The following is a 57,671-nucleotide window of genomic DNA, read 5'->3' as shown; positions in this document are numbered from 1 at the left end:
TTTTTTTCAGATATAAAAAGAATTTTTTTCTTCATGTTCTTTTGATACTTTTTTCTTTTTTTATGATAAGTACAAACAATCTGTATGCTGTAATTCACAGTCCGCTTGTTGAACGAATTCCTATCGGTATTTTTGGTGCATTCCTTTCATTATTCTTTTCTTATGGCATTGTCAATTTTACATTTGATCTGATTCAGATAAGCAGTTCAGCCTCTATCCGAAAATTTGTTTTATCATATTCAATAATTGTTTTTGTATTTTCTATTATTCTGATTTTTTTGACTAACTTTTCAAAACCCGCTTTTATCTTAAACTTAATCGGATTATGGATACCAACAGGTTTTTCATTGGTCATCAGCATCAGCTTTTTTAAGCGAATTGATACTGGAGTTTTCAGAAAAGAAAAATGGATGATTCTTTTTCTTGCGATATTTAATCTAATTCTTTCTTTTGTGCTTCACAGTGCTCCGTTCATTTTTATAATTTCAATTTCTCTTTTAGTTTATCATGTTTTCTATCATTTCTATTTTTTGTCTCCAATTTCAAAAACAGAAAAAACTTTGAAAGAAGAATTCATAAAAGATTTTGGAATTACAAAAAGAGAGCAGGAAATCATTGTTGCCCTCTTACATGGTAAGTCAAACAAAGAACTTGCAGAAACACTTTTTGTCAGTGAAAAAACAATAGAAACTCACCTTGCAAATATTTACAGAAAAGTTGGAGTAAAAAACAGGCTGGAACTTTTCTCACGTCTTCAAAACGACTAAGGGTTTACCCTGAATTTCAAATTCCAATTAAAATCAGTACAGACCCTAATATCTTTCTTAACCTTCAGAGAGTAAAGTTACAGCGAAAACTTTTCTGGAGGTTGTACATGAAAATCAAAAAATTCTTATCTGTAATTATTGGGTTGTTTATATTGTCACTTTCAATTTTTGCAGAGGAAAAGAAAACTCAGGTAGAAATATCCTTATCGATAAACTGGACTTTCGGCTGCTATAAGGAAACAAGCTTTGCAAATATTTCCCAGAAAATTCTTGCTCCAAGGTTTCAGCTGGATTCAAAGATTTATTCTGGAAATATGCTTCATATAATCACAGCCGATTATTATTTTTGTCATCCGAAATCAGAAATGACAAATACGGCTGTAGTGTACAAGAATTATGATCCTGTTTCTGGCGAATCTTATTATGAGGCTTTTCAAAGTAATCTGGCATTTCATCGAATTAGACTGCAATATGATGCGGCTTACGATGTTTTAAAAAATGAGAAATATGTTTTATTTGTGGGCGGAAATTTTTCATGCAATGCTTATCTTCAATTTGAAAATTACCCGTCTATCACAGGAATAATTTCGATAGGTCCAACAACAGTTTTTAAATACAACATGGATGAAAGAAACTCTTTTATGGTAACAGGTTCTATGCCTTGGTTTGGCTATGGTGTAAGTCCGCCATATGCAGGATGCGATGCTCAGCTTATGAAATATGCGGAAGAAAATTTTATGAAAATTCTAACTCTTGGAAATTTCTTAAGTCTTCATAATTATCAGAGCATCAGTTTAGGATTTGATTACAAGTTCAAAGCTTCGAAACATTTTTCAACGGGACTTGGCTTCGGATTTGAATATTCGCGAATTGCTGTTCCAAAAGAACGGCCTTTATATTATCTGGATGGAAATTTCAGAACCATGGTATCAGTAAATTTTTAGGAGGATTAAAATGAGAAAAAATAATTTCATAAGTATTGTTGTGTTTTTACTTATCTCAATGATTTTGTTGCAGGGTTGTTCTTTCTTTTATGGAGAAACTCCTGATCTTACATACAACGAGATGTTTGATTCTTTGTGGAAAGATTACGATGAGACTTATGCTTTGTTCGAAGTGCGAGGTGTAGATTGGGATGAGCAATATAAAAAATGCAAGCCTTTGGTTTCTGATAATATGACTGACAAAGAATTTTTTGAAGTACTTAAAAAACTTCTGTATCCGTTGAAAGATTCTCATGTATATGTAAAAACTCCTTTTGGAAGTTTAAACTCTGGGGAAGACAATTCAACCATTGATAATTTTTCACTTACAGAAGTTTGCAATCAATATATTGAAAATCCAAAAAAATGCGGTAATAAGATTATTACTTATGGAACATTAAAAACTGATGATACGGTTGGGTATATTCATATTGCAGCTTTTTCGAGTGGACAGACTGGAATCAATCAGAAACAGGATTGGGCTGGTGAAATAGATACAGCATTGGAAGAATTAAAAAATACACGCTGTATGATTCTTGATGTTAGAGGCAATCGTGGTGGTTTAACAGGGAATGTAACCAGAATATCGGGACGCTTTTGTTCAGAAAATAAAGTATATGCAGTTTCGCGAACAAGAAATGGAACCGGTAAAAATGATTTTGGTCCTGGAGTAGAACTGGAAATCAAAAAGAATGGAAGCTGGCAATATACAAAGCCTGTAATACTTTTGACGAATGCTCAGACAATGAGTGCAGGTGAAGAGTTCTCTATGGCAATGACATCGCAGCCTCATGTTATTCAGGTTGGTAATCATACCTGTGGAGTTTTCTCACTTGCTCTGGAACGCTGTCTTGTAAACGGCTGGAAGTATGCTGTATCTGTTCAGAAAGTAACAGATCCGGATGGAAAAACACCGGAAGGAAAGGGTATAGTTCCGGCGCCAGAAAACCTGATATTAAATCTTTCTGCAGCTGAAGATTTGCAAATGCAAAAAGCTATCGAGTTATGTAATTAATAAGCACGTCATTGGCAAGTTTAATAATTCTTTCACGAACTGATTTTGGTGAAAGAATTTTGAGATCTGGCCCAAAGCCTAGAAGCAGATCCTGCAGCCAGTCTTCATCTGGAACAGTGAAGCTGGCTGTAATACTTCCGTCTTTGTTTGGTACTACTTCAGAACAAATAAAGGTATCAAGCAGATATGAGATTTTATTATTTGAAACCTTTGCTTTTATTGTAATCATTTTAGGCTTAGGTCTTTGATTTTCAGATTGTGAATTAACAACCGGAACAGAAAAGCGGGTTACTGTAGCAGTACGTCCAGTCATTGAAATATTTCTCATTCTGGAAAGTTTGAAAAATCTTTCGGCTTGTCGTGTCGTACACCAGCCCTGTAAATACCAAGCCTGACCTTTGTAAACCAGTTTCCAGGGATGAACAAGACGATGTTCAGTTTTTCCATCTCCACGAAAATATTCAAAGGAGACCTGACGTTTTTTAAGAATACATTCGCGAAGAGTTCCAAAGAGTTTTCGAACTTCGCTGCCTTCAGGACTCCAGGGAGAGAAATCAACTTCGAGCCAGTCAGTATCTGTGGTAACAAGACTTGAAATTTTTTCGGCTGCTTTTAAATTTGCATTAACTGCAGAAGACGGGTTTCCCGTCAGACTGTTAAAGGCTTTTACACTTGAAACAATAGCAAGACGTTCTTCTTCAGAAAGGATTCGTTTATCAAGAGCATATTTTTCTGAGATGGCAATTCCGCCGCCGCGGCCTTTAAGGGAATAAACAGGAACTCCGGAAACCGAAAGAGCGTCTATCCAGCGATAAATGGTTCGGGTAGAAACTCCAAATCGTTTAGCCATTTCACTGGCGGTGGACTGTTTTTTATCAATGAGGATATAAACAAATTCGAAAAGCTGATCTATCTGCATAAGGAAATTATACAGCTGAAAATATGACATCGCAATGTCATATTTAATACTACTCGACATCACACGATTTTATGTCTATCATGGGTTTATGAATATTACACTTCCACCAAATTATAATTCTCTTGCTGGGGCACTTGTTGCACTTTTTGGTAATTCAGTTGCTATTGCAGAAACAGACAGACTTTCCGGAGGCGACATAAATAAGGCCTATGGTCTTACTCTTACAAACGGAAAGCATATTTTTATGAAGGCAAACGCAAAACAGAATGCGCCCTTTTTTACAGCAGAGGCGGCAGGACTTACTGCAATCGAAAAAACTGGTGCAATTGGTACTCCAGAAATTTTATGTACAGGAACTGATGATGGTGAAGATGTAGGCTATAGTTTTCTTTTACTGAAGTATATAAAAAGCGGAAAGCAGCAGAAGAATTACTGGCAGGAGCTGGCACAGAATCTTGCGAAAATGCATAAAGCAGATACTTCCATTTATTTTGAGGGTAACGGTAAGTTCGGATTTTTCCAGGATAATTATATAGGTGCACGGCCACAGTGTAATACACCTTGTGACAGCTGGATTTCTTTCTTCCGTGATAACAGACTTGCTCCACAGTTTAAGGCAGCGGATTCTTATTTTGAGACTAACGACCGTAAGTTAGTTACTAAACTGTTGGATCATCTGGAGGAATTTTTAGTTGAACCAGAAAAGCCAAGTCTGCTTCATGGAGATCTCTGGAGTGGTAATGTAATGTGTGGTCCAGAGGGAAAAGCAATGCTGATTGACCCTGCCACTTACGTAGGACACGCGGAAGCAGATTTAGCAATGACAGAACTCTTTGGCGGTTTCCCACCGGAGTTCTACGAAGCATATCGTGAAGCAAATCCTCTGCAGCCAGGGTATGAAAACCGCCGTGACCTTTACAATCTCTATCAGCTTTTGAATCATCTGAATCTTTTTGGTCCGACTTATCTTGGACCTGTTTTGAGCATTGTTGCAGAATATGTCGGATAAAAAAGAAAACGTCAGAGAAACAATTTTGCATGAAATAGAACCGGTATGGAATGAAGAAAGCCGAGTTCTTATCCTTGGGACAATGCCGTCTCCTGCAAGCCGCAATGCCGGATTTTTCTACATGCATCCGCAGAACAGATTCTGGAAGGTGGTGCCAGAAATTTTTGACGAGGCACTGAAACTCCCGAATAATGCGCCCGACCGACTTGCGGCAATCGCAGAACGACGAGAGTTTTTACTTCGCCACAATCTTGCTCTTTGGGATGTGCTTGCTTCCTGTGATATTCAAGGCGCTGCAGATTCCAGCATAAAAAATGCAAAGCCAAATGATTTTACTGAATTATTTGAAAAATCAAAAATCCGCCATGTCTTTTGTACAGGAAAAACTTCTTTTAATTTGTGGAAAAAATTTTGCGCAGCACAATATGAAGAGCGCTTTGGTTTGACCTGCGAATGTCTTCCGAGTACAAGTCCTGCTAATGCCGCGTGGAGCATGGAAAGGCTTGTGGCGGAGTATAAGAAAATATGTTATCATTCCAGATATGATTCAGATATTCGGAACAAATAAATCTTTTGATACAAAGGCGGCTCAGCGATTTTTTAAGGAACGCCGCATCGACTTTCAGTTTGTAGATCTTAAAGAAAAGGAAATGTCTCCCGGTGAGTTCGACTCAGTAGTTTCTGCACTCGCAAGAGAAACGGGGTCACGAGCAGATGCAATTGATTTACTGATTGATAACAAGGCTAAAGATTACGCCAGTATTGCTTATCTGGACGACAGTGAGAAAGAATCAAAGTTGTTTGAAAATCAGGTAAAGTTGATGAAGCAGCCGGTTTGTCGTAATGGAAAAACTGCAGCCACTGTCGGTCTTCAGCAGAAGGTTTGGGAAAACTGGTAATCATAATTTATTAAAAAAGTCATGTCTGATTTGAAAGAAAAAATCTATGCAGCGGTTAGATTGATTCCACGCGGAAAAGTTGCATCCTATTCTCAGGTTGCAGCTCTTGCAGGAAACTGTAATCTTCGCCGCTATGTTGGAAACGCCCTTCACGAAAATCCAAGTAATCAGATAACTCCTTGTCATCGGGTGGTTAATGCAAAAGGTTTTTGTTCAGGCAGTTTTTCTTTTGGTGGGCCAGATGCTCAGCGGGAAAAACTCGAAGCCGAAGGCATTACCTTTGTAGATGGCCACGTCGATATGGAAAAACACAATATTACTGAAGAAGATTTTGAAGTAATAAAAGCTGAACTTGATAATAATTAAGGAAATGTTAGGTTTCTTTGCGGAAATTCCTAAGATATTTTGTAGACTGTAACTGAAGATGCGGATATTTTATAATCTGTGAGGTGAATTATGTTAGGTGCAAAAATTTATGAATGCCGTAAAAAAAATGGTATGTCACAGGAAATGCTCGCAGAAAAGCTGAATGTAGCACGTCAGACAGTTTCAAACTGGGAGACAGGAGAAACTTCGCCAAATCCTGAACAGCTGAAAATGCTTTCAAATATTTTCAATATCAGTGTGGATGAACTTCTTGATAACAAGTCTTTTGTGAATGTTTCCTCAAATAGCAGCAGAGCACGGGAAATCGGCTTTGAGTATAAAAGCAAACGGATGTTTAATGGCGTTCCAATGATTCATATAAATCTTGGAGGAATTGTTCCCCGAAGGGCCAAAGGAATTATTGCCATTGGTGATATTGCAGTTGGTGTGATTGCAATGGGCGGAATCAGTGCTGGTGTAGTTTCAGTTGGAGGAGTAAGTGCAGGCCTTGTCTCTCTTGGAGGACTTGCAGCAGGCTTGATTGTTGCCCTTGGCGGTGTTGCTGTAGCACCGATTGCTCTTGGTGGCCTCGCTATAGGAGTGATTGCCTGTGGCGGTGCAGCCTTAGGTTATATTACCAATTTAAAGTAATCACAGCCGCAACCTTTAACATCAACTTTGCAGGTAAATAAACAGCCGTCATGTTCACCTGTCTGTTCATTTCCTGAAGTAGTGATAAAGAGAGTATCGAGATTGTCGCCGATAAAACAGCAGGATGTAACGTTCTTTGCATCTACATTTATTACTGCTAAAAGAGAGCCGTCTTTTGTGCTGCGTTGTTCTATACGGCTGCCACCCCAGAAGGCTACCCAGAGATTGTCATCAGCATCGATACACATTCCATCTGTAAGACCTTTGTTTTCTTCTGGAGTAAACAATACTTTTCTATTTGAGATTTCTCCAGTTTCTAAATTGTAATCGTATGAAAAAACGGCATATTGCAGTGTATCGGAAAAATAAAATTTTTTTCGATCAGCACTCCAGGCCATTCCATTTGAGATTTTTGTATTTGGCTGGAGACAGGTGATTTCGTTGTCTTTTAGAGTATCAAGACAGAAAAGGTTTCCGCTTGCTTCGTGTATATTGTCATCTACAGATGAACCTAAAAAAAGTCGTCCGGCCGGATCTGCTTTGGCGTCATTGGAACGCTGGTATGATTCATAATAATCTTTCAGATTTTTGATAAGCTTTGGAGCTGGAGTTTCAGAGGCAGAATCATTTGATTTTGTTTCCTGAAGATAAAGACCGTCAGTTCCGGCAATAAGATAACAGCTTTCTTTGACAGTTGGAACGGCTGAACCAATTGCCTGATTAAAACAGAAGGTTTTACGAACTCCATCTGGTCCTAGAGTAAAAAACTTTTTGTCCATAATGTCGACCCAGGAAATTGTTTTTGTACGTGAATCGTAAAATGGGGATTCTCCGAGTTTATATTTTTCCTGAGAAAAAAACTGAGCAGTGTAAGTTTTCATATTACCTCCTGGTGGCCGTTGGCGGTCCTTTATTGTTCATGATATAATAAAACCGGGTTTGGAAAATGGGTGGAATAAGAAACAGCGGACATGCAGATTTACCTCTTCATACTGGAACAGTGCCGAGATGGCTTGCTGACCGTATGATGGTTTTAGGAACTCTTATAACAGAATCCCTTGTTGAAAACTTTGGTCCTGAAGAAGTTCTTGTTCGTCTAAGTGATCCATTATGGTTTCAGTCGTTTGGTGCTGTAATGGGAATGGACTGGCATAGTTCTGGAATTACAACAAGTGTAATGTATGCATTGAAGCGTGGACTTAATCCGAGAGCTAAAGAGCTTGGTATCTATGTTTGTGGTGGCCGTGGAAAATATTCTCGAATGACTCCTGATGAACTCTTAGGAATTGCAGATGCAGAAGGGCTTGATGGAGATGCGCTGATCCGCAACAGTAAACTTGTAGCTAAAGTGGACAATAATGCGGTGCAGGATGGATTTCAGCTTTATCAGCATAATTTTGTTTTAACTCGAAGTGGAAGCTGGGCTGTTGTTCAGCAGGGGATGAATACTGCAGAAAAAAAGGCTAGAAGATATCACTGGTGTTCAACTAACTTACGTTCGTTTGTTGAAGAACCGCATAGTGGAGTAGTTGGAGATAATAAAGGAAAAATCTTAAACCTTACAGATTCTCAGGCTGATAAAGCCCGCAGTTCTATTCTTGAGATGAGCCGTGAAGAGCCGGAGCGAATGATAAATGAAATTCTTCAGATAGAAAAACCGGCCAGTGAAATAATACTATTACAGGATGGGGGCGTTACGGGGGTGTCCCCCGTTAGAAGGGGTAGCACGCAACGAAGTGCGGGCGAGGGGGAGACTTCCCCCTTATCCATGCCAGAACAACTGGAGTTATTCCCGGAATTAGCTAACGAACGTTCGATAGTTATGCCTAATCACCATGAAGTCAGGAAACAGGATGTGGATCTTAAGAGATTGGGTGGAGTACTTGCTACGGCTTATAATTCTCAGCCAAAAGATTTTGAGGAACTGCTGCTGACGCCTGGACTTGGTCCGAGAACTCTGCAGTCTCTTGCGCTGGTGAGCGAAGTGATTTATGGAACTCCGAGCCGCTTTACAGATCCTGCTCGTTTTAGTTTTGCGCATGGCGGTAAGGATGGACATCCGTTCCCGGTACCGCTGAAGATTTATGATGAGTCAATTCGTATTCTGCGGGATAGCATAGAAAAATCGAAGCTGGGATATAAAGATAAATCTGATTGTATCCGTCGTCTTCATACGGTTGCTTTGAATGTCGAACAGAACTGTGCACCGGATGTTGATTTTGATGCTGCTATTCGATTCGAACGTGAACATTCAAAAGAGTGGGACGGTAGAACTGTTTAAAATATGGAAAATAAAATATTTTAAAAAATTTGAAAAACAATATATAATGATAAAATGGACTTTAAACAAAAACGGGGAAAAGGTTTGAATGGTCTCACATCCTCTTATCAGAGGGCGCGACTCGTTTCTATTTTTGTTTGCATATGTTCACTAGTATACCACTCGGCTATTTGTATTTTTTTCTATGCAATAGACTTAAAACCGATGTTCTATTACAACTTCGTCAGTATTACAATTTTCACCCTGATTTTAATTTTTGTTCCACGACTTAAGTCTTTTGTATTTGTTTATAATATTGGTTTGCTGGAAGTAATTGTACATCAGATTATGGCGGATTATTATCTTGGTTCATACAGCAGTTTCCATTCGTTTATTCTTCTGATGGGTCTTTTACCATTCCTTATTTTTGAGAATAAAAAAAGATATGCATTGCCGATTACTGCTTTAAGTTCGTTGCTTTATATTTATTTCTCATGTCGAAATATTGAGGCTCATGCGCAGGTAACGGCTGGAACTTTATTTGGCATCAGATGTATGAATATTACAATTACGGTTTTTATTATTCTTTTTGTAGTTTTAATTTATACCCGGGTTGTTTATAGAATTGAATATTATTTGAAAAATCACAGCGATTCTCTTGAAAATGAAATTAAGATGGCTGCGATAATTCAGCAGAATTTTTTCAGACAGGAAATTGAGAATATTAAAAAATATGAGGTAGGATATTTCAGCCGTCCGATGGTTGGAGTTTCTGGTGACCTTTACGATTTTTATAAGACTGGCGAGAAGCTTGATGGACTTGGAGTTTTTGATGTTTCAGGTCATGGTATTTCTTCTGGTCTTGTGACTATGCTTGTTAAAAATATTATCCATCAGGAATTTTACAATCAGCCGGATGTTGAACTCTGGGAAATTGTTAATAAAATAAATGACCGCGTTATAGAAGAAAAGGGCGAAATTCAAAATTATCTTACTGGTATTCTTGTTCGCCTTTATGAAAATAAATTTGAACTTGTTGATGCTGGACATCCGGCTCCAATTCTGTATAAAAAGAAAACTGGTGAGTGCAGCTTTGTTCAGCTGGGTGAAAAGGCTGTCGGTGTTATAGGTATTGCAGGTTTTCCAGTTTATTATGAATCGCTCTATTATGATTTTGAAGATGGTGATGAGTTGATTCTTTTTTCTGATGGTGTTATTGATATTAAAAATGAAAAAGATGAATACTTTGGTAAGGAACGTCTGCTGGAAGCTGCTAAACTAAATATCGAAAAATCTGCAGCTGAGCAGGTTAGCTTTATTGCTAACAGCATTTATTCATTCTGCGGAACTCGTGAGCAGAATGATGACCTTACTATCATTGTATTGAAAAAATAAAAAATGCCTGAAAATTTTAATTTATCTCAATTTCCTATCACTCCTTATCTCGAGCAGATTTGTAATGCATTGAAAGATTCTCCTTCGCGTTTTTTGATTTTAACTGCAGAAACGGCGGCTGGAAAATCCACTGTGCTTCCGCTTGCTTTGCTGGAACATTTTTCTGGAAAGATTTTGATGACGGAGCCTCGACGAATTGCGGTTTTGGGTGTGTCGAACAGACTTGGAGAACTGGCGGAATCGGGTTCTCTGGGGCAGACAGATTGTGGAAATCCGATTGGTTATAAAATTCATCTTGAAAGTAAGATTACCCGTGATACAAGGCTGGAGGTTGTGACTGAGGCTATTCTTGTCCGCCAGTTACAGAGCGATCCTGCTTTGGAAGATTACAATGTTGTTGTTTTGGATGAGTTTCACGAAAGATCGGTGAATACGGATCTTTCGCTTGCTTTTTTGAAAGAAGCGATGCAGCTGCGGGACGATCTTTTTGTTGTGATTATGTCGGCAACAATTGATACTAAGCGTTTACAGAATTATCTTGGGACGGTTGGTGAAGTTCCAGTCTTTTCTGTTCCTGGAAGACAGTTCCCGGTAAAGGTTTTGTATGAGCCGGAGAAGTCTGTGGTTGCGGCTGTGAAAGATGTGCTGAGATCTGACGTAATGGGTAATATTCTTGTTTTCCTGCCGGGAATTGCTGATATCCGTAAGGCACAGGAAGCACTTCTTGAAACTGGTGATTTTGATGCTGATAGCGATACAGAACTTTGTGTACTTCATTCGAGTGTTTCTCTTGAAGAGCAGAAGCGGGTTATAAAACCACCTTATGATGGTGAGGATGCAAAGCGACGTGTCATTTTGTCTTCTGCTATTGCGGAAACTTCGCTTACGGTTCCCGGCGTCACAACAGTTATTGATTCTGGGCTTGCCCGCATAAACCGCATGGATTTGAATACCGGTATGGAAAAGCTTTCTACAGAAGTTGAAAGTGAATTTTCAGCTGAGCAGCGGAAAGGTCGTGCCGGTCGTATTTGTGAAGGAACCTGTATCCGTCTTTGGGATGAGCATGACCCTCGTGTAAAAGAATTGGCTCCGGAAATCTTAAGGACAGATCTTGTTCCGGTTGTTCTTGAATGCAGCGAGCGTGGCGTTTACAGTGTTGAAGGAATTGACTGGCTGGACAGTCCTTCGAAAGCAGCGTGGAAAACAAGCAGTACTCTTTTACGGCAGCTTGGTTTGATTCGTGATGATGGTCACCTTACAGAAAAGGGAAGGACTGCGCTGACTCTTGGTGTGCATCCGCGGCTTGGCAGTATTGCGCTTGAGGCTTTTGATAATGGTACTGGCCGGTTGAGCGAAGAAGGACGAGAGCTTTTACTGAAGTTCAGTAATTATTCGGGCTCGTCTCGGGAATTGCAGAATCGGTTTATTGCTGACATGGAACGCCGTTTAAAGGCTTGTAATTACGTAGTTGAAGATAAATCTGATTTTTTGATTTTGAGCGGATATCCGGATCGTCTTGCAATGCGGACAAGTGCTCCTGGTGTTGAGCCTGCTGAATATAAGTTTGCGGGAGGACGTCAGGCAAGACTTTATAAGTCAAATGCTCCTGTGTGGCTTGTTGCGCCTGAGGTTATGGCTAAAAACGCTGATGCTGTAATTTTTGATTTTGCTGAATTGCCTGAGGCCAAAATCGGAGAGTTTCTTGAGAAAAACTGTGAAATTCGCGAAATCTGCTCATTTGCTCATGGAACTTTGCAGAAATTTGAACAGAAATGTTATGGGGAAATAGTGCTTTCTTCTAAGAAAGTGCCTACTCATCCCGAAGATTTTGCTGAAGCCTGGGTTACCGAAATTACAGAAAAAGGTTTTGATTCTGTACCAAAAGATGCGAGGGTTGAAAGCCTTTTGCTTCGTGCAGAGTTTATTGAGCAGCAGAAGGATGAGGGAATCGATAAGGAGGCATGCGGCCTGGAAAACTCGTTATACAGCCGTCTTTCTGAAAATGTCCGCGAATGGCTCATTCCATTTTTAAGCGGGTCTAATACACTTACTCCTCAAATTGTTTATGATGCCCTTTACTGGTATCTTAATGGTTCAGAAATTGATCGCGAGGCTCCAGAACAGCTTGTTCTTGAAAACGGGCGTCGTGTTAAAGTAAAATACGAAAAACAGGCAGAAATCCGTCCGATTATTGAAATCATAATCCAGCGAATTTTCGGCTGTTTTACAACACCACAAATCTGCGGGAAAAAAGTTCTGTTGCGTCTATTGTCGCCGGCCAGTCGTCCGCTTCAGGTTACTGAAGATCTTGAGCACTTCTGGACAGGAGCATGGGTTGAGATCTGTAAGGAAATGAAGGGCCGCTATCCGAAGCATAACTGGGATTTGCCTAAAATCGAAGAACCGTTAAAAAGCAAGCCGTAAGGGTTGCTTTAGGTTCATCGAAAGAACGGCACAGAGGCAAGCTATGCTTGCCGATATAAATCTGAAAAGGAATAAAAATGAACATTACACTCATCATTCTAGGGCTAATCAGCATATCTTATGATTTCATCATTACCTTTATGAATCCCGGCACTTTCTGGGATATCGTGGTTTCCTTCACTCACATCTGGACAGCCCTTGGTGCTTATCTGATTTTTCTTGGAATATACAGAATCAAAACCGGACACTCGTTCTGGAGTATCTGGAAGAAGTGGATTAAAATAACGTTCATCAGTCTGGCAGGAGTCGGTGGCATTATTGCAATCATCAATCTGATTTTCATTTTGAATCCGGCAATTGTTTCAGTAAATGAAACTGCAGAGAATGTGATTCTTCTAGGTGGGGGAATTGATAAGGACGGAAATCTGCCAAAGCCTGTTATGGATCGTGTGAAACTGGCGGCAGAGTATCTGAATCAGCATCCGGAAACTGTCTGTGTTGTTACCGGCGGAACCTTAAAATGGCTGCCGTATGCTGAGGCTCCGGAGCTTAAAAATCAGCTTGTAAATAAAGGTGTTGCGCCTGAGCGGATTTTAGTTGAAGATCAGGCTAAAGATACAATTCAGAATTTTCAGTTTAGTTGTAAAATGCTTTCAGAATATAGAGGTGTAAGTATTCAGGAAATTCTGGATATGCCGACTGCGGTTGTAACAAGCAGCTATCATTTGCGTCGCAGCGAACGCCTTGCCCGAAGAATGGGCTTTAGTAATATTAAAGGGATTGGTTCTGCCTGCCCGGTAATTTACGTTCCTCACAGCTACGTACGCGAAATTTGTGCGTACGTAAAACTGAATCTTCGTATTCTGCTGACAGGCGAGCCGAAAAGATTGTCGGGTCAAACCCGACAATGAAATTTATTTGCCGAGGGCAATTGAACGATTGCATGCAGCAGTAACTGCTTCAATTACTGCATTGCGGAAGTTATTTTTTTCGAGGGCTGCAACACCTTCGATTGTAGTTCCGGCAGGTGAACAAACCATGTCTTTAAGAACTGCAGGATGCTTTCCGCTTTCCAGAACCATTCCAGCTGAACCGTAAACAGTCTGTGCAGCGTAAGTATAAGCCTGAGCACGTGGCATTCCACAGCGAACAGCAGCATCAGCCAGAGCTTCAATAAACATAAATACAAAAGCCGGACCAGAACCGCTAACAGCAGTTACACAGTCCATCAGTTTTTCAGGAACAACTTCTACTTTTCCAGCTGAGCTCAAAATCTCAATGGCAGTTTTTGCCTCAACATCAGAAATATTATCTTTATAAGTAACGGCGGTCATTGCTTCGCCAATCTGTGCACAAACATTCGGCATCATGCGGATAAAGCGAGCCTTAGGTGCCCAGTTCTCGAGCTTTTCGATTTTCACACCGGCAGCCATAGAAATCACAACAGTCTTGTTAGAAATTTTTCCGGCAATCTCAGCAAAAACATCGCCAAGGAACTGCGGCTTCACAGCAAGAAAAACATAATCGCAGTCGAGCACATCAGTGTTATTCTCAACAAAAACAGCCCCAGTCTCAGCCGCAAAAGCCTTGCCCATCTCAACATTTTTATCAGTAACCTTAATCTGGCTCACATCATATTTTTTGCAGACAGCGCGCATAATCGCTCCGCCCATCGCACCAGTTCCAATACATCCGATTTTCATTTTTTCCTCCTGAGTAAGGCCGCCTGGGCGGCCTTTGATAGATTGAAAAGCGTTAAAAAAATTGCGAAAGCAATTTTTAGCTTATCCTCTTATAATTCTGTTTTGAATACTGTTCCTTTAGCGTTTTCTTCTAAAAGTCCGGTGAGAGCCTTTTCCTTTCCGCCATTAGCCAGCAGCATCTCAATTCCATACTCAGTAACCTTCTCTGCAGCCTGAATCTTTGTTTCCATGCCGCCGGTTCCGAAAGCGTTTGTATCACCAATTTTGATTGATTTACGAAGCTCTGGAATGTTATCAACACTCTCGATGAGCTTTGCATCTGGGTTTGTCTTTGGATTATCCGAATAAACACCATCGATGTCGCTGAACAAAATCAAAAGGTCGGCAGACCACAGAATTGCTGTGAGAGCACTCAGGTTATCGTTATCGCCGATCTTAATTTCATCAAAACTTACGCTGTCGTTTTCGTTGATGATGGGTACAACACCTTCGTCTACAAGTGTGAAAAGTGTGTTGCGGATATTGAGACTGCGGTGCTCGTTTTTAAAATCATCTTTTGTGAGAAGGAGCTGGCCTATGTGAAGGTCTTGCTTCTGGAAGGCTTTGCGCCACTGGTGCATAAGCTCTACCTGACCAATTGCACAGAGGGCCTGGCGGTAGTGAACATCCTTTTTGCGGGCCCATTCCTTTGTTGTGGAAACGCCGGCAACCTGAGCTCCCGACGAAACCAGAATAATCTGTTTTCCCTGTTTGATAAGTTCAGCACACTGCTCGGCAAACTCTGCCATGAACTCAGTGTTCTGAGTTCCGTCGGCTTTTGCCAGGGTGTTGCTGCCGATTTTTATAACTATTTTGCGTGCCTTTTTGAGGCTTTCATTTATTTTTCCCATGTAACTTACTCCTTATTAAAGGTTATAGGTATTAGGTTTTAGGTTGGCGAGCAACGAAGTGCGAGACAGGGGAAGGCTTTCCCCTCCTGACACCTAAAACCTATAACCTGGCACCTACCTTATCTGTCCTTCACCATCTATAAGATACTTGGTGGTTGTTAATACTTTAATTCCCATTGGGCCGCGGGCGTGCAGCTTCTGGGTGCTGATTCCGAGTTCTGCGCCAAAACCGAACTCACCGCCGTCTGTAAAGCGTGTACTTGCATTTACATAAACACAGCTTGCGTCAATCATTGCCTGGAAGAGTCTTGTATTTGCACGGCTCTCGGAAATAATGCTTTCACTGTGCTTTGTGTTGTGTGAATTGATGTAGCTGATGGCTTCTTCAATTGAATCTACAACCTTTACACAGCATTCATAATCGAGATATTCGTTGCCGAAATCAGCATCTGTTGCTGGAACAGCATTTTTCAGGTGCTGGATAGCTCTTTCGTCTGCATGCATTTTTACGCGGCCTGCGAAAATAGCCTCGAGTTTTGGTAAGAACTCAGCTGCAACCTTGTTGTGTACGACAACGCACTCAATTGCATTGCAAACGCTTGGACGCTGAATTTTAGCGTTCTCAGCGATTTTTGCAGCCATATCTAAATCAGCATATTCATCAACATAAAGATGACAAACGCCGCTTCCAGTTTCAATAACCGGAACTTTGGCATTACGAACAACGTTTTCTATCAGTTTTTTACCGCCGCGTGGCAGACATACATCAATCATACCAACAGCGTTCAAAATTTCATCAACATCACTATGGTCGTGCTCGCGAACTTCAACCAGTTCAATTGCTTCTGGAACGCCACCAGCCACTCCGGCCAGCGCTTCACGAATCACTCTTACAATCTCTTTATTTGAATTATAAGCAGAAGATGAACCGCGAAGCAGAATAGCGTTTCCGCTCTTATAAGCAAGACTGAAGGCGTCTACAGTAACGTTCGGACGGCTTTCGTAAATAATTGCCACAACTCCGAGCGGTACACGAACCTGACGGATAGACATTCCATTGGGAGTTTTCCAACCTGCAACTTCTTCGCCAACGGGGTCTGTCTGACTAATTACAATGCGAAGACTGTCAATTATGCCGTCTATTCTCTTGTCGTTGAGCATAAGACGGTCAATGATTGACTCAGAAATACCGGCATTACGTGCATTTTTTACATCTTCATCGTTTGCAGCAATGATAGATGCACGATTTTTGTCCAGACCTTCAGCAACAGCAGCCAGTGCAGCATTTTTCTCGCTGGCATTCTGAAGGGCAAGTTTCTGGCTTGCAGCACGCAAAGAATCAGTTGTGGTTTTCAGGTTCATATGGACTCCTTAAAAAAAAAGACCGGAACTCACTCAAGCTCCGGTCTGCTAAAATCTAAAAACTAGTAATTTGCAAGGAAATACATTCCGAGCAGCATAGCTAACCGGCATTTTTCTTCTGACCATTCAGTTTTGGGAGGAAGGTTTGAAATGTACCACCAGAAAATTCCGAATTCAGGATCAATGCGGAGAGTATATTCTGCAAAATCAGGAGTATCCGGTTTCTGTCCGAACATCAGGAAAACTGCCTGATTTATCAGCTGCAAAAAGAGAACGTAATTGTCTTTCCATGAATTATTGCTCATAAAAACATCAAGCTGGTAGAGCAGCTGATCCTTTAAAGCAATATCCGATTTTTCAACCCAGGTTTTCTGTACAAGAAGGGTTAAATTGTTTTTGAAACTCGATACTAACTTTTCAGCAGCATCCTCTTTCATTTTTGAAAAACCCTTTCCTGAACCAAACGCTACGGCAATAGTATCGGCAGACGATTCGTATCCTTTTTCCTTGTTCAGGAAGTGAGAAAGCGAATCAATAGTTTTTGAGTCTAAAAATTCTGTAAGTATGTCGGCCTGTTTAGTCATACTGTAGATATTAAAGATTTATTCAGAGTTGGTCAAGGAAAAGGAAGCCTGGGACTGATGTTGTAATTATTTTTTTGATTCGTTATATTTACCGCAACTACATCGACTTTCGTTGAAAGCGGTGATAGCGTTTTGACATTACAAAAAACTTTGGACTTGACCAAAAAGGCAGGTACTGAATGAAACTCTCACCCGCAGACTTTCCAAAACGGAAAGCCGAGCATTCAATTATTTCTATGGTGACATGCTATGACTACACAATGGCATGTCTGGTAAATCAAACAAATATCGACTGTGTTCTCGTTGGCGACAGCCTTGCAAATGTAATGCACGGCGAAGAGAATACGATTCCCGCCACGGTGGATCTTATGGCTTTGCATACTCGTGCGGTGCATAGAGGGCTCCAGGACAAGTTTCTGGTGGCTGATATGCCGTTTCTGAGCACCAGGCTCGGTCTATATCGCGGAACAAAAGCGGCCGGGAAACTCATCGCGGCCGGGGCCGATTCGGTGAAAATCGAAGGGGCGGACGGAAATCTTGAGCTTATCTCTCATCTTGTAGAATCTGGAATTCCTGTAATGGGCCATTTAGGGCTAACTCCGCAGTTTTTCCATGCGATGGGCGGCTATAAGGTACAGGGACGCACGGAGGAAGCAAAATCCAAACTCATTAAAGATGCAGTTGCCATGGAGAAGGCGGGCTGTTTTGCGATTGTCGCTGAATGTGTGCCTTCGGACGTTGCAACTGCTATGAGCCGGGCTGTGTCGGTGCCGGTTATCGGGATTGGCGGCGGGTCTGCAGTGGACGGGCAGGTGCTCGTGCTTCACGACCTTCTGGGCTTATCATCTTTCAAACCAAAATTTGTACGTCATTTTATGAATGGAGCTGATTTAGTAAAAAATGCTCTGAACGAATATGACGAGTGCTGCAAAAATCACACATTCCCAGCTGCCGAGGAGACTTTTACAAAATGAAAATCATAAATACACCAGCCGAATGGCTCGAAATAGAAAAATCAATTAACCGAAAAGAAAAACATCAGAGTATTGGACTTGTTCCGACAATGGGCGCCCTTCACAAAGGTCATCTTTCCCTTGTTGAACGAGCAATTAAAGAAAATGATATCAGCGTTGTAAGCATTTTTCTGAATCCTGTTCAGTTTAATAATCAAAATGATTTGAAAACTTATCCGAAAACCTGGGAAGAGGACTGTGCACTTTTGGAAAAGACCGGAGTCGATTATCTTTTTGCTCCGACTTACGACATTATGTACCCGGATGATTACCACTATAAGCTTTCTGAAGATTCTTTCAGCAAAACTTTGTGTGGTGCAAGCCGCCCGGGCCATTTTGATGGAGTTCTCACAGTTGTTATGAAGCTTTTCCAGATTTTCCTTCCGGAAAAGGCTTATTTTGGTGAAAAAGATTTCCAGCAGTACAAGCTTTTGGATGGAATGGCAAAGGCTTTTTTCCTTCGTACAGAAGTTATTCCATGTCCTATTGTCCGCGAAGAAAACGGGCTTGCTTTCAGTTCAAGAAACAAGCGTCTTTCACCGGCTGGGCTCGCAAAGGCACCGTGCCTTCATAAGGCTCTTGCAAGTGGAAAAAGTGTTGATGAGATTAAGGCCCAGCTGGAAGCAGATGGCTTTATGATTGATTATGTAACGGAAGTTGGAAACCGCCTTTACGCTGCCGCATCCATTGAAGATGTAAGACTTATAGACAATGTTGAAAGATAAAAAGATTTTGCTTCACGTTACCGGCTCAATTGCCTGCTATAAGGCCTGCGAGCTTGCAAATCTTCTTGTAAAGGAAGGGGCAGAAGTTCAGATTTCGCTTTCGGATGGAGCTCTGAAATTTCTTCAGCCGGCAGTTTTTGAAGGCCTTACTCATAAAAAAGCTTTGACTCAGAATATGTTTGCCTGTGAGCCGGATTGTATTCCTCATATTACGCTCGCTCAGAAATGGGCGGATCTGATTATGATTTATCCGGCAAGTGCAAACTGTATTTCGCGGCTTGCCTGTGGTTTAAGTGATGATTTGTTTGGCGCAGTATTTTTAGCAAATAATTTTGATAAGCCTGTTTTACTTGCTCCTGCAATGAATTCTAATATGTTTGCGCATCCAGCAGTTCAGGAAAATCTGAAAAAACTTGAAAGCTGGGGCACAAAGATTCTTCCGACGGATGAAGGCCGGTTAGCCTGCGGCAGTGTAGGAAAGGGAAAATTGATTTCCCCAGAAACTGCTGTAGAATTTATAAAGGAATCGGTATGAGAGTTTTGATTACAGGCGGGGGCTGCAGGGAATATATCGATAGTGTAAGGGTTGTTACCAATTCTTCTTCAGGTAAAACCTCTGCGGAACTTGCCGGCTTTTTTGCTCAAAATGGCAATGAAGTTACGCTGATTACCGCAGAAAATGCAATAAAACCTGCAGATTCTGCGGTAAAATGCGTTTTTTTTACGACAGGACAGGAACTTTCTCAGGCTATTCAGAGTGAGCTTTGTACACGTTCTTATGATGCTGTAATTCATGCAGCGGCTGTAAGTGACTATATTCCGTCTGAAATTATTACAGGTGGAAAAACAATCAAAGCTGGAAAACAGGTTTCAAAGCTTCAGTCTGATGAAGAGCTCACGGTTATTTTCCGAAAGGCTCCAAAACTAGCAGATTCGCTTCGTTACTGGGCGGCAGAAGGTGGAAATCCCAACGCTAAAATCGTGTGCTTCAAACTTACCAGCGGGGCCGCCCCCTCAGATCGTGCCCGCGCAGCCGCAAAACTTTTTGCGCACAGCAATGCAGACTTTATCGTGGCGAACGACCTCTCGGAAATCACCAGCGACCTCCATCCATTTAATATCCTCACTTCAGACGGCAAAATCCACGCAGCGGGCACCACAAACCTTCAGATGGCCCAGGAACTCCTGTCGCTCCTAAAAACCGCCGAGCCGGAGGAGGCCGAAAAATGACACTTACTCTGGATGCTGGAAACACAAGACTATCGTGCGGACTCTTTAATGAAGATAAGCTTGTTCATACTTTCTGTCGTGAAAACGGTGGCGGATGTACGGAAGAGGCTCTTGCAGATTTCTTTCTTTCAGAAATAAAGCGAGCAGGCCTCGCACTAACTGAGATCTCAGAAATCTCCGTCTGTTCCGTAGTTCCATCCATGAACTCAACAATTATAAATGCCTGTAAAAAAGCCTTTGAAAAAGAAGTCCTGTTCCTGCAGTCAAACTGTAAAACCGGTCTAAAGATTTCTTACAAAAATCCGGAAAAACTAGGAACAGACCGCATAGCCGCTGGCATCGGAGCAACAGCACTGGAGCCAGACAAAAATCTTATTGTCGTAGATATGGGAACTGCTACAACAGTAGATGTTATCACAAAAGAAAAAGAGTTTTGCGGAGGTGCAATTCTTCCAGGTATGAATCTGATTGTAAAATCACTCGTTTCTGGAACAGCACAGTTACCGGAAGTACAAATTACTCAGCCGGAAAAACTTCCCGGAACTTCGACAACACAATGCATTCAGGCCGGAGTTTACTACGGAGCTCTCGGTGGTATAAAAGAACTGATTCAGCAATTTACCAGAGAAATCTTTAATGGCCAGAAGCCTTTTGTAATTGCCACAGGTGGACTTTCATATCTTTTTGAAAACGAAGGTCTTTTTGACAGGATTGAAAAAAATCTTGTTCTTGAAGGGCTGAATCAGATAATCAAAAATAAATAGGAGATAAATATGAATATAGAAGTATTAAAATCAAAATTACACAGAGCAACAGTAACTCAGACAATCCTTGATTATGAAGGTTCAATTTCTATAGATACCGAACTTGTAAAAGCAGCAGGAATGCATATCTGGGAAAAGGTTGAAATCTTTAATATCAATAATGGAGCAAGACTTTCTACCTATATTATTCCGGGGAAAAAAGGCGAGTTCTGTCTTAATGGAGCTGCAGCCCGCCTTGCGCAACCGGGAGACAAAATTATTGTGGTGACTTATACATCAATAGATGAAAAAGATGCAGACTCCTGGAAACCTGAAATCGTTTTATTAAATGAAGATAATACAATTAAAGAGAAAAGATGAAAAATTCAAAATTTATTCTGGGAATAAAAAATTCGTAAAAATGCATAAATGGATGTAAAATATTATAATATGGTGAAGAGAAGAATTTTATTAACTATTTATGCATTATTTATAAGCAGTTATATTTTTTCCCAACCTCAAAACAATAATACAGATGATTCATTCTTTAAAGAATTTGTAAGTCGTAACTGGAATGCCGAATCTGGACTTACAGGAAATACAATTACTGACATCATGCAGGACGACGATGGTTACATGTATTTTGGAACCTATAGTGGATTGATGCGTTTTGATGGTGTTGATTTTATTTCTTTGAACCGCCTTTATGACGAGCGCTATGATTTCTTAAGTGCACGAACAGTATTTCAGGATTCAAGAAATCATCTTTGGGTTGGTTCAAATGATGAAGGCGTAACCTGTATAAAGCATACCGGCGAAATCCTGAAATATACAGCAAAAGACGGGCTTCCAAATAATTCCATTCGTGCAATTTGCGAAGATAAGAATAATTTTATGTGGATTGGAACTGCATCTGGAATTATCTGCGTAAACAGACAGTATATTCTTGAGAAACTTGTCGGTTTTGATAAATTACCTAATGGAAATCATTTCACTGTAAATCAATTATATTGTGATACTGCCGGACGAATGTGGATTATTACCAGAACAGAAGAACTCTATTGTTATACAGGCGGTAAAATTCAAGAAATCCATATGATTAAATCTATAGAAAATCCTGTTGTAACAACTGTAGCGCAGGACTCTACCGGGGCGTTCTGGTTTGGAGTAGCTCCTCATTATGTTGTAAAAGTAGTTGATGGTAAAGAAACTGTTTATGATGTTGGATACGGAAAACAAAGAGGAACTGCTGTTACAAGAATCTTTCAGGATTCTGATAAAAACATGTGGTTTGCGCTCGACAACGGAATTACAGTCTTGCATGATGGAGTTTTTTCTTATGCAGATACGAGTAATTTCCTTGTAGATGATAATATAAATCAAATTATGGAAGACCACGAAAAAAATATCTGGCTTGCACTGGATCGTGGTGGAATTCAAAAACTTAGCAGGGGAAAATTTCAGACAACAAATATTTCCTCTACAGTAAATGCTATTGCACAGGATTCTTTCCGTAATGTAATCTGGATGGCCTGCGATAATGGTTTGTATTGTTATAAAAATAATAAGTTTATAGAAAATGATCTTACCAGGTTATTTATGAATATAAGGATCCGTCATGTTGGAGTTACAAGTGACGGATCAATTCTTTTAAACTGTTATGAAAAATATAATCAGATAAAAATACATCTTGATGGAACAATTGAATACTGGAATAAAGACGATGGACTTGCTGGCAATAAATCAAGAGTTTCAATTCAAACGAAAAACGGTGACATTTATACAGGAACAATAACAGGTCTTTCAATTATAGATCATAAAACTGGAGAAATAAAAAACATATATAAAGATAATTTTCTGTACAACGATTTTATTATGTGTCTTTACGAAGACGATGAGGGTATGGTTTGGTTTGGTACAGATGGTGGTGGTGTTTATATAATTAATCCTCAGACAAAGGAGATTACAAAAAGACTTACAAAGGATGATGGTCTTGTAGGAAATATTGTTTTCAAAATTTCTTCTGTGCGTGAAGATGAAATCTGGATTTGTACCGGTTCTGGTTTAAGCATAATTTCTAAAACAACAGGAAAGATTACAAACTTTGACCTTTCAAATGGATTTGGATCAGACGGAGTTTTTCAGGTTCTTTTAGATTATACACATAGAGTCTGGGGTACAAGTAATCAGGGTATTTTTAATGTAAAACTTTCCGATCTTGATGAAGTAATTCATGGAGAACGCAAAACAGTTCATCTGACATTCTTCAGTAAACTTGATGGAATTCATTCTGGAGGAGTAACTTCAACTTCTGTTTCCATGCAGGATGATAAGGGACGACTCTGGTTTACCTTGATAGATGGATTTACAATGCTGGATCCTTTACGAAATGCTTCAAATAATTATGCACCGACAGTAAAAATTCAGAGTGTAACAGCAGATAACGAAAAACTTGAAATTACTTCGGATTTGCGACGAAGCAGGTTTACGGTTAATGTTGCACCAAAAATAAAACGTCTGAATATTAAATATACTGGAATAAGTTTTGTTTCATCTGAGCATGTTCAATTTAAGACTAAACTCGAAGGTTTTGAAAAAGATTATTCAGAATGGACGAAAGAAAGAACAGCGTCGTTCACTAACCTTAAACCAGGAAATTATATCTTCCATGTAATTGCAAAAAATCCAGATGGAATCCAAAGCACAAACGAAGCTACTTTATATATAATAAGAAAAGCTCATTTGTGGCAGCAAACCTGGTTTAAAATAGTAATGTCAATTCTGATTGTTGGAATTACTTTCCTTGTTGTTGTTTTGCGCTTTAGAGCTTACAGTAAACGCCAGGAAGAAATTGAAAAGTTGTCTATTGAAGTTACCAGTGCACTTGCACAGACAATAGATGCTAAGGATAAATACACAAAAGGTCATTCAAATCGAGTTGCAAAATATTCACGGATGCTGGCTGCTGCTCTTGGAGAAAAAGAAAAAACTCAGGAGAGAATTTATTATGCAGCCCTGTTGCATGATATCGGTAAGATTGGTATACCAAATGCTATAATCAATAAGCCTGGTAAACTTACAGACGAGGAATATGAAATCATAAAAACACATCCTGTAATTGGAAGTGATATTTTGAAGTCTATTTCTTCTATGCCTGAAATCTCAATTGGAGCCAGAAGTCATCATGAACGTTTTGATGGAAAGGGTTATCCTGATGGGCTGGCAGGAGAAGAAATTCCTTGGATTGCGCGAATTATAGGGGTAGCAGATGCTTACGATGCTATGACTTCAAACCGAAGTTACCGTGATTATCTGCCACAGCAGCGTGTAAAAGAAGAAATCTTAAAATATCGTGGTATTCAGTTTGATCCAAAGGTTGCTGATGCGATGATAAAGATTATGCAGGCGGATATTGATTATGTAATGCATGAATAGGAGTACTTTTTGAAACCACAGAATCTTACAGCAGAAGAACAGTACAACAAGATGGTTAATACGCCGGTGTCGCGGTTAATTACAAGTCTTGCAGTGCCAACGGTAATTTCAATGCTGGTAACGGCCATTTACAATATGGCAGACACTTTTTTTGTGTCACATATAAATACCCAGGCGAGTGCAGCAGTTGGAATTGTTTTTCCAATTATGTCGATTATTCAGGCAGTAGGATTCACACTTGGTATGGGTTCGGGAAGTCTTGTTTCTATCAGACTGGGTCAGAAGCGGAATGAAGAAGCAAGCATAATTGCATCTACGGCATTGTTCACAGCCCTTGGAGTTGGTGCTCTTATTACAATATTCGGAAATCTTTTTGCGCCGCAGGTTTTAAGTCTTGTTGGTGCATCTGAATCTGTTTTACCTTATGCTCAGCAGTATGGCCGCTTTATTTTCTGGGGTGCACCTCTTATGTGTGCCTCATTTGTCCTGAATAATGTTCTGCGTTCTGAGGGCAAGGCTTTCTTTTCTATGATTGCTTTGACCAGCGGTGGATTGATAAATATTGCCTTGGATCCGCTTTTTATTTACGGCTTTGGAATGGGAATAAGCGGTGCGGCAGTTGCAACAATCGTTAGTCAGACAATTTCATTTGTGATACTTTTGAGCTGGTTCTTGCGTGGAAAAGCTGTATGCCATATGAGTATTAAGCTTTTCAGGGGTACTGTGGATGTGCTCGGAAAAACTGTTGCTACGGGTGTTCCATCTCTTGCACGTCAGGGACTTGCGAGTGTTGCGACAATTTTACTGAATACTACAGCCGGCGCTTACGGCGATTCTGCAGTAGCGGCTATGTCCATTACTACAAAAATCGTGATGTTTGTTGCCGCAATTATGATTGGAATTGGTCAGGGCTTTAGTCCGGTAAGTGGTTACAATTATGGAGCCAAACGTTATGACCGTGTAAAAAAAGCTTATAGATTCCTTGTTGGAAGCGGCTTTGCAATTATGGCCTGCTTTGCTATTGTGATTTTCATTTTTGCAAATCAGATTATGCACGGCTTTATTAAGGATGAAGCAGCAGTTGCGGTTGGTGTTGTTGCACTTAGATGGCAGATTGCGTTCATCCCATTTCATCCACTGATTGTAGGAACCAACATGTTGATGCAGTCTACAAGACATATAAAGGCAGCAACATTCCTTTCTATGAACCGCCAGGGAGTATACTTTATTCCAGCTATTTTGATTTTACCTCGGCTGTTCGGTTTACGTGGTGTAGAAACCAGTCAGGCTGCTGCAGATATTTTGAGCGCGTTTACTGCAATTCCATATCTGATTCATATGTTCAGAAAACTGGATAGACTGGCTAAAGAGAACGAAGTGGCGCGCAGTTAAAGACCTGCTGCTTTTATAATTCTATCGGCAAAGGCGTCGGCATCGTATGTGGTGCCGGCGGTAATTTCCAGATTCGGGATATCGTATTTTTCGCAGTCGGCTTTAAATTCCTTGCTGCACATAATAAGCCGTTCGAGATCCGGGTCGTCACAAAGACGTTTTTCTATAACACTTGCCTTTCCAACCACTTTATCAAAATTAGCGCGCAGATATTCTTCGTCCATTGTAATAAAAGTACAGTAGATTTTCGAAAGATATTCAGGTGAAAAAGCCAGTTTCCATTCACCGGGAATATAACAGCCTTCAACAATCATATTCTGATCATTTTCAATTGCGGTCTTAATCATCTCAGCCACAAACGGCCATAAAAAATATCGCATCTTGTAATCGTCTTCAACAGTGAGGTTTGTGCGTCCGCTGCGAATATAGCCCATCTTCAGATGGTCCAGACTAATATAAGGGAAGTGCGTTCGTTCCAAAAGCTTCTGCGCAATCAGAGTTTTGCCAACATGACTTGAGCCGCCAATCAGAATAATCATTTTGTCACCTCGAATAGAGTTTAACATAAATGCAAAAGACAGTCTTCAAATTTATCTATAAAAGAAGCACCCAAAAACAAGGAAGACAGCGGTTTGATAACTAGACTTATTCAATAGCCAGTATTATATTAAATTTATAGTCAAAACAGGAAAGATTTCCAGGTTTTGCAATATTTAAAAAAAGGAGACTTTATGTTTCATTTAGTGGGAAAGTGGAGTATTACACCTAAAGATGGGGTTGCCGAAAAATTTGATGTAAACCATAACAAAAAGTGGAATATCTTTTTTGGTATTCTTGAGTTCAGCAATGCGTATATGCTGATTAAAATGATTATAAATCTCTTTAAGAGTTTTTCTAAAGGTGCTGAAACAAATCCAAATATACCTCTTTTATTCAAGGTATTGCCATATTTAGAGTTGATTCTTATTATCAGTATTTTTGTTACCGGCATTCTTTATTTTTGTAATAAATTGATTGCTTATAAGATTTACTTTGTACAATTCTTTTTCCGTTTGTTATTTTTTATTCCATCATTCGGACTTCTTTTGAAGCTCAGAGTTTTTATTTCAAATTCTGTATTTATAAATGTCATGAACGTAGTTTGTGTAATTTTAGAAGTCTGCAGATTCGTAGTAACGATTTTTATTGTTCATGAAAGCCGCCGGTATGTATGATTTTGTGGGAGATGTATCAAATATTTAAAAAGCAACCGGTTGCCGTAGAAAGAGTGGAATGTTATTGTTATAATAAACTATAGGTTAAGCTATGTAGCTGCGCCAAAAGGAGTATTTTTAATATGAAAACTGTTGCAGGAATTGACCTTGGTACACAGAGTATGAAGGTTGTAATTTACGACTACGAGAAAAAAGAGATTATTGAAAAGGCTAGCTGTCCAATGGATTTGATTTCGGAGGCAGACGGAACACGTGAGCAGAAGGCTGAATGGTTCGACAAAGGACTTGAGGTTTGTTTTGGAAAGCTTTCTGCTGAAAACAAGAAGACTATCGAAGCTATTGGTGTTTCTGGTCAGCAGCATGGTTTTGTTCCGCTCGATAAGGACGGAAAGGCTTTGTATAACATTAAGCTCTGGTGCGATACTGCAACTACTGAACAGTGTGCTTACATCACTAAGAAAGCAGGCGGCGACAAAAAGGTTGTAAAACTTCTTGGTAACCTGATGTTGCCTGGTTTTACTGCTCCAAAGATTCTCTGGCTCAAGAACAACAAGCCAGAGGCTTTTGCTGCTCTTAAATATATTATGCTTCCACACGACTATTTGAACTGGAAGCTCACAGGCGAGTACGTTATGGAGTACGGCGATGCTTCTGGTACTGCTTTGTTTGATTCTGCAAACCGCTGCTGGTCAAAAAAGATTTGTGACATTATCGATCCAAAACTTCTCGGCCTTCTTCCAAAGCTGATTGAGCCTAGTAGCCCAGCTGGAAAGGTTAGCGCTGAAGCAGCTGCCGCTTATGGTATTCCTGAAGGAATCCCAGTTTCTGCCGGTGGTGGAGACAACATGATGGGTGCTGTTGGAACTGGTACTGTAGCTGACGGATTCCTTACAATGTCTATGGGTACTTCTGGTACACTTTACGGATATTCTGATAAGCCAATCAATGACCCTGCAAATGGTCTTTCGGGCTTCTGTTCATCTACTGGTGGATGGCTCCCACTTCTTTGTACAATGAACTGTACTGTTGCAACTGAGTTTGTTCGTGGTCTTTTCCAGCTTGATGTTAAGGATCTTGATGCTGAAGCTGCTAAGGCTCCTTGTGGATCTGAGGGTGTTCTTGTAATGCCATTCTTCAATGGAGAAAGAACTCCTAACTTGCCAAATGGACGTGCAAGCATTACAGGTCTTACTTCTGCTAATACTAACCGTGCAAATATTGCACGTGCTTCTCTTGAATCTGCTGTATTTGCTATGCGCGGTGGTCTTGATGCATTCCGCAAGCTTGGTTTCCAGCCTAAGGAAATCCGCCTGATTGGTGGTGGTTCTAAATCTCCACTCTGGCGCCAGATTGCTGCAGATATTATGAATCTTCCAATCCGCGTTCCAGCATTGGATGAAGCAGCTGCTCTTGGTGGTGCTGTTCAGGCTCTCTGGTGTCTTAAGAACCAGAATGGTAAGTGCGACATCGCAGAGCTTTGTGCTGAGCACATCACACTCGATACTTCAAAGAGTGCAGATCCTATTCCTGAGAACGTTGCAGCTTACGACAAGGCATACGCTGAGTACAACAAGGTTCTCGACCAGGTTGCTCCACTTTACGTGTAAATAAACAAATAATCTGATAAATTATAACCGTCAGTTCTGTAAATTTTAGAGCTGACGGTTTTTTATTTGCTCAAATATCTGAAATAAAGTAGACTGACTATATGTTATTTTTTAGCATTGCTGCATACACAGCGTTTGGAATTTTTTGTATTTATTGTATTGTCTCAGGTATAAAAAAGCTGAATGAAAAAAAGGCAGAGCAGGAATCACCGGATTATTATGTTGATGAAAAAGAGCATGATGAGGCTATGAAGGCTGCTGAAGCTTTTGAAAAAGGCTACTTTGAACGTATCAGAAACGGAGAACAGTCACAGCAGTTTTTATCTGTTGGTAGTATGATGATTTGTTCACTTTTAAGAAGCCTGCTTGCAGCAGAAGGAATTCCTACTTATATTCAAAACGAGCATGTTAATAGCATGTATTCCCTGAATTCACTTTCAGGAAATTCAGCTTTTTCTATAAAGGTTTTTATTCTTATTGCAGATTACGATCGTGCTTATGAAATCATTTCTGATTATATTTCAGCACACGAAAAGGTTGATGAAGAAAAGACTTCAATAAAATCACCTAAAACAGTTGCCAAAGCAGTTCTTTCTGGAATGTTCTTTGTAAATCTACCTGAGGGGGCAGAAGAAAAAGTACATGGCATAATGATTTTACCAAAAATAAACTGATTATTTAAAAAAATTATACTGAATCAATTCAGGGTGGTATTCAAAATGCATGTTATCGTAGATAACCCATTTACCACCCCAGATAAAACCTTCTTCTTCAAAAGCTTGGATTACAGATTCTGGAGGCATCCAGCGGTTTTTTAGAGGAATCAGCATCCAGGTATTCGGATATTTACTTTTTGCCCAGCTCCAGAAAATCTGTTTTCCTTCCTGGCTTTTTGGAAGAATATCCATAGCAATTCCAAGACTATGAAAAGATTTTCTGTTTGTTCCTTCGATGATTCGCCAATAGTAAGCATCACAGGATTTCATGTTTGCAAGAAAGTGTTTAACGTCGCTATCTGTTTCTGCAAGTTTATTGATTTTTTCTTCGACTCTTTTCAGAGGAGCTTCCATACGCTTATGAACGTTAGTTAGTTTACCTAAGAAACTTATTCTTACAATATTACTTTCTAAAGATCTGCGAGTTTCTGCTGAGTAGAGGGCTTCAAAAAAGAACATAGGCGTGCCGGCACCTTCCTGTCGATTTTCCGTTGATGAAAAATTTTTTATCTGTTCTTTTTCTTCTTCTGTATAAGTTTCTGGATCTATTAGTACTTGTGGATAGTTATATAAGAGTGACCAGTATTTATCTTTATTTGAAAGTTCAGAAGCTGGTAAAAAACTTCCGTTTGCCCAATAAAAATCTACAACCTTTTTAATGGTGCTTTTATCTCCCGGAACTACTGGAATTCCTACGCTGATTTTCCAGTCGCTTATTTCTGTATCAAAATGTTTTTCAAAACCGATATCAGGATAAGCCCGTTCAAAGTATTTAAGATTACCGATTCCAATAAAGGGCCGTTCCTGAGCAAAAGTCTGTGAGAAAAATAATAGAGATATCAGGAATAAGAGTTTTCGCATAATCAATAACTATTTTACATCCTTGAGATGTCGGGCGTCATTTAAAAGTTCAATTGTAGGAACTGTCAGTTTTCCCGGAGTTTTATCGAATCGAAGAATCGAAATTGCTGTGTGCTGAAAATGAAGTAGGGCACACATATAAGGGAACGGCTGGTTTAGTACGCGAGACATAAATGCAGCGCTGGCTCCACCATGATTAAAAATGGCAAGTGTTTTTTGTTTATCATCCGGACGTGTACAACGGTAGTAAAAACCTTCGCGTTCATAGCCCTGAGTTGCAAGCCATTTATCTGTTTCTTCACCAATCTTATCTGCATCAACTGTTGCAAAATTATTCTTAAAAACAGGATATTCACGCCAGTTTGGACTCTGAAGATTTTGACCACTCCATACTAATTCATCAGCTCCGTTCCAGGGATTCCATTTTGGCTCATACAATTCTCCTTCACAGCCGTAGCGGATTTCGCGGATAAAATCGAGAATTTGTATTGGTTTTATTCCTGAAGCTTTGGAAAAATATTCTGCTGTCTGAAATGCCCGGCCCTGAGGAGAAGAAAAAATCTCATCAATTTCTTCTGATAAAAGTCTTTGAGCAGCAGCTGCTGCCTGCTTATGTCCAAGTTCTGTCAGACAGTCTTTTTCATAATCAGGATTTCCATGACGTATAAGTATGATTCTCATATTGTAACTTCCTATTTGGGTGTAAAAAATTAAAAGCTTTCACTTATAAAAAGTTTTTTGTTTATAAAGATTCTCCTGAGCAGTTCTTCTTTTCCATTGATTTTCACATCAGAGCGAAGAAGGGCTTCATCAATACTTAGGCAGCCAACTGCAAGCTGGCCAAGAGGTCGAATATTGGCTTCAAGATCAAACTTACAATCGTTAGTTTCGTCATTTATAACTTCAACCTTATCTGCCATAACATGAAGTGCAATATTGTTTTCTTTTATGATTTCATCTGTAATCTTAATTGTAAAATCACAGTCTGAAGGCTTCTTCAAAACTTCAAAAAGTTTTACAGCATTCATAATTCGAACCATAAAATGCTGGCAGGTTCTTTTTTCAATTTCATATGCGTTTGGTGCAGATATTATTTTAAGAAGATCAATTCCCATTGGAAGAGGAAGAACTATCGAACCATAGTCTGCGGTAAAACGTGACAGGAAATTTAAAATCGCATTAAAGCCAATTCTGCTGGTCCATGCACATTCTTCAACTTTGAGGATTGCAGCTTCAGGACTAAATTCATCCTTGAAAATTAAATAAGAAACTGGCTTTCCATTATGCTTAAAAACATAAGAGAATTTTCTATCAATAAATTCCTTTTCAATCTTAAGATGCTCGAGCATCATCGATTCTGTTCTAACGGCTGAAAGATTAAAAGTTGGAGAAAATTGATTATAAATATCCATGAAATCTTTAATGTTTTCACCAGGCTGCCATCGATAAACTTCGCATTTTTCTTCGGAAGGAAGTGAGTGATAGTCTTTTAAAGCACCCGGATGCATTTTATATTCGTTGATAAAAGGCACTACCTCATAACCAAATTTTCTATAAAATTTATGATTGAACGGATACAGAGATGAAAGTACTTCGCCATTGCGATAGGCTTCCTTCAGAATTTCATAAAAAATTTCGCGAATAGCTCCCGTTTCTCTATATTCAGGATAAGTTGCTACAGCACCGATACCACCGGTTTTTACAGGCTTTCCATCAACATAAAAATCATAATGATTATTGATTATGCGAGCCATCAGTTTATTATCATCAGAAAAAGCACCCCAGTCTTCACAGGTTTCTGCTTCGCATTTCTGACGTTCTGACTCAATATTATCTACGCGACGATGAAAACAGTATACAAACAGTTTATAGGCGTCAAATCTTTCTTTGCCTTCAAGTTTTTTAATTATCATTTTTGAATTTCCTCTTTAAAAATAATTATAAAATAACAGTATAGATAAATCAAATTGAAAATTGATAAGTTTGAGAATTTCAAAACATTCTATACATTTCGCTACGTTTTTTCGCATCTCTTTACATTTTTCAACATATTCTGTTAAATAGTCTAGTTATGGAAGATTTAGATAAAAAAGATGGGGCTGCTGCCTCAGAAACTAAAACAGTTCAGATTGAAAATAAAATGGGTACTATGCCGCTCGGTAAACTTTTGATTCAGATTTCATTACCGATGATGATTTCTATGCTGGTACAGGCGCTTTATAATATTGTAGATAGTATTTTCGTTGCACAGATTTCGGAAAACGCACTTACTGCAGTTTCTCTTGCGTTCCCTATTCAGAATTTGATGATTTCTACTTCAGTTGGTACTGGAGTTGGTGTAAATGCTCTGCTTTCTATGAGACTTGGACAGCAGGATAAAAAAGCTGTAAGTGATTCTGCTATGAACGGTATTTTCCTTTATGCTATCACTTGTGTTGTTTTCATTGTGCTTGGAATTTTTGTTCCACGCATTTATTTTGAATCACAGACAAATAACCCTGAAATCATTGAGTATGGTGTACAGTATCTTTCTATATGTATGATTGTTTCTGTAGGCTTATATGGTGCTATTTTGTTTGAGCGTCTTCTCCAGTCTACAGGACGCACTGTTCTTTCTATGATTTCTCAGCTTGCTGGTGCTATCACAAATATCATTTTTGATCCTCTTTTGATTTTCGGATTGCTTGGATTCCCAAAACTTGGAATTGCCGGAGCAGCCTGGGCAACAGTTTTAGGTCAGATAGTTGGTTTCGTAATTTCACTTTCTCTGAACCTTACAAAGAATAAGGAAATCAGTTACAAAATTAAGGGCTTCCGTCCTCATGGTAAAGTAATTGCTGATATCTACAAGGTAGGTGTTCCTTCTATTCTGCTTGGATCTATTGGTTCGGTACTTACATATCTTATCAACTTGATTCTGGGTGCCTTTACAATGACAGCCGTTGCAGTTTATGGAGTTTACTTTAAGCTTCAGAGTTTTATTTTTATGCCTGTTTTTGGTCTTAATAACGGAATTGTTCCTATCGTTGCTTATAACTATGGTGCAAAACGTAAAGACAGAATTATGCGTGCAATTAAGCTCTGTGCTATTGCTGCAGTTTTAATTATGGGTGCTGGACTTTTGATTTTTGAACTTTTCCCACGTCAGCTGCTTGCAATGTTTAATGCTTCAGAAGAAATGTATGCTATTGGTATTCCGGCCCTTAGAAGAATTGCCCTTCATTTCCCAGTTGCAGCAATCTGTATTACATTGATTTCAGTTTTCCAGGCTCTCGGAAAAGGTCTTATGAGTATGATTGTTTCATTTGTTCGTCAGATTATTGTGCTTCTTCCTGCAGCCTATCTTCTTTCTCTTACAGGTGATGTAAATAATATCTGGTGGGCATTTATAATTGCAGAAGGAGCTTCTGTAATTGCCAGTGCTATAGGAATGCGTATTACTTATAATAAGGACATTAAAACTCTTTAAATTTTGACAGTTTTCATATTTCCGTTATACAATATTAACACTTAATTTGTATGGAGAAGAGATATGAATTTGTTTCAGCTATATATGCTATTTTTTGGTGTTAGTACTGTAATTGGCGTTCCTTTACTATCATCATTCCAGGTTACCCAGATTAAAGGGTCTTCCTGGGCAGACTGGATAAGCGGTCTTGGAGCATCCTTAGGACCGGCTGCCGGAATCTGTGTTGTCATCACAATAATCAGTTATATCATCATGAAGCCGCTTCTGAATCTGATTAAGAAAGCCGAAACAGAACCAATAACCGAAGAAGAACAGAGAAGCGTAGATAAAATCCTTAAGAAAATCAGAATCCTTTCAACAGCAGCTCTTATGGCAGGTTATCCTGTTGGTAATGGTTCAACAATCATCATAAAAACAATGGCTGGTAAGGTTAACTATAATAAAGTTGATTTGATTGTCATTATGATTTTGATTCTTTTATATGGTTTTACAGCTGTTCAGTATTCTGTTAACTGTTTTGCAACAGTTTCACGCCGTCAGCTTTATAAACTTAAGCTCATTACTACAGAGGGCTTTAAAACCTCTAAAGTTTCTATGAATCTTGGACAGGGAATTTTAATTGCAAGCCTTACTGTTGCATGGCATGTTTTCTGTTCTGGTTATAGTGCTGTTCGCCACGGCTGGTCTATGGATTTATTTGTTCACAAAGCACTTTTTGGTATTGCCCAGTCGGTGATTTTCTGTGGTCCACTTATCGTTATAACACTTATTCAGCTTCGTCACCGTTTTGCAATTTCAATCAATCAAATTCGTAAACTTCGTACAGAAGGTGATCTTCAGAGCCGTATTTATGTAGGATCTTTCGATGACTTTGGTATTATCATGTCGGAAATGAACCTTCTTATGGATTCACTCCGTACTTCCCTTTTAAAATTGAAGAATGAAGCTGATGCGGTAGATTTAAGTGCAGAAGAGCTTATGGGCCTTACAGAATCATCTTCTTCTGATATTGCTAAGATCGTTGAAAGATTCCAGGAAATGAGTTCTGAATCTAATAATCAGGCTGAACTTCTTGTTTCTGTAAATGAAGGTGTTACAAAGCTTAGTGCTGATGCTACAAAGGTCAGCGACTTTACAGGCTTCCAGTTTAAATCAGAAAAAGAAAATGAAAATTCTATGACTGAAATGGTAGATAACTTTAAGGCTATCACAAATCTGATTGAACGGGCACAGACTCTTTCTGATGCGCTTACTGCAGAATCTGTTTCTGGTAGTGCGGAAGTAAAGAAGACTCAGACTGTAATCAATGGTATTACAGAAATGTCTAAGCGCATGATTGAAGTTATCAAGGTGATTCAGGCTGTTGCTTCTCAGACAAACCTTCTTGCTATGAATGCGGCTATTGAGGCGGCACATGCGGGTGATGCCGGAAAGGGATTCAGTGTTGTAGCCGACGAAATCCGTAAACTTTCTGAATCTACTCAGAACTCTACAAAAGATATCAGTAATCTTATCAATGAAATTGCTAAATCTATGGAAGAAGGTTCTTCGAACATGGAACTTACAAGTAATGCATTCAATAAGATTCAGAAAGAAATTGAAGAGCAGAGTGGTGTTGTTGCAGAGATCTCAAAGACTATGGCTCAGCAGTCAAAGGATGCTAATTCAATCCTTTCAAGTACAAATATTATTGTAAAGCAGATTGAAGACGTTAGTGGTCTTGCTAAGAATCAGGCAAATTATACAGAAGAGATTATGAATGATTTGACTGAAGTAGTAAATCTTGCAGGAAAGGTAAATGATTCTGTTGGTGAGTCAGAAACTGTAGTTAAGAACTTCTCTGAATCGTTCTCTACTGTCCGTGCTAAGGCTGAAGCAAATAAGAAATCTGTTCTTTATATCACTGAAGAAATTAATAAGTTCAAATTATAACGAAAAACCGGGCTTGCGGGCCCGGTTTTTTTATCAGTCAAATTCGATTTGAGTTTTAAGGTCGCCGCCTTTGCCGTAAATACAGCAGATGTGGCGGCCTTCGTTTTCTGCGTACTTGCAGACAATTGCTTCTCCTGATTTTACTGCCATTTTATAACTGATACGAAGCTTCTTGAAATTGCGGTTTTCAAAAACCTCTTCCGGCAATCCTTCAAGGGCATAATCAAGATATGTAAGATTGTGAACATGGTCATTAAAATCTATATCAAGACGGCGGATTGCAATTGGAGTTTCTCGGGAAAAGCTTTCCGGAAGTACAAGTTTAGGAAGCTTTGAATCTTCGTAGGTATGCTTATCTTCCGGCTGGTATTTGTTTATGATTTCCTGAGTGATTTTACATGGACGATTTGTATTGAGGTCGAGCAGTATCCACTTTGTAGTGCCCTTTACTGAAAGTTCCCCGTTACAATACATTTCAAAGTCACGGGTACAGATGAACAGATTATTAACTGGTTCTGACCAGGTACGGGCAACGATTTTGTCGCCGTATTTAGGATAGATGATTACATCAATCAGCCAGTCGGTAAGAACCCAGGCTTTTCCGTTGCTGGAACCTTCAAGAATCGCGTCCCCGGCAGCGTCAGAATGTTTATTTCCTGAATTCTCAAGAATTTTAAGAATAGAACCAAGCAGCATGTCGCCGTTCTTTTTGTAATCTTCAAGCAGCGGCTGATATTCAAAATCGATAATCACTTTTTATAACCTCTCGTTTCAGAATGACAAAAAGTGGCTATTTTGTCAATCTATCGAACGCTGCCTTTGGTTTTCCTTCTCCATCAAACAGCAGAGGAACGTCTGTTCGGTCTGGAACTGGGAATCCGTTTTTCCAGCTCATACGGTCGGTAATACCCCAGAGAACGACATCCTTCAAAATGCCGGCTTTAGCTTCTTTCTTAAAACATTCAAAAATCTGATAGTAGCGTTCTGCCTGCTGCTCAAAAAGCTCTGGTGTATATTCGCGGCGTGGATCAAACTTGCCGTTGTTCTGTTCTTTATCCGGGTAAACAGAAATTTCCATTTCTGTAACAATTACGTTGAGTCCAAGGCTTCCGTAAAGTTCGATTGTCTTTTCAATTTCACTTACAGGTGGATTTTCAATGTTGATATGCATCTGAAGGCCAACTGTATCTACAGGAACTCCACGCTCAAGTAATCCTTTTAAGAGATTGTACATGCCCTGGCGCTTTCCAGGAACAATTTCAAGATTATAGTCGTTGATTACGAGGCTTGATTTAGGGAATGCTTCTTTTGCCCAGAAAAAGGCCTTATCAATATAATCAGGTCCGAGAATATCAAACCACTGGGAGCGGTCTGCTCCGTCACGGAGAATAAAGTTCTTATCTGAAATACATTCATTTACGACATCTACAGAGCAGATATCGTCGCGGTAGCGTTCACCAACTGTGAAAATATATTTTTTAAGACGTTCTTCGAGTACTTCTTTGCTCACTTTTTCGCCTTTTTCATCTTCAAAAATCCATTTAGGTGACTGATTGTGCCAGACGAGGGTGTGCCAGCGCATATCCTGGCCGTTTGTTCTGGCGAAATCACGGAGGCGGTCTGCCATCTTAAAATCAAAATCATTTTCGCCGTTATAAATCGAGCCCATTTTACATTCGTTTTCAGCAACTACAAGATTAAACTGATTTGCAGCCAGTTCATAATCTGGCAGGCGGCCTGTTGGCAGAGGTTTAGGCTCTGGAAATTTAAATTCAGGGAATTCTGGAGTAGGTTTGAAGTTCTTTTTGAAGTCTGCATAACGGATTTTCATCTTTTCGAAGTGTTCAACTTTTTCTTCTTCAGACATAAGGATAATTCCGCTGATAGCAGCACCAACTCTAAAATAATCTTTATAGCTTTCGAATAATCTTTTCATGATTTTATTATGCTTTGTTTGCATGAATAAAAATAGCGGGGAATATTCTTAGAAATTGTATGAATCTATATTACAACGTTTTCGTAAGGCAACCGGTTGCTTAAATTTGTATTTATTAACAGAAATTTAGTCTTTAAATAGTGAAATATTTATACACTCGTGATACAATATCATGAGCGTTTCTTCGGATTTTTTGCGCATGGGAGTTTAGTGCAAACTACCCGGTTAAACGTTTAATAGGAGTTAAAGAAAAAAGATGCGTATCAAATCTGTTTTCAGTCACAGTTTTGAAAAGTATGGAAAGGTTCTTACAGGTTATGATGTAACAGACCTTCTCAAGAAACTGGACGACACAACTAAAAAACCGGACAATGCTGTAATTTATGAGCCGGGCGATGCCGGATTGGAAAGTCTTCCAATTGCAAAAGAGTTCAGTGACAATGCTTACGGCGGAATGCCAATCCAGGTTGGTTACTGCAATGGTAACAACACTAAGCTCAACTGTCTTGAATGGCACCGTGGTTCTGAGCTCAACATTCCTTCAAACGACATGGTTCTTCTTCTTGCACCTCTTCAGTCTGTAAAAAATGGAAAACTCAACACTTCTGCTGTAGAAGCTTTCTACGTTCCAAAGGGAACTGTTGTAGAAGTTTATGAGACAACTCTTCATTATGCACCATGTAACGCTGTAAAAAATGGCGAAGTTTCTAAGGAAGGTTTCCGTGTAATTATCGTTCTTCCAAAGGATACAAACACAGAAAAGCCTGCAATCAAAGAAATTGATTTCGAAGATAAGCTTTTGTGGGCACGCAACAAGTGGCTCATTGCTCATCCAGATTCAAGTGAAGCAAAGGCTGGCGCATTTGTAGGCTTGAGCGGTATCAACATTGATATCTCTAAAGCAAAATAAAATAGTATTAATTTTATAGGAGTATAAAATGATTAATAACAAACCAAAAATTAAGATTGGTATCGTAGCTGTTAGCCGCGACTGTTTCCCAGAGTCTCTTGCTGTAAACCGCAGAAAGGCTCTTGTTAAAGCTTATACAGAAAAATATGGCGCAGACGAAATCTACGAATGCCCTATCTGTATCGTAGAAAGCGAAATCCACATGTGCCAGGCATTGGAAGACATTAAAAAGAACGGCTGTAACGCTCTTTGTGTTTACCTTGGTAACTTTGGTCCAGAGATTTCTGAGACTTTGCTTGCTAAGCACTTTGAAGGTCCAAAGATGTTCTGTGCTGCTGCAGAAGAGACTTCTAAGGACGGCGGACTTATCCAGGGTCGTGGTGATGCTTACTGTGGTATGCTCAACGCTTCTTACAACCTCAAACTCCGCAACATCAAGGCTTATATCCCTGAATATCCAGTAGGAACTGCTGAACAGTGTGCAGACATGATTCACGAATTTGCACCAATCGCAAAGGCAGTTTATGCTTTGAACCACCTCAAGATTATTTCTTTTGGACCACGTCCACTCAACTTCCTTGCTTGTAACGCACCTATTAAACAGCTTTACAACATTGGTGTTGAAATTGAAGAGAACTCAGAACTTGACTTGTTCGAATCATTCAACAAACATGCTGGCGACGCTCGTATTAAGGAAGTTGCTGCTGATATGGCTAAAGAACTCGGAAACGGAAACAAGAAGCCTGAAGTTCTTGAAAAACTTGCTCAGTATGAAATCACATTGCTCGACTGGGTTGAAGCTCACCGCGGATACCGTGAGTTCGTTGCAATTGCCGGTAAATGTTGGCCTGCATTCCAGACACAGTTTGGCTTCGTTCCTTGCTATGTAAACAGCCGTCTTACAAAGATGGGTATTCCAGTATCTTGTGAAGTTGATATCTACGGATGTCTTTCTGAGTTCATCGGTACTGTTGTTTCTGATGATACAGTTACTCTCCTCGACATCAACAACACTGTTCCACAGGATATCTATGATGAAGACATCAAGGGTAAGTACGGTCAGTACACACTCAAAGATACATTCATGGGCTTCCACTGCGGAAACACAGCTTCTACAAAGCTTTCATTCTGCGAGATGAAGTACCAGCTCATCATGGCTCGTGCTCTTCCTGTTGAAGTTACAAACGGAACTCTGGAAGGAGATATCGTTCCAGGTCCTATCACATTCTACCGCTTGCAGTCAACTTCTGACAACATCCTCCGCGCATACATTGCACAGGGTGAAGTTCTTCCAGTTGCTACACGCTCATTTGGTGGTATCGGTATTTTCGCAATCCCAGAAATGGGCCGCTTCTACCGCCACGTACTCATCGAAAAGAACTTCCCACACCACGGTGCCGTTGCATTCGGCCACTTTGGCAAGGAACTCTACGAAGTATTCAAGTACATTGGCGTAGCAGTTGACGAAATTGGCTACAACCAGCCAAAGGGTGTTCGCTACCCAACAGAGAACCCTTGGGCTTAAAGCCTAAAATCGAAAATCCGTTAAAAACTGGGCTGCGACAGCGGGCCAGTTTAGGATTATCGAAAGAACGGCTCAGAGGCAAGCTGTGCTTGCCGACCTACGGATCTTATAAAAAGACTGTCGAGAAATCGGCAGTCTTTTTTTTGCTTTTAATTTCAGTATGACTGGTGTCATATGAATAATTAAAAAAATTAGACACTTTATGACCTTGTTATTTGAAAATTCTGATTTACAATTTAGAAAAAATTATATGTGGTAAAGAAAATGAAAGCAAAAAGTTCAGAAAAAAAATTGTTTGTTTCAAAAAGAATTCTTTTATTTAAATCAAAGAACAATGGGTATTTGTTTTTTTGTGGCAATTCAAATAGTTTTTATCAATTGGAAGATGAAAATGTTCCATATGTAAAAAGAATGATAGAAGAAAATGATGCTTCGTGTTTGCCAGAAGAAATAAAACAAGATTTTATAAAAAGTGGTGTTCTACTTAATGAAGATGATGATTCATTTTTTGATAGAATGAAATTTTTGTCTTATAGAGTCAGGTTTTCAACGTCACAACTAGCTCTTACTATTGCTCCAACAATGGCTTGTAACTTTAAATGTGTTTATTGTTTTGAAGGAGACCGTGCAAAAGATGTTGGTAGTAATAATGTAACAATGTCTGAAGAAACATTAAATCAGCTTGTTGAGTTTATTCGCAAGAGTGGTGTAAAGAAACTTAACGTTGACTGGTATGGAGGAGAACCTTTATGTGCCTGGAATAAAATTCAAGAATTTAATGATAAAATAACATCCTTAAATCTTGAAAAATATGAACAACGAATTGTAACAAATGGTTCTTTAATTGATGAAGAAAAAATAAAATATTTTGCTGAACAACAATTTAAACAAATCCAAATAACTTTAGATGGAAAAGAAGAAACTCATAATAAAAATCGACCAATGAAAAATGGCGATAATTCATACCAGTCTGTTATGAAAGCCTTAGATTTAAGTTATAAATATTATAAAGAAACAAATATAAAACTTCCTGTTGTTATACGTGTAAATATTAGTAAAGAAAACTCGGATGAATATTATGAATTATACACGAAACTTAATGAAAAATATGAAAACTTATTCCTTGTTTATCCTGCTTTTGTAAGAAAAAATAGTAATGGGGATAAACATGCCTCTGCTTGTTTGAATTTTACCGACAAAGCGGAATTTATATTAAAACTTGCAAAAGAGAAGAATATTGGAATCAGCGAGCTCTTTCCAAAATCAAACAGACTTGTATCTTGTGGAGCCAATATGATTAATAACTATGTTGTAAATTCTAATGGGGATTTATACAAGTGTTGGGAAGATATTGGAGAAAAAAAATACTGTATTGGAAACATATTTGAAGGCTCTAAAGATGAAAAGAACAATAATTATAATTATGTAATGACAGGATCAGGATTTGAAGTAGAAAAATGTAAGGATTGTTTGTTTTTATATTCATGTCTTGGTGGTTGTCCAAGAGTTATATTGAAAAATGTTACTGCAAAGGAAGAAGAAAATTCTATGTGTTCAAATATCAAAAATAATACAGAAGAGTTTTTGGAAACTTATTTTGAGCTTAAAAAATAATATGTACAGTTTTAAGTTTTAAAACTGTGTATATATATGTACGGTAGGGTTAGATACTGTACAAAAAAGATAATAACAAAGTATTACACTAACCATAATGCTGTGTTATTAAAAAAAACTTCAAAAAAATAGGAGAAAAAAATGAAAAAAATCGAGGATTTCGGTGTAATGGAATCTTTTGGTATGGACGAAATTACAGTTGATGACATGTTCAATGTTGATGGTGCTTGTCGCGGTAATATTTATTGTAATTGTGATAGTTCAGGTTCAAATTATACCGTCTATAAATGTTAAGACTAAAAAAGAATAATTAATTTATTTTTCCCGTGAAAAAAAAATTTTTTCACGGGTTTTAATAATGGTATTTTATGATTTTTACAAAAAAAAAATTAAAAAAAAAGAATATAAAAAATAAAATTATTCCATATGACTTAGCTACTCTTCCAAAATATGCAGAAGTTGAAGAAATTTCACTTGAACAAATGGAAAATGATCTGGAAGAATTCTGTTATATTCTGGAAAACTGTTATGCAGGCTTTGAAGAAGCAAAAACAAAAGGTTTGAATATTGATAACGAAAAGAAGGCTGTTATATCCATATGGAATAAGACCCCTGTTGTAAAAATATCTGATTTTGCAGAAAGTCTTTATCAAAAATTTTCGCCGTATATATCAGATACACATTTTACTATTAAATCTTCTAATAAAAATACTTCAATTAATTATCATTTTATTAAAAATTTAAATATTTATTTTTCGGATCTATATGTAATAAAAAAAGATGGAAAAATATATGTAAATGAGACTCCTGACAAATCAATTAAAACAGGAAGTATTATTCAACTTGAAAATATAGCTGATTATTTATTTGAATATCCGGCTAAAGGTAACAATATATATAGATTAGGTATTTTATCCGAAAAAAATCAATCTGAAATCATCATAAAAATTAATGATAAAGAGGTTGTTCTGCCGGTTTGCAGAGAATTGTCAAATAATGAAGGTTTTTCGTTTAAAATTAAAGAGTGTAATAAAGCAATCTGGATAAGATACAATCGGTGCTATTATAACAATGAAGAACAAAAAGAACAAATATATGATTTTTTGAATACAGCAGATAAATGTAAAAATAAGGATGTAATTATTCTGGATATAAGAGGGAACCATGGTGGAGATGACAGTTATTCCTTAAAGTTTTATTCTGACTTATATTTTAACAATAAGAAAAAATCTGAAAAATTTTTGTGTAAATATAGAGCACCTGAAAAATGGATTTTTTCTTTGGCTTCGATAAAAGCTGCTAAATATGAATATAACAGATTTTGTGATTTATCAGTTCAAGCCAATAAAAAAATGCTAAATAAAATCATAAAAATAGAAAAAAAATTAAATCGAAAACCACAATTACTTATAGAAAGGGTTTTAGAATCTAAAGTTGATTTTAAAGACCCTGTATACAAAGGGAAAATTATTATCCTTACTGACAATGGAGTGGCATCTTCTGGAGAATCAATTCTTGAACAGGCTTATCTTTTTTTCAAGAAAAAAAATCAGGTAATTCAGATTGGAACAAATACTGTTGGATGTGCATCTTTCGGAAATCTTTTATCTTATCATCTTTCAAACAGTGGTCTGCAGATTAGCTGTGGATTTACCGATTATTCTGAAAATGTGTCAAAATCAAAAAAATTTAAGGGCGAAGGTAAAGGGTATTATCCTGATTACTGGTGTAGTGTAAAAGATTTGAAAAAAACTATTGAATCTGTATTGAATGTAAATAAGGAAGATGAATTATTTACGTTTATAAATGATTTGGCTCTTGAGTAAAACAATTATGGAAAATGCTACCTGACAATATTTTCAGATTTTGTTGGGTTGTAAATAAAAAAAATAAAAGGATAAAAAAATGGACTATAACAATCGTTTTTATTTATTTGATACGGAAAAGAATAATTATTTATATGATAATTATACAAAAGAAATATACAATGTAGAAAAAGAAGTTTCTGAAAACTTTAAAAAAATCCTCGAAAAAGATATTGATAATTTTAATTTATCTGAATTTCCAGAAAAATCCCGTCAGGATATACAAAATCTTATTAATGCAAAAGAAAAAATTGTTCCTGCTGTACGAGAAAAAAAATGTTTTATAACAATAAATGTTTCAAATAAATGTAATTTGAATTGTATTTATTGCTACAGAAAACACGAAAATAAAAGTCATCTTACAAAAGAAAATCTTCTGGAAATTGTTGAATTTGCCACTACAAAATATATGCCAGAAGCACCTGAGTATATTTTTAGTTTTGGTTTTACATCTGAACCTTTATTAGATTTTCAATTGTTAAAAGACTTTGATGAGATAATAGCAGATCATGAAGGTTTTTTACTTAAGCATGGGGATTTTATTAATTTTTCTGAAAAAAAATTATTTGAAAAACTTCCGGTTGAAATTCAGGAAAAATATAAGTCTGAAATAAGTGATAAACCTGGTGAGATTGAAGATTCTTATTTAAAAATATTAAATCAAATCCTGAAAAATGAGTCGTTGTGGAATTACTGGCAGATACAAAAAGATGAATATGTAAAATCAATGATTGCTTTTTCAAATAAGCTTTTTAAACAAAAAAGTGCTATGGCAAACAGAATTCTTCTTAATGAGCAATTCCAGGGGCTGATTAAAGAGCCAAAAGTAAAATATTATACTTTATTTTTCTATTCTAACGGTACACTCTTAAATCAAGAGCATATTGATTTTATAAAAGGCATGTATAAGACAGATTTCTGGATTAGTATTGATGGTCCTGAATACATAAATAATTATTCAAGAAATTATGCAAATGGAAAATCTTCATTTAACGATGTAATAAAAGGAATTGAATTATTACAAAAGAATAACATAAAAGTAAATATCAATACTGTTATTACTCCCAAAAATATAAATCTATTAGAAATAGTTGATTTCTTTAAAAGCTTAAAAATAAACTCTATGAATTTTCAACTTGTACGGAGTGAAAATCTTAAATTCAGTAAGGAAATACTTTATGAGTATTTAGCAAACTTTGATAAACTTTTGGAAAGAGTAATAGATGGAATAAAGAATAAAGATTATTTTTATATAAATTTCCTAAAAGAACATTTTTTCTTTGATGTACTGCAAAATTTTTACGCAAAAGGATTTATTACTAAAAGATGTGGTTGGGGTGAAAAACTTTCGGTAAATGCAGAAGGAGAGTTATATCATTGTGATTCTACTGTTGATCTGGAACAAAAGATAGGAACCTTCAGAGATAATATTACTTATGCAGATATCGAAGATAATAAAACTGTAGATCAAAAAGAAAAATGTAAAAATTGTTTTGCAAAAAACTTATGTGGTGGTACCTGTTATTATTACACGCTGCTTACAGGAAAAGAAATAAATGAAATTGAATGCATTTATAGAAAAGAGATAATTAAAAAAGTATTGAAGTTTTATGCAACTTTAATGGAAATGCATGAACTGAAGTCTGTTATGAATATTATTACTGGTAAACAAGAAGTAAATAATTTTATTAATGAAAACAAGAAACTTCCAGTTAATAAAAAGTTTATTCTTGAACAACAGAAGTTTGATAAGCTTGACGGCTGGTTTAGCGGACTCTCAAGAGCTATATTTGATAGTATTCTCAGTCTTCAAGAAAAAAATAGCATTTTGGGGAATTGTTTTGAAATTGGTGTCTGGAAAGGAAAATCGGCAATTGAAATTGCTAAATTCTTAAGAGAAGATGAAAGTTTATTACTTATAGATCCATTGTTAGATAATAATAAAGATGAAATTTTTACTAACCTGAAAGACATCACTGGTAAAGATAAATCTTTTCTTCAGATTTATTCTGGTTATTCAGAAGAATTTGATTATTATTCCGAAGCAAAAAATTATATGAAGAAAACACGTTTTATTCATATTGATGGATGTCATGTTGGTGAAAGTGTTTACAATGATTTAGTTCTGGCAGAAAAATTACTATCTAAAGATGGTGTTATTGTTGTAGATGATTTCTTTAATATTGAATACCCACAAATTACAGAAGCAACCTATAAGTACCTGAGTAATAACGAATTTACATTAAGACTCTTCCTTGCAGGTTCAAATAAAGCATATTTGTGCCGCCCAAATAGTTATGCATTTTATTATGATTTTTGTATTTCAATGCTGCAGAAAGAACTATTGGTAAGGGGTTTTGCTATAAAAATTATGAAAACTTCTCCAATTGGAGATAGTTTAACAATTTCACTCAAACCCTTTGATGCAAAAGAAGATTTACCAAATGGTTTTCAAGGATTTGACTGGGCTCAGGATAAAATTGAGTATATAGGATATAAGAAGTAAATGGGGTTTATGAAATATATACAACAACTTGACCAGAGTGACTGTGGCTGTGCTTGTCTTGCAATGATAGCAAGCTATTTTAAATGTCAGGTAAGTTTAAAAAGAATCCGCGAAGTGTCTGGAACAGATAAAAACGGTACAAATTTAAACGGTATGATTATTGCCGCAAAAGATCTTTCTTTTAATGTACGAGCCTTGAAAGGTGAAAAAAAACATATAACTCCTGATTTACCGGTACCCTTTATTGCTCATGAATCAGTAACAGACAACGGAAATGAATGGTATCATTATGTTGTAGTTCGAAAAATAACAAAGAAACGAGTATATATTTATGATCCTGATATATGTAGAAATAAATTCTCACTTTCGATAGAAGATTTCTGTAAAGAATGGACGGGATATTGTCTTTTTCTTACCCCATCTTCTGATTTTAAAATTACAAAGGAAGAAAAAAGAAATTCTTTAGGTCGTTTTCTACCTATTTTGAAACCACATATGGGCTTATTATCTGTAGTGAGTATTGTCTCTTTTCTTCTTATTTTATTTGGAATTGTTACATCCTTTTATTTCCAATATGTAATTGATGAAGTAATTTACTCAAACAGTTTATCTACTCTTACTGTGCTTTCTGTTGGGGTTTTGATATTATCGCTTTTCAGAAGTTTTTTAACTGCAATAAGAAGTTATATGTTAAATGTATTTTCTACAAAGATTGATTTTCATTTAATATTTGCTTATTTCAGTCATGTAATGAAATTACCTGTTTCTTTTTTTGATACCAGAAGAACAGGCGAAATCTTATCGAGAATGCGCGATGCACAAAAAATCCGTACTACATTAACTGATGCTGCCATTACTGTAATTATGGATACGTTAATGGTATTTGTTGTTGGAGCAATTCTTTTAATAAAAAATAAAATGCTTTTTGGCATAGCTGTAAGTATGGTGCCAGTTTCGTCAATTATTATTTGGGTTACCGCAAAACCTTTTGCAAAACAATACAGAAAATATACTGTAGAGAATGCAAATGTGGATTCTTATTTAGTTGAAACTATGAATGGCGGAACAACAATAAAAGCTCTGAATGCCAGTGAATATGCTTTTGCTGAATATGAAAAATTGCAGACTAAGTCGGTTTGGACATATTTTAAATTGAATGTCTGGCAAACAATTAGAAATATTTTTACAGATTTTTTTAATGAAAGCGGTACAAATCTGATTTTCTGGGTTGGAAGTTTTTTGATCCTGAAAGATAAAATGAGTTTAGGTGAACTTTTCTCATTTAACGCACTTCTGGGATATTTTTTAGGTCCATTGAGTCGTTTAGTGAATCTTCAACCAAAGGTACAGGAAGCTCTTGTATCTGCAGACAGAATTATGGAAATTCTGGAATTAGATGAAGAATTTGAAGAAGATTCTGAGAAAAAGAGAATCAACAGATATATCCGACCTGAAAAAATTGAAGGTGAATTACAAATAAAGAATGTAGATTTTACTTATGGTACCCGAAGACAGATTTTATTTGATATTAATGTTTCTATAAATAAAGGCGATTGGGTTGCTTTTGTTGGAGAAAGTGGAAGTGGAAAATCCACGCTCGTAAAATTATTACTTAAATTTTATAAGCCTCAGAAAGGTGACATCTTTCTTGATAATAACAATCTTGAAGATATGGATACTTTTTATTTGCGAAGCAAAATTGGATATGTTCCACAAGATATATTTTTGTTTTCTGGAACAATAGCAGATAATATTTCACTTCATAAATCTAACGCAACGATTGAAGATATTATTGAAGCCAGTAAGAAAGCTGGGGCTCATGAATTTATAAGTAAATTACCAGGGCGATACAATACCATATTAACTGAAAGGGGTTCATCATTAAGTGGTGGAGAACGCCAGCGTATAGCTTTGGCCAGGGCACTTTTAGGAAAACCAGAGTTACTGATTTTTGATGAAGCCACCAGTAGTTTGGATAATATCAGCGAACGAAGTATTCATGAAACCTTAAAGAACTTAAGAAAAGAAAAAGTTACTACCATTCTAATTGCTCATAGACTTACTACTGTCATTAATTGCGATAAGATTTTTGTTATGGAACATGGAAGAATTGTTGAAGAAGGAACTCATGAACAGTTAAAGGTTAATAAGGGGCTGTATCAAAAACTTTGGGAGAGTTCAAAATGAGTGAAAAAGTAGTTACAACAATAAAATTTGATGATTTCAAATTCAGTAGAGATTTTTTTGATTTAAAAATTTCAAAGAAATACTATAGATTTGTTTTTTTAGTATTAGCTTTTATTATATCTTTTTTTATTTGGATGATAGTTTCTAATTTTGATATTGTTGTAAAAGGAAACGCTGTAATACGTCCGAAAAATGAAGTTTCAATAATAAAAATCCGAAATAGTGGAATTGTTAGAGAAAAAAATTATGTAAATGGCTCTATTGTAAAAACAGGAGATCTTCTTTTTTCTCTTGATTCTGATGTAATTATGTCAGACATTGAAAATACAAAGCTCCAAATTCTACGAAATGAAAACAAGCTTGATGTTCTTGATAAATTAAAAAAAATTATTGAGAGTGAAGAAATTCCTAATGAAATTGATGAAGCAAGTATCAGGGCAAATATATATTTTTCTGAGAAAAATCAAAAGAAATTATATTTTGAAAAAGCAGATATGTTATATAAAAATGAAATTGCATTACCTGATGCTTTAACCTACAGTCAGAAAATCTTTGAGTTAAAAAATGAGCGGGATATTGCTAAGGCTGATTTAGATAAGTTTTCGGCTGATTTTATGTATTCTTTATTGTTAGAGAATTATACTCTACAAAAAGAAAAGGCAGATTTAGCCCAGAAATTAAAACAATTGGAAGAACAATTATCGCAATGTGAAATAATTGCAACTAAAGATGGCATTGTTGAAGAATTAACGACTTTCAGTGTTGGAGATTTACTTGGAAGTGGGGAAAACATAATTAGAATAGTTCCTTTAAATTCTGACAATATCAAAGCATTTGTAAATATTCTTGAAAAAGATATTTCGGATATAAAAATTGGACAGGAAGTAAAAATTAAACTTTCTGCATTCAATGAACATGAATATGGACAGATAAAAGGTTATGTTTCCAGAATTGGGGCAGACACTATATATGAAAATAATGTTCCTTATTACCAGATAGATATTGAAATTAAAGATAATACTATCAAAAGTAAAAAAGGAACATTAAGTTATCTTAGACCCGGTATGACTGGAATTGCAAGAATAAAAGTAAACCAAAAGAAACTGATGGCTTACGTTTTAGAAAAAATCAATTTAAAGGATTAGTAATCCAGTGTTATGTTTCCAGAGGAGGTGCGGAGTTTGATTTCTGCGCCGCCGCCGTTGTAGTCCATTTTGTAGCTTTCGCGGGGATTCAGGCGGTTGTTGTTGAACTTGTCGCGGAAGGTGCCGGAAGTGCATGAAGCATCTACTGAGAATTTAGCACGCATTGGAATGTAAAGATCGATGTTTCCGCTTGAGCATTCTATTGAAGAGCTGGCGGTTGGTTCTGTTTTAAGTTCAAGGGCAATGCCACCGCTTGAATTGTGGGCATCAAAATAATCGCAGTCGAGTTTCTTTACAGAGATTTTTCCGCTTGTTGATTTAAATTCTGCATATTCGCAGGCAAAGTCTTCAATTTCTATTTCACCGCTTGTTGAGTGGATTTCTCCTGTTTCACCAGTAAATTTCTTTAATTTGATGTCTCCACTGCTTGAAGTAACATTTAATTCATCTGAATCCAGGTTGTAAAGGTCGATATCACCACTGCTTGAAGTAATCTTTATATTGTCAGAAAAAAGTCCTTTTTCAGAATTAATTTCACCGCTTGAAGCTGAGAGTCTGATTTCATTTTTAGCTGAAAGCGGACGTTCAATATTTATTTCTCCACTGGAAATCTTAATGGAGATTTCATCGAAGTCTTTTTTTTGTGGAACGTAAACAATTACTGTACAGTTGAGGCCTGTTGGATCCGGGAAAAAGCTGACACCCTTTCTTACAGATTCTATATAAAGTGTTGATCCGGAAACTGAAACTTCCGGAATATATTTTTTATAGTTGCAGTAGATTTCAACTTCTATGCTTGTGGTGTCATAGGTTTCTTTGATTGTAATATTCTCAGAAGTAAGTTCAAATTCAAGATTTTCTAAGGCATTTGCACCGAACTGTTCTTTTTTAATCAGATTTGGAAGGGCAAAAAGTCCAAATGTGAGTGAAGCAAGAATTATTGTTGTGAAAAGTTTTTTCATTATGATACCTCTTATTGAATTCAACACTCCGTAATGCGGGAAATGTTACTTCCATATTTAATATATCAATTTTAGTTTTATTTGTGTATATTAGACTTATGAAGAACAAGAAAAATAATGAGCTTGCAGTTTGTGGTTTTGCAACTGTTAAAAAGCTCGAGAAAAATCATCCGGAGAAGATTACCCGCCTTTATTTTACAGAAGAAGTTGCCCCTAAATTCGGCGGTTTATGCAAAAAGCTGGCTAAGGTGCATGGAATATATAACCAGAAGCCGGCAGCCGACTTGGAGAAATTGAGTGGAACGGTGCATCATCAGGGTGTTGTTGCAATGATTGAGGCGCCTCAGATTGAGCCTCTGGACAGCGATATTACAGATGGTTGGATTGAGCGTGGTGAGAGTGCCGTATTGCTGGACCGCATTGGCAATGCAAATAACTTTGGTGCCATTGTAAGAAGTGCTGCTTTTTTTGGAATAAAGAATATTGTGATTCCGAATGACGAAGCTCAGAGCTCTATTACTACCAGCAGTTATCGTGTAGCAGAAGGCGGAATGGAATATGTAAACATCTACAGTGTTAATTCAAGCGTACGTTTACTCGAAGCGCTTTCCGGAAAAATGCTTCGTGTTGGTACAGATCTTAGTGCAAAAAAGCAGGTTAGTTATTTAAGCACCGCAGATGCTCGCAAAAAGCCAATTCTCGTTGTACTTGGTAATGAAGAGCATGGAATTAGTGAAGCAGTGCGTAAAAACTGTGATGAGCTGGTTATTATTCCTTGGGGCGGTATGTCAGAAGGTGTGAGTGAAAGTCTTGTAGACAGCCTTAACGTTGCGCAGGCTTCAAGTATTATTTTTTACGAAATGACAAAAAAATAGCCCGTTAGTAAAAACTAACTTCCCGATTTGGGAAATTTTCAGTATATTATAAATAGGATTATAAAAAGCAAAGGGGTTTTTTATGAAGAATTATTTTGATTTAACCGGTCAGGTTGCTGTTGTAACCGGCTGTTCTACAGGTCTTGGTGTTCAGATGGCTAAGGCTCTTGCTAATCAGGGAGCTAAAATTGTTGCCATTGCTCGCCGTAAAGAATTGATTGATGCAGTTGCTAAGGAAATTGCAGATACATATAAGGTAGAAGCTGTTGGTATTCAGTGTGATATTACTGATACAGACCGCGTAAACACTGTTGTCGATGAAATCATGGCTAAATTCGGCCGTATCGATATTCTTATCAACAATGCTGGAACTGGTGCTGTTGCTCCTGCTGAGGACATTACAGATGATCAGTTCTACAACGAAATCAATATTGATATGTTCGGTTCTTTCCGCATGGCTCGTGCAATTGCTAAAAAAGCTATGATTCCTGCAAAGTACGGACGCATCATCAACATTGCTTCTATGTATGGTCTTGTTGGAAATAAGGTTGCTCCATGTTCACCTTATCATGCAGCTAAGGGTGGTGTTGTAAACATGACTCGTGGTCTTGCAAGTGAATGGGGAAAATATGGGATCAATGTAAATGCAATCTGCCCGGGTTATTTCTACAGCCCGCTTACAAAAGAAACTCTGGATTCAGATTTCTTCCAGCAGAATGCTCAGACTATGATTCCTCTCAGCCGTTATGGCAACGAAGGTGAGCTTGATACAGCAGCACTCTTCCTTGCCAGCCCGGCTTCGAGCTATGTAACTGGTGTAATCCTGCCGGTTGATGGCGGCTACACTGCTATGTAGGTAACAATGGATTGCTTCGCTACGCTCGCAATGACGTCATTGCGAGGAGCGCAGCAACGAAGCAATCCATATTAAAACAGGCTGTCCTTAATTTCATCTTTATCGGCGAAAGGTCCTGCAACAGGCTTTTCGCCGCGTTTTTTTCCAAAGAAGTCGATATTGAAAATAATAGGACTTCCATCTGGATTTTCGTAATTCTGTTCCGGTTCAAAGGCTGGAGCAATATCTTCAGTGTGCATCAGCTTACATGACATAGCATCAGCTGGAACTTTACCTGTTGAAACCAATTCATAAAGATTTGTTTTAAGATAAATCTTACCATCCTTTTCTTCACAATCAATTTCTACATTATTTTCAGAATTAACGTAAGCATCAGCTTCTTTTGACATTGGTTTTGCACCATTGAAATAAAGGTTTCCGCCAGCCCATACAGGAAGTTCACTGTAATAACGGTCTGTAGTTTCTGAACCCATTCCGCAATAGCCTTCAAACTGAGCTTTCCATTCATCAAAAGTAGGATAGTTATTATAAGGAACAGTTCCTACAACAAAGTTTGAATCATCCCAGTCGTTCTTTTCATTTGCAACCATGCGAGCCTTGAATTCATCGCAAATTGGTTTCTGAATGAAGATATTGTTGTAGAATTTACAGTCTCCATGAAGAATAGTCATAAAACCTGCAACTTCTGTGCGATGCTTCATGTGATATGGAGTGTAGCGTGGAGAAGGACGGTTTGGAGCACCGTTATTACAGCCACGACCAACTGCAGTAAAGCTTCCGGCAAGAATATTATGAATTACAGCAACACCCTGAGTAGCAAGTTTGAGAGCACGTGGAGAAAGGAAGATATTGTTGTCTACAAGAGTTGGTCCGTGTGAAACTTCAATAAAGAGGTCTTCTGCAACTTCGGCCTTAATTTCCTTACCAGGATGCTGTGGAGGAATATTGTCGTGGAAGAAGTTCTGTGTTACGCGTGTTCCCTGAGCCTGCCAGTCGAGCCAGATACCTCGTGTACAGTGATGAATATGGTTTCGGCGGTATATACAGTCGATTGCAGCATGCATTTTGATACCACCAATTTCGGCACCAGCAAGATTCTGTTTATTATTGATGTGGTGAATGTGATTATTTTCAATCAGAGAGAAAACTCCACCAAGGTGACCTACAATACCTGTCTGACCGCAGTCGTGGATTTCGCAGTTACGGATGATATGTGAACCGATGCGCTCTTTAGACCAGCCTTCAACCTGAGCCTGGCAGATACAGTCGCGTTCTGTCTGAGTTCCGTCCTTGTATTTTGTCTTGAGCCATTTGTTATCATTTTCCGGCTGAAGATATTTTCCTAGAGAGATTCCGGAACATTTTGATTCATAGATTTCACAGTCTTCAATAATCCAGCCCTTAGACCAGTGTGGACCAACCATACCTTCCTGGTAAGCTGTTGGAGGTGCCCACTGAGTTGCAGCCTGAGAAACAACAAAACCGTTTAAAGTAATGTAGCCTACGCCTTCTTTTGAAGGATAGAAGCCGTTTCTGCGAACACTGATTTCAATATTATCTTTTGATGGATCTCTTCCTAAGAAGTTTACATAGAATACAGTTTCATCTTTAGAAGTATCCTGCTCGGCATACCATTTGTAGCGGGAAAACTCTGTATCCCATGCAGAATCACTAGGTTCAGCCTTTTTTACTTCATCAAGAGACTGAACTTCGTACATAGATTTTCCGTTGAGATATACATCTCCGGTATGAGCAATAAAGTAAGCGATAAACCAGTCGCCGCTTACGAGAGTTGTGTAAGGGTTATAATCACCGAAAATCTTGTTTGAAACGCGGGCTGTATAAACAGTACCGTCTACTTTAGTCCAGCCAGAAAGAACTTCAGCTCCAGTGATATGAGCTTCTCTAGGCTTTGCAGAACGGTAAACAATAGGTTTACCTTCTTCTCCTGCATTTTTAGGATCTACATATTCGCGGTATATACCTGGAGCAACAATTACTTCATCTCCAGCAACTGCAATATCAGCTGCCTGCTGAATTTTATTAAAAGGCTTGTTTTCTGAACCATCTCCGCCTGCAGCTGTTCTGCAATCAACATAATATTTCATATAAACACTCCTGAAAAAATTATATTACAGTATAAATGATACTGTATATAAGGGAATTTCCTATAAGAAAGTTATAAAAATATAGTAGAAATGTCTTGTCTTATTTTGATTATTTGTGATTTGAAATAATAAACTATAGTTAGTTCAATTACATTTGTCATAAAGTTATTTAAAAATTTGATTTTTTACAGAAAAGAGGAAATCAATTATTGATATTTGATTAAGTTATATATATAAAATATATAAAAAATAAAAAGTTGGAAGTAAAAAAATGAAAAAGTATATTTCTCTCATTATAATATCTTTTATTTTTGTGACATTGTCTTATTCAAAATCATTAATTAAAACAAATGGAAACATAACAGGAAGCCTCAAAAATGACGAAGATCATCCAAATTACAGTTTGGAAATTACCGTGGATAATGACAACGCATGTAAAAAAGAAAGTGATTTTTGTCTAGTACAAGCAGGAGAAAAACTTAATATAAAATATAGTTCAGCCTGTGTAAAAGGACATCCAGAAGGACCCCATGCACCTAGCGGAAGCAGTGAAGACCATACAATTCTTAAGATAAGAGATTCCAATAAGTCAATTAGTTATTCAAATCCAATAACTGTAAAAGAAAATGAAGTATATACTATAGAATTATATCATGAAGCTACCTCTACTTGGAACCCTAAATATGAAAGTACATTAATTTTTTCAGTTAGAATTTATGGTGTGAATAAAGATATTGATATTGTATCAGCAGATAAAATTACAAATTTTAAAGGATATTTATGTGATTTTCATGATAATAAATATAACTATGGATTAAGTATTTATTGTGAAAATGCAACTCAAAAGTTTAGTGAAAGACCTGTTTGGTATGTAAAAAAAGGAGAACCTGTAACAATAGTTTATAACTCTTATAGTGATGGTAATTCGTCAAGCGGATATAATTCATCAACAGGAGAATCTGGTAGTGGTGGATATTCTGACTACACATATTTAAAAAGAAATGGGACTACTTTAGGCAAGCTTCCTACAAAAATAGAGGAAGATATGATTTTTGAACTCTTTTTTGTACGTACTTCATGGGGGACTGCGGCTGGTAATGTACATGAAGAAACTTTACAAACAAAAGTAATAATCAAAGTAGATGATACGCCTCCAACAATGCCATCATCCATAACAGGATTAAGTGAAGGCTGGACAGCAGAGAATGTAACCCTTACAGCAAACGGAAGTACAGACGACAAATCTGGATTCAGCCATTATGAGTATAAAGTAGGAGAGCAAGGCGAATGGACAAGAGGAAGTGAATATAATTCAAATGTTCAGGAACATCAAATTCTTAATACAACAGTCTATTTCCGGGCAGTAGATAATGTTGGAAATGCTTCAGAGGCCGTAGCAGTACAGGTAAAGATTGACAGATGCAGTCCTGTTATCAGTGCCGATAAAGAAGCAAGAAAATGGACAAACGAATCTATAACAGTAACAGCAAGCGATGAAAATTCGGGAATACCTGAAAAAGCAGGATTGACAGTAGATAATGTTTTATATGATGGAAAGAGTTATACAATAACCGAAACAGGAAAACATACAGTAACAGCCAAAGATGCAGCCGGGAATTCGACAACAAAACAATACTGGATAGATAAAGAAGCTCCAGTAATAAACCTGAACGGCTATATTGCAGATACATGGACAAATAAAGACGTAACAATAAAAGTAACAGATAATCATTCGGACATCAAATCGGTAACAAAAAATCAAGAAGCAGTTTCGAATTATACAGAATTTAAGATTGAATCGACCGGGCAATATGAAATTACAGCAAAAGACAAAGTAGATAATGAAAACAAAGTAACAGTAAAGATAGATAAAGTAGTTCCATCTGTTTCAGAGCTGACATTCAGCGGATTCGGATACGAATCAAAAGGAGAAGCGGAATATGTGAACGCCTTTGACGTAAAGTATAATGTTACAGAGAATGATTCAGGGATAAAGGAAAATAAAAACATACTATATCTGAATGGTTCGATAGTAAACGAGAGTACAGATAAAAACGTTATATACAGAGAAAAACAGAATCTTGCAAAAGTTCAGAGAAAAGAAAATGATAAAACATTCGAATACAGCGTCAAGGTAACTGACAACGCCGGAAACAGATCAGTAGAAAAAAAGGCAAGACTGACCATTCCAAGAACAATCATCCTGAAAACCGTAGAAAAAGAAGATGAGAATCAGGGGCTTAGAAAAAGCTGTATAAAAGACGGATACACAATAAACGGAATCCTCATAAACAAAATAGATTTCGGCCTGTATAAGACAATCAGACTAAAGCGTACATTCCTCGCAGATAAAGAGGAAGGACAGAACCGAAAGGAGTTCTGCTATGAAGAATACAAGGCCAGATTTGACGGCAGTGTAAGAGAAGAAGAAATAAAGGAAAACTGGGAAAAAGCTTCACAGACAGTAATTACAAAAGCTGATGTAAGAAAAGTAACAATAGGCGGAGAAGAATACTGGTACTATGAAGACAAAATAAAAACAGAAAGCGGACTGGGGCACAGGGGTATCAGATACCAGGCAGAATGGGACTGGAAAGCATTAGGTGTTACGGAAAAAGGAGAATATGTAACAATCGATAAAACCGCAAATACCCCGGGAAGAGTAAAAATCAGACTGCAGGGAACAGATGTAAACGGAGAAGGAATCAGATATGTAGTACTTGATGGAGAGGGAAAGAGGATAGAAGAAGAAAGTGATGCAGACTTTACAGTGCCAGTAAGCGGAGTAATAAGGCTTGCAGTGAAAGTAGAAGATGCAGATTTTGATGATTACAGCATCGAAGCGACAGAACTTGTAAAGGCCGTATTCATGAAAGGCAGCGAACAGAGCGAAGAAACGCTTACGGTAGCAATGGAAGGCGCTGGCGCAGAAGGATACATAGTAAAAACAAACGAAAACGGAAATCTAAAGTCACAGTTCCGTCCAGGAAACACAAGTGCGGGCGGCTGGCATGAGTTTGCAAATCCTGAAGTTAAGCTTTATTACAACAAACCGTTTAACATGAAAATCACAATGACAGAAGGCTGTAACGGGGCCAGCGGAGCCTACAAGGATGTAACAGAAAGCGGAGTAATCATGCTTATGGCAGGAACTCCAAAGTTGGGCGGATTTAAGCTTCTTGTCGGAGAGGAGGCAGGATATAACAAAGACGGAATAACATCACGGCCACATCAGGAAATAGGGCTTGGAATAGAGTTTAGTGAAGAGGGAGAGAATCCGGATAAGATTGAATGGAATTATGGAGACGGAGGCCAGAGTGAGGGGGACAGCGTAAAACACAAATACGACCAGTCGCCAGAGAGAAAGGGAAATACATCTGAATATGAACTTACGATAAGAGTAGTAAGCGGACAGGATGAAAAAAGAGCCTCAGTCAACGTACACATAATTGATACTCAGTATGGTGCGTTGCTTGGAGATGAAGAGTGGATAGGAATGCATCCGGTCCTTGGAAGAATACAGGTGCCTGAAAATGTGACACTTAGCGTAAGTGACAACAGAAATGATAAAGAAAACCCGACAGTAATACTGGGATACGGTTCAGCGCTTGAAGAGCG

Annotated in this window: 50 protein-coding genes; 36 read left to right on the top strand and 14 right to left on the bottom strand. The window is 37.8% G+C overall.

The window, feature by feature from the left end; all coding sequences use genetic code 11:
- Positions 1 to 62 precede the first annotated feature (62 nt).
- The 3 genes from BMY21_RS10875 (at position 63) to BMY21_RS10865 (ending at position 2,765) form a co-directional block, all read left to right on the top strand.
- The gene (locus tag BMY21_RS10875) at positions 63 to 767 is read left to right on the top strand and encodes a helix-turn-helix domain-containing protein (RefSeq protein WP_143064216.1); all 705 of its coding nucleotides are present in this window, start codon (positions 63 to 65) and stop codon (positions 765 to 767) included.
- A 107-nt stretch (positions 768 to 874) separates the two neighbouring features.
- Positions 875 to 1,711, top strand: coding sequence for a hypothetical protein (locus BMY21_RS10870; protein ID WP_074644059.1), 837 nt, complete (start codon positions 875 to 877; stop codon positions 1,709 to 1,711).
- Positions 1,712 to 1,721: 10 nt separating this feature from the next.
- On the top strand, positions 1,722 to 2,765 hold the full coding sequence (locus BMY21_RS10865; protein ID WP_074644057.1) for a S41 family peptidase: 1,044 nt from the start codon (positions 1,722 to 1,724) through the stop codon (positions 2,763 to 2,765).
- On the opposite strand, the gene BMY21_RS10860 is transcribed toward BMY21_RS10865, so the two are convergent.
- On the bottom strand, positions 2,746 to 3,684 hold the full coding sequence (locus BMY21_RS10860) for a helix-turn-helix transcriptional regulator (protein WP_177177751.1): 939 nt from the start codon (positions 3,682 to 3,684) through the stop codon (positions 2,746 to 2,748). The genes BMY21_RS10865 and BMY21_RS10860 overlap by 20 nt on opposite strands.
- A gap of 88 nt (positions 3,685 to 3,772) precedes the next feature.
- Between BMY21_RS10860 and BMY21_RS10855 the strand changes: the two genes are divergently transcribed.
- The 5 genes from BMY21_RS10855 (at position 3,773) to BMY21_RS10835 (ending at position 6,609) form a co-directional block, all read left to right on the top strand.
- Positions 3,773 to 4,693 (top strand): fructosamine kinase family protein, encoded by a 921-nt coding sequence (locus BMY21_RS10855; protein ID WP_074644053.1) that lies wholly within the window; start codon positions 3,773 to 3,775, stop codon positions 4,691 to 4,693.
- Positions 4,694 to 4,718: 25 nt separating this feature from the next.
- A complete protein-coding gene (locus BMY21_RS10850; RefSeq protein WP_256210396.1) occupies positions 4,719 to 5,261 on the top strand; it encodes a DNA-deoxyinosine glycosylase in 543 nt (180 codons plus the stop codon).
- Positions 5,236 to 5,592 carry an arsenate reductase family protein gene (locus BMY21_RS10845; protein ID WP_074644048.1) on the top strand — a complete coding sequence of 119 codons (357 nt, stop codon included), beginning with the start codon at positions 5,236 to 5,238 and terminating at the stop codon, positions 5,590 to 5,592. Before BMY21_RS10850 ends, BMY21_RS10845 begins: the two co-directional genes overlap by 26 nt.
- Positions 5,593 to 5,613: 21 nt before the next feature.
- The gene (locus tag BMY21_RS10840; protein WP_074644046.1) at positions 5,614 to 5,958 is read left to right on the top strand and encodes an MGMT family protein; all 345 of its coding nucleotides are present in this window, start codon (positions 5,614 to 5,616) and stop codon (positions 5,956 to 5,958) included.
- A 90-nt stretch (positions 5,959 to 6,048) separates the two neighbouring features.
- The gene (locus BMY21_RS10835) at positions 6,049 to 6,609 is read left to right on the top strand and encodes a helix-turn-helix domain-containing protein (RefSeq protein WP_074644044.1); all 561 of its coding nucleotides are present in this window, start codon (positions 6,049 to 6,051) and stop codon (positions 6,607 to 6,609) included.
- Here the strand turns inward: BMY21_RS10835 and BMY21_RS10830 are convergent.
- The gene (locus BMY21_RS10830) at positions 6,588 to 7,490 is read right to left on the bottom strand and encodes an SMP-30/gluconolactonase/LRE family protein (protein WP_074644043.1); all 903 of its coding nucleotides are present in this window, start codon (positions 7,488 to 7,490) and stop codon (positions 6,588 to 6,590) included. The two genes, BMY21_RS10835 and BMY21_RS10830, sit on opposite strands and share 22 nt — an antisense overlap.
- 65 nt (positions 7,491 to 7,555) lie before the next feature.
- Between BMY21_RS10830 and BMY21_RS10825 the strand changes: the two genes are divergently transcribed.
- From BMY21_RS10825 to BMY21_RS10810, 4 genes are all read left to right on the top strand, one after another.
- The gene (locus tag BMY21_RS10825) at positions 7,556 to 8,890 is read left to right on the top strand and encodes a DUF763 domain-containing protein (RefSeq protein WP_074644040.1); all 1,335 of its coding nucleotides are present in this window, start codon (positions 7,556 to 7,558) and stop codon (positions 8,888 to 8,890) included.
- A 204-nt stretch (positions 8,891 to 9,094) separates the two neighbouring features.
- Positions 9,095 to 10,264 (top strand): PP2C family protein-serine/threonine phosphatase, encoded by a 1,170-nt coding sequence (locus tag BMY21_RS10820; RefSeq protein WP_074644039.1) that lies wholly within the window; start codon positions 9,095 to 9,097, stop codon positions 10,262 to 10,264.
- 3 nt (positions 10,265 to 10,267) lie between these two features.
- Positions 10,268 to 12,688 carry an ATP-dependent RNA helicase gene (locus BMY21_RS10815; RefSeq protein ID WP_074644036.1) on the top strand — a complete coding sequence of 807 codons (2,421 nt, stop codon included), beginning with the start codon at positions 10,268 to 10,270 and terminating at the stop codon, positions 12,686 to 12,688.
- A 77-nt stretch (positions 12,689 to 12,765) separates the two neighbouring features.
- Entirely contained in the window at positions 12,766 to 13,599 is an 834-nt protein-coding gene (locus tag BMY21_RS10810; protein WP_074644035.1) for a YdcF family protein, read from the top strand.
- 3 nt (positions 13,600 to 13,602) lie between these two features.
- Here the strand turns inward: BMY21_RS10810 and proC are convergent, their stop codons facing one another.
- The 4 genes from proC to BMY21_RS10790 all read right to left on the bottom strand — a co-directional run bounded on the left by proC (position 13,603) and on the right by BMY21_RS10790 (position 17,227).
- Positions 13,603 to 14,391: a pyrroline-5-carboxylate reductase gene (proC, locus tag BMY21_RS10805; RefSeq protein WP_074644032.1), complete on the bottom strand. Its 789-nt coding sequence runs from the start codon at positions 14,389 to 14,391 to the stop codon at positions 13,603 to 13,605.
- A gap of 89 nt (positions 14,392 to 14,480) precedes the next feature.
- The gene (gene proB / locus BMY21_RS10800; RefSeq protein ID WP_074644029.1) at positions 14,481 to 15,281 is read right to left on the bottom strand and encodes a glutamate 5-kinase; all 801 of its coding nucleotides are present in this window, start codon (positions 15,279 to 15,281) and stop codon (positions 14,481 to 14,483) included.
- Positions 15,282 to 15,395: 114 nt separating this feature from the next.
- Entirely contained in the window at positions 15,396 to 16,643 is a 1,248-nt protein-coding gene (locus BMY21_RS10795) for a glutamate-5-semialdehyde dehydrogenase (protein WP_074644028.1), read from the bottom strand.
- A 62-nt stretch (positions 16,644 to 16,705) separates the two neighbouring features.
- Complete coding sequence (locus tag BMY21_RS10790) at positions 16,706 to 17,227, bottom strand: hypothetical protein (protein ID WP_074644025.1); 522 nt, start codon at positions 17,225 to 17,227, stop codon at positions 16,706 to 16,708.
- 179 nt (positions 17,228 to 17,406) lie between these two features.
- On the opposite strand from BMY21_RS10790, the gene panB reads away from it, so the two are divergent.
- The 8 genes from panB (at position 17,407) to BMY21_RS10750 (ending at position 25,765) form a co-directional block, all read left to right on the top strand.
- Positions 17,407 to 18,201: a 3-methyl-2-oxobutanoate hydroxymethyltransferase gene (gene panB, locus BMY21_RS10785; protein WP_074644023.1), complete on the top strand. Its 795-nt coding sequence runs from the start codon at positions 17,407 to 17,409 to the stop codon at positions 18,199 to 18,201.
- Positions 18,198 to 18,965 (top strand): pantoate--beta-alanine ligase, encoded by a 768-nt coding sequence (gene panC / locus BMY21_RS10780; protein ID WP_074644021.1) that lies wholly within the window; start codon positions 18,198 to 18,200, stop codon positions 18,963 to 18,965. The genes panB and panC overlap by 4 nt, the downstream gene beginning before the upstream one ends.
- Positions 18,952 to 19,500: a flavoprotein gene (locus BMY21_RS10775; protein ID WP_074644018.1), complete on the top strand. Its 549-nt coding sequence runs from the start codon at positions 18,952 to 18,954 to the stop codon at positions 19,498 to 19,500. The genes panC and BMY21_RS10775 overlap by 14 nt, the downstream gene beginning before the upstream one ends.
- A complete protein-coding gene (locus BMY21_RS10770) occupies positions 19,497 to 20,195 on the top strand; it encodes a phosphopantothenoylcysteine decarboxylase domain-containing protein (protein WP_074644016.1) in 699 nt (232 codons plus the stop codon). The genes BMY21_RS10775 and BMY21_RS10770 overlap by 4 nt, the downstream gene beginning before the upstream one ends.
- Complete coding sequence (locus BMY21_RS10765; protein WP_074644014.1) at positions 20,192 to 20,959, top strand: type III pantothenate kinase; 768 nt, start codon at positions 20,192 to 20,194, stop codon at positions 20,957 to 20,959. The genes BMY21_RS10770 and BMY21_RS10765 overlap by 4 nt, the downstream gene beginning before the upstream one ends.
- Positions 20,960 to 20,968: 9 nt before the next feature.
- Positions 20,969 to 21,319 carry an aspartate 1-decarboxylase gene (gene panD / locus BMY21_RS10760; protein ID WP_074644011.1) on the top strand — a complete coding sequence of 117 codons (351 nt, stop codon included), beginning with the start codon at positions 20,969 to 20,971 and terminating at the stop codon, positions 21,317 to 21,319.
- A gap of 69 nt (positions 21,320 to 21,388) precedes the next feature.
- Positions 21,389 to 24,373 carry an HD domain-containing phosphohydrolase gene (locus tag BMY21_RS10755; RefSeq protein WP_177177750.1) on the top strand — a complete coding sequence of 995 codons (2,985 nt, stop codon included), beginning with the start codon at positions 21,389 to 21,391 and terminating at the stop codon, positions 24,371 to 24,373.
- Positions 24,374 to 24,382: 9 nt separating this feature from the next.
- Complete coding sequence (locus tag BMY21_RS10750; RefSeq protein WP_256210391.1) at positions 24,383 to 25,765, top strand: MATE family efflux transporter; 1,383 nt, start codon at positions 24,383 to 24,385, stop codon at positions 25,763 to 25,765.
- On the opposite strand, the gene BMY21_RS10745 is transcribed toward BMY21_RS10750, so the two are convergent.
- Positions 25,762 to 26,304: a nucleoside/nucleotide kinase family protein gene (locus BMY21_RS10745; RefSeq protein ID WP_074644005.1), complete on the bottom strand. Its 543-nt coding sequence runs from the start codon at positions 26,302 to 26,304 to the stop codon at positions 25,762 to 25,764. The two genes, BMY21_RS10750 and BMY21_RS10745, sit on opposite strands and share 4 nt — an antisense overlap.
- A 192-nt stretch (positions 26,305 to 26,496) precedes the next feature.
- Here BMY21_RS10745 and BMY21_RS10740 point away from each other — a divergent pair, with 192 nt between their 5' ends.
- The 3 genes from BMY21_RS10740 (at position 26,497) to BMY21_RS10730 (ending at position 29,260) form a co-directional block, all read left to right on the top strand.
- A complete protein-coding gene (locus BMY21_RS10740) occupies positions 26,497 to 26,979 on the top strand; it encodes a hypothetical protein (RefSeq protein WP_074644002.1) in 483 nt (160 codons plus the stop codon).
- Positions 26,980 to 27,101: 122 nt separating this feature from the next.
- On the top strand, positions 27,102 to 28,586 hold the full coding sequence (gene xylB / locus BMY21_RS10735) for a xylulokinase (protein WP_074643999.1): 1,485 nt from the start codon (positions 27,102 to 27,104) through the stop codon (positions 28,584 to 28,586).
- Positions 28,587 to 28,687: 101 nt separating this feature from the next.
- Positions 28,688 to 29,260, top strand: coding sequence for a putative signal transducing protein (locus BMY21_RS10730; RefSeq protein ID WP_074643996.1), 573 nt, complete (start codon positions 28,688 to 28,690; stop codon positions 29,258 to 29,260).
- Here the strand turns inward: BMY21_RS10730 and BMY21_RS10725 are convergent, their stop codons facing one another.
- From BMY21_RS10725 to BMY21_RS10715, 3 genes are read right to left on the bottom strand one after another with little or no spacing between them, the layout of a single operon-like run.
- Entirely contained in the window at positions 29,261 to 30,163 is a 903-nt protein-coding gene (locus tag BMY21_RS10725; RefSeq protein ID WP_074643994.1) for a M15 family metallopeptidase, read from the bottom strand. It abuts the gene before it with no gap.
- A gap of 9 nt (positions 30,164 to 30,172) precedes the next feature.
- Positions 30,173 to 30,844, bottom strand: coding sequence for a histidine phosphatase family protein (locus tag BMY21_RS10720; protein WP_074643991.1), 672 nt, complete (start codon positions 30,842 to 30,844; stop codon positions 30,173 to 30,175).
- A gap of 29 nt (positions 30,845 to 30,873) precedes the next feature.
- On the bottom strand, positions 30,874 to 32,076 hold the full coding sequence (locus tag BMY21_RS10715; protein WP_074643989.1) for a GNAT family N-acetyltransferase: 1,203 nt from the start codon (positions 32,074 to 32,076) through the stop codon (positions 30,874 to 30,876).
- Positions 32,077 to 32,234: 158 nt separating this feature from the next.
- Here BMY21_RS10715 and BMY21_RS10710 point away from each other — a divergent pair, with 158 nt between their 5' ends.
- Both BMY21_RS10710 and BMY21_RS10705 read left to right on the top strand, forming a co-directional pair.
- On the top strand, positions 32,235 to 33,632 hold the full coding sequence (locus BMY21_RS10710) for an MATE family efflux transporter (RefSeq protein ID WP_074643986.1): 1,398 nt from the start codon (positions 32,235 to 32,237) through the stop codon (positions 33,630 to 33,632).
- 63 nt (positions 33,633 to 33,695) lie between these two features.
- Positions 33,696 to 35,564 (top strand): methyl-accepting chemotaxis protein, encoded by a 1,869-nt coding sequence (locus BMY21_RS10705; protein ID WP_074643984.1) that lies wholly within the window; start codon positions 33,696 to 33,698, stop codon positions 35,562 to 35,564.
- 33 nt (positions 35,565 to 35,597) lie between these two features.
- Here BMY21_RS10705 and BMY21_RS10700 read toward each other — a convergent pair whose 3' ends face one another.
- Positions 35,598 to 36,317 carry an acyl-[acyl-carrier-protein] thioesterase gene (locus tag BMY21_RS10700; protein ID WP_074643981.1) on the bottom strand — a complete coding sequence of 240 codons (720 nt, stop codon included), beginning with the start codon at positions 36,315 to 36,317 and terminating at the stop codon, positions 35,598 to 35,600.
- A 37-nt stretch (positions 36,318 to 36,354) separates the two neighbouring features.
- Complete coding sequence (locus BMY21_RS10695; RefSeq protein WP_177177749.1) at positions 36,355 to 37,500, bottom strand: endo-1,4-beta-xylanase; 1,146 nt, start codon at positions 37,498 to 37,500, stop codon at positions 36,355 to 36,357.
- A 256-nt stretch (positions 37,501 to 37,756) separates the two neighbouring features.
- Here BMY21_RS10695 and BMY21_RS10690 point away from each other — a divergent pair, with 256 nt between their 5' ends.
- The 8 genes from BMY21_RS10690 (at position 37,757) to BMY21_RS10660 (ending at position 49,252) form a co-directional block, all read left to right on the top strand.
- Positions 37,757 to 38,410 carry a DUF4867 family protein gene (locus BMY21_RS10690; protein ID WP_074643976.1) on the top strand — a complete coding sequence of 218 codons (654 nt, stop codon included), beginning with the start codon at positions 37,757 to 37,759 and terminating at the stop codon, positions 38,408 to 38,410.
- A gap of 28 nt (positions 38,411 to 38,438) precedes the next feature.
- Positions 38,439 to 39,935: an L-fucose/L-arabinose isomerase family protein gene (locus BMY21_RS10685; protein WP_218141052.1), complete on the top strand. Its 1,497-nt coding sequence runs from the start codon at positions 38,439 to 38,441 to the stop codon at positions 39,933 to 39,935.
- A gap of 264 nt (positions 39,936 to 40,199) precedes the next feature.
- Complete coding sequence (locus BMY21_RS10680) at positions 40,200 to 41,549, top strand: radical SAM/SPASM domain-containing protein (protein ID WP_074643973.1); 1,350 nt, start codon at positions 40,200 to 40,202, stop codon at positions 41,547 to 41,549.
- A 141-nt stretch (positions 41,550 to 41,690) separates the two neighbouring features.
- Positions 41,691 to 41,843: a hypothetical protein gene (locus BMY21_RS15855; RefSeq protein WP_177177748.1), complete on the top strand. Its 153-nt coding sequence runs from the start codon at positions 41,691 to 41,693 to the stop codon at positions 41,841 to 41,843.
- A 74-nt stretch (positions 41,844 to 41,917) separates the two neighbouring features.
- On the top strand, positions 41,918 to 43,375 hold the full coding sequence (locus tag BMY21_RS10675) for a S41 family peptidase (protein WP_074643971.1): 1,458 nt from the start codon (positions 41,918 to 41,920) through the stop codon (positions 43,373 to 43,375).
- A 79-nt stretch (positions 43,376 to 43,454) separates the two neighbouring features.
- A complete protein-coding gene (locus BMY21_RS10670) occupies positions 43,455 to 45,920 on the top strand; it encodes a class I SAM-dependent methyltransferase (protein ID WP_074643968.1) in 2,466 nt (821 codons plus the stop codon).
- Positions 45,921 to 48,107: a peptidase domain-containing ABC transporter gene (locus tag BMY21_RS10665; RefSeq protein WP_256210388.1), complete on the top strand. Its 2,187-nt coding sequence runs from the start codon at positions 45,921 to 45,923 to the stop codon at positions 48,105 to 48,107. It begins immediately after the preceding gene.
- Positions 48,104 to 49,252 (top strand): HlyD family secretion protein, encoded by a 1,149-nt coding sequence (locus tag BMY21_RS10660; RefSeq protein ID WP_074643964.1) that lies wholly within the window; start codon positions 48,104 to 48,106, stop codon positions 49,250 to 49,252. The genes BMY21_RS10665 and BMY21_RS10660 overlap by 4 nt, the downstream gene beginning before the upstream one ends.
- Here the strand turns inward: BMY21_RS10660 and BMY21_RS10655 are convergent.
- Complete coding sequence (locus BMY21_RS10655) at positions 49,249 to 50,214, bottom strand: DUF4097 family beta strand repeat-containing protein (RefSeq protein ID WP_074643962.1); 966 nt, start codon at positions 50,212 to 50,214, stop codon at positions 49,249 to 49,251. The two genes, BMY21_RS10660 and BMY21_RS10655, sit on opposite strands and share 4 nt — an antisense overlap.
- A 98-nt stretch (positions 50,215 to 50,312) precedes the next feature.
- On the opposite strand from BMY21_RS10655, the gene BMY21_RS10650 reads away from it, so the two are divergent.
- Positions 50,313 to 51,089: a TrmH family RNA methyltransferase gene (locus BMY21_RS10650; RefSeq protein WP_074643959.1), complete on the top strand. Its 777-nt coding sequence runs from the start codon at positions 50,313 to 50,315 to the stop codon at positions 51,087 to 51,089.
- Between the two features lie 82 nt (positions 51,090 to 51,171).
- Complete coding sequence (locus BMY21_RS10645) at positions 51,172 to 51,945, top strand: SDR family oxidoreductase (protein WP_074643957.1); 774 nt, start codon at positions 51,172 to 51,174, stop codon at positions 51,943 to 51,945.
- A 71-nt stretch (positions 51,946 to 52,016) separates the two neighbouring features.
- On the opposite strand, the gene BMY21_RS10640 is transcribed toward BMY21_RS10645, so the two are convergent.
- Positions 52,017 to 54,053 carry a right-handed parallel beta-helix repeat-containing protein gene (locus tag BMY21_RS10640; protein ID WP_074643954.1) on the bottom strand — a complete coding sequence of 679 codons (2,037 nt, stop codon included), beginning with the start codon at positions 54,051 to 54,053 and terminating at the stop codon, positions 52,017 to 52,019.
- 271 nt (positions 54,054 to 54,324) lie between these two features.
- Between BMY21_RS10640 and BMY21_RS10635 the strand changes: the two genes are divergently transcribed.
- Positions 54,325 to 57,671, top strand: a 3,347-nt coding sequence (locus BMY21_RS10635) for an OmpL47-type beta-barrel domain-containing protein (RefSeq protein ID WP_143064215.1), incomplete at its 3' end; no start/stop codon positions are given.

Source organism: Treponema bryantii (assembly GCF_900111035.1).
Lineage (GTDB): Bacteria > Spirochaetota > Spirochaetia > Treponematales > Treponemataceae > Treponema_D > Treponema_D bryantii_C.
The sequence above is the reverse complement of the archived record's forward strand: the minus strand, read 5'-3'. Positions and strand labels throughout refer to the sequence as shown.

Bases quoted from the DNA above. Each gene is read 5' to 3' on its own strand.
- BMY21_RS10875 (WP_143064216.1), top strand. From the start codon at position 63: ATGATAAGTACAAACAATCTGTATGCTGTAATTCACAGTCCGCTTGTT.
- BMY21_RS10870 (WP_074644059.1), top strand. From the start codon at position 875: ATGAAAATCAAAAAATTCTTATCTGTAATTATTGGGTTGTTTATATTG.
- BMY21_RS10865 (WP_074644057.1), top strand. From the start codon at position 1,722: ATGAGAAAAAATAATTTCATAAGTATTGTTGTGTTTTTACTTATCTCA.
- BMY21_RS10860 (WP_177177751.1), bottom strand. From the start codon at position 3,684: ATGCAGATAGATCAGCTTTTCGAATTTGTTTATATCCTCATTGATAAA.
- BMY21_RS10855 (WP_074644053.1), top strand. From the start codon at position 3,773: ATGAATATTACACTTCCACCAAATTATAATTCTCTTGCTGGGGCACTT.
- BMY21_RS10845 (WP_074644048.1), top strand. From the start codon at position 5,236: ATGATTCAGATATTCGGAACAAATAAATCTTTTGATACAAAGGCGGCT.
- BMY21_RS10840 (WP_074644046.1), top strand. From the start codon at position 5,614: ATGTCTGATTTGAAAGAAAAAATCTATGCAGCGGTTAGATTGATTCCA.
- BMY21_RS10835 (WP_074644044.1), top strand. From the start codon at position 6,049: ATGTTAGGTGCAAAAATTTATGAATGCCGTAAAAAAAATGGTATGTCA.
- BMY21_RS10830 (WP_074644043.1), bottom strand. From the start codon at position 7,490: ATGAAAACTTACACTGCTCAGTTTTTTTCTCAGGAAAAATATAAACTC.
- BMY21_RS10825 (WP_074644040.1), top strand. From the start codon at position 7,556: ATGGGTGGAATAAGAAACAGCGGACATGCAGATTTACCTCTTCATACT.
- BMY21_RS10820 (WP_074644039.1), top strand. From the start codon at position 9,095: ATGTTCTATTACAACTTCGTCAGTATTACAATTTTCACCCTGATTTTA.
- BMY21_RS10815 (WP_074644036.1), top strand. From the start codon at position 10,268: ATGCCTGAAAATTTTAATTTATCTCAATTTCCTATCACTCCTTATCTC.
- BMY21_RS10810 (WP_074644035.1), top strand. From the start codon at position 12,766: ATGAACATTACACTCATCATTCTAGGGCTAATCAGCATATCTTATGAT.
- proC (WP_074644032.1), bottom strand. From the start codon at position 14,391: ATGAAAATCGGATGTATTGGAACTGGTGCGATGGGCGGAGCGATTATG.
- proB (WP_074644029.1), bottom strand. From the start codon at position 15,281: ATGGGAAAAATAAATGAAAGCCTCAAAAAGGCACGCAAAATAGTTATA.
- BMY21_RS10795 (WP_074644028.1), bottom strand. From the start codon at position 16,643: ATGAACCTGAAAACCACAACTGATTCTTTGCGTGCTGCAAGCCAGAAA.
- BMY21_RS10790 (WP_074644025.1), bottom strand. From the start codon at position 17,227: ATGACTAAACAGGCCGACATACTTACAGAATTTTTAGACTCAAAAACT.
- panB (WP_074644023.1), top strand. From the start codon at position 17,407: ATGAAACTCTCACCCGCAGACTTTCCAAAACGGAAAGCCGAGCATTCA.
- panC (WP_074644021.1), top strand. From the start codon at position 18,198: ATGAAAATCATAAATACACCAGCCGAATGGCTCGAAATAGAAAAATCA.
- BMY21_RS10775 (WP_074644018.1), top strand. From the start codon at position 18,952: ATGTTGAAAGATAAAAAGATTTTGCTTCACGTTACCGGCTCAATTGCC.
- BMY21_RS10770 (WP_074644016.1), top strand. From the start codon at position 19,497: ATGAGAGTTTTGATTACAGGCGGGGGCTGCAGGGAATATATCGATAGT.
- BMY21_RS10765 (WP_074644014.1), top strand. From the start codon at position 20,192: ATGACACTTACTCTGGATGCTGGAAACACAAGACTATCGTGCGGACTC.
- panD (WP_074644011.1), top strand. From the start codon at position 20,969: ATGAATATAGAAGTATTAAAATCAAAATTACACAGAGCAACAGTAACT.
- BMY21_RS10755 (WP_177177750.1), top strand. From the start codon at position 21,389: ATGGTGAAGAGAAGAATTTTATTAACTATTTATGCATTATTTATAAGC.
- BMY21_RS10745 (WP_074644005.1), bottom strand. From the start codon at position 26,304: ATGATTATTCTGATTGGCGGCTCAAGTCATGTTGGCAAAACTCTGATT.
- BMY21_RS10740 (WP_074644002.1), top strand. From the start codon at position 26,497: ATGTTTCATTTAGTGGGAAAGTGGAGTATTACACCTAAAGATGGGGTT.
- xylB (WP_074643999.1), top strand. From the start codon at position 27,102: ATGAAAACTGTTGCAGGAATTGACCTTGGTACACAGAGTATGAAGGTT.
- BMY21_RS10730 (WP_074643996.1), top strand. From the start codon at position 28,688: ATGTTATTTTTTAGCATTGCTGCATACACAGCGTTTGGAATTTTTTGT.
- BMY21_RS10725 (WP_074643994.1), bottom strand. From the start codon at position 30,163: ATGCGAAAACTCTTATTCCTGATATCTCTATTATTTTTCTCACAGACT.
- BMY21_RS10720 (WP_074643991.1), bottom strand. From the start codon at position 30,844: ATGAGAATCATACTTATACGTCATGGAAATCCTGATTATGAAAAAGAC.
- BMY21_RS10715 (WP_074643989.1), bottom strand. From the start codon at position 32,076: ATGATAATTAAAAAACTTGAAGGCAAAGAAAGATTTGACGCCTATAAA.
- BMY21_RS10710 (WP_074643986.1), top strand. From the start codon at position 32,235: ATGGAAGATTTAGATAAAAAAGATGGGGCTGCTGCCTCAGAAACTAAA.
- BMY21_RS10705 (WP_074643984.1), top strand. From the start codon at position 33,696: ATGAATTTGTTTCAGCTATATATGCTATTTTTTGGTGTTAGTACTGTA.
- BMY21_RS10695 (WP_177177749.1), bottom strand. From the start codon at position 37,500: ATGAAAAGATTATTCGAAAGCTATAAAGATTATTTTAGAGTTGGTGCT.
- BMY21_RS10690 (WP_074643976.1), top strand. From the start codon at position 37,757: ATGCGTATCAAATCTGTTTTCAGTCACAGTTTTGAAAAGTATGGAAAG.
- BMY21_RS10685 (WP_218141052.1), top strand. From the start codon at position 38,439: ATGATTAATAACAAACCAAAAATTAAGATTGGTATCGTAGCTGTTAGC.
- BMY21_RS10680 (WP_074643973.1), top strand. From the start codon at position 40,200: ATGAAAGCAAAAAGTTCAGAAAAAAAATTGTTTGTTTCAAAAAGAATT.
- BMY21_RS15855 (WP_177177748.1), top strand. From the start codon at position 41,691: ATGAAAAAAATCGAGGATTTCGGTGTAATGGAATCTTTTGGTATGGAC.
- BMY21_RS10675 (WP_074643971.1), top strand. From the start codon at position 41,918: ATGATTTTTACAAAAAAAAAATTAAAAAAAAAGAATATAAAAAATAAA.
- BMY21_RS10670 (WP_074643968.1), top strand. From the start codon at position 43,455: ATGGACTATAACAATCGTTTTTATTTATTTGATACGGAAAAGAATAAT.
- BMY21_RS10665 (WP_256210388.1), top strand. From the start codon at position 45,921: ATGGGGTTTATGAAATATATACAACAACTTGACCAGAGTGACTGTGGC.
- BMY21_RS10660 (WP_074643964.1), top strand. From the start codon at position 48,104: ATGAGTGAAAAAGTAGTTACAACAATAAAATTTGATGATTTCAAATTC.
- BMY21_RS10655 (WP_074643962.1), bottom strand. From the start codon at position 50,214: ATGAAAAAACTTTTCACAACAATAATTCTTGCTTCACTCACATTTGGA.
- BMY21_RS10650 (WP_074643959.1), top strand. From the start codon at position 50,313: ATGAAGAACAAGAAAAATAATGAGCTTGCAGTTTGTGGTTTTGCAACT.
- BMY21_RS10645 (WP_074643957.1), top strand. From the start codon at position 51,172: ATGAAGAATTATTTTGATTTAACCGGTCAGGTTGCTGTTGTAACCGGC.
- BMY21_RS10640 (WP_074643954.1), bottom strand. From the start codon at position 54,053: ATGAAATATTATGTTGATTGCAGAACAGCTGCAGGCGGAGATGGTTCA.